Source organism: Comamonadaceae bacterium M7527 (assembly GCA_021044545.1).
Lineage (GTDB): Bacteria > Pseudomonadota > Gammaproteobacteria > Burkholderiales > Burkholderiaceae_C > RS62.
On the sequence record CP087990.1, the window covers coordinates 805,186 to 862,856 of the forward strand.

Sequence of the window (57,671 nt, forward strand, 5' to 3'; positions counted from 1 at the left end):
ACGGAAGGCGCGTACGTCTTCATCAGACAACTTCTTGGCTTGGTGAGCGGTATTTTTGCCCTCGCCTGCCTTGCCCATGCCGTAACCTTAACGGTCTTGATCAGCAACACCGTGGGCTGGCCTTTGGTGTTCACGGCCTTGTGGTAGGCGGCGTAGACTTTTTGCGCATCGTGGCCACCACGGCGCAGCTTGAAGATTTCGTCGTCTGTCATGTGCGCCACCATTTCCAGTGTGCGCGGGTCACGACCAAAGAAGTGCTTGCGCACAAATGCGCCGTCGTTGGCCTTAAAGCCCTGGTAGTCGCCGTCCAGGGTCTCCATCATGATCTTGCGCAGTGCGCCGTCTTTGTCTTTGGCCAGCAGTGGGTCCCAGTCTGAGCCCCACAGCAGCTTGATGACGTTCCAGCCAGAGCCGCGGAACTCGCCTTCCAGCTCTTGCACGATTTTGCCGTTGCCACGCACTGGACCATCCAGGCGCTGCAAGTTGCAGTTGATCACGAAGATGAGGTTGTCGAGGTTCTCGCGCGCAGCCAGGCCAATGGCGCCCAGGCTTTCGGGTTCGTCCATCTCGCCGTCGCCACAGAACACCCAGACTTTGCGGTTTTCAGTATTGGCAATGCCTCGGGCGTGCAAGTACTTCAAGAAGCGCGCTTGGTAAATGGCCATCAGTGGGCCCAGGCCCATGGATACGGTGGGGAACTGCCAAAACTCGGGCATGAGCTTGGGGTGTGGGTAGCTGGACAAGCCTTTGCCACCGACTTCCTGGCGGAAGTTGAGCAGCTGCTCTTCTGTCAGGCGGCCTTCAAGAAAAGCGCGGGCGTAAACGCCTGGTGCGCTGTGACCTTGTATGTACAGCAAGTCGCCGCCATGCTCTTCGTTGGCACCGTGCCAAAAGTGGTTAAAGCCAGCGGCAAACATGTGTGCCAATGAGGCAAATGAGCTGATGTGGCCGCCCAAGTCGCCGTCGCCGTCAGGTGTGGCGCGGTTGGCTTTGACCACCAAGGCCATGGCGTTCCAGCGCATGTAGGCACGCAAGCGCCCCTCCAGTTCCAAGTTACCGGGTGAGCGCGCCTCTTCTGCGGGCTCTAGTGTGTTGACATAGCCCGTAGTGGCGGAAAACGGCATGTCCAGGCTGTGTTGGCGTGCATGCTCCAGGACTTCTTCTAGCAGCTCATGCGCACGCTCGGGGCCATTGGCCTCAATGACGGCAGTCAGGGCATCTAGCCATTCACGCGTCTCAGCCGCGTATGCATCATCAGCAGGGTTAGCTTGGGGCTTGTCGGACATGTTGTCTCCTTGTTATGACCCGTAACTTAAAAAACAGCCGCCCACGCAAGGGCGGCATATGAACGCGGCTCTACCAGAACGCACACAGGTGCACGCCTTCAAGCATTGATGAAGTTTCCCACATATTCATTAATTTTTCAATATGTGCTTTTTCATTTTGCAATGTGAAATTTATAGGGCTTTGCCCGCACTCGACAACCTACACTATGGGCCATGGTGTCCCCCTCCAATCAAATGCCGCAACCGCCGCAACAAGCCCAGCCGCATGTCAGCGGCAAGTCTGGCCTGAGAGCGCCGTCGCGTCTGTGGCGTCGCTGGTGGCGCGCGCAAACACCGGCCAAACAAGACCGTGTAGCAACCTTTGGCCCACTGGCAGCGGTTGTGCTGTTTTTGGCCGCCATCGTCCTGTCAATTGGTTATCTGCGGGTTGAAGAGGCAGACCGCGAGCAAGAAACAATTACCCGCGACGTGGAATATGCCCAGCAACGACTGCGCCTGCACTTGCTGGAGCGGCGCGAACAGCTGCTGCGCTTGGCCAGGGACGTGACATCTGAGCGCTTGTCTGGGCAGCGGTTTGTGCAACAAGCGCAACAACTCATAGCCTTGGCGCCAGACCTGGAAACGGTGGCCTTGCTGGACGAGCGGCACACCATAAAGGGGAGCTATACCGCCCAAACCGCCCCCATCAGCCGGGTGCGCTACGTTGGTGAAAACATGGCCAGCGCCAACAATGCAGACGCCTTTCAGACCCTGGCGGCTGTGAAGGCCACGGTGTACACGCGCCCCATACATGACGAAGCCGCCATAGCCGGCTTGCCTGCAGAAGCACAGGGCAGCGACGCCACCTTGTTGCTGCTGGTGCCGGTGATGCAGGGTGAGCAATTGGTGGGCAGCCTGATGGCGGAGCTCAGCATGGACGGGCTATTGCGCTACGGTGTGCCTGGCGAGGTGCTAACCAAATACGCGGTGGCATTGGTAGATGCCAGTGACAACGTATTGGCGGGCTACATGCCAGAGGTGAAGCGCTTGATGGCACGCTGGCTGCCTTGGGCCGCACAACAATCCGAGCACCAGGTAGCGGTCTCACCCATTGGCAGCAGCCTGGTGCTCAAGGCCAGGGCTTGGCGCACCTCTTCCAGCGTCATTGGCAACACCATTTTGTCGCTGGTGGCCGCACTCAGTGCGCTGACGCTGTGGATGCTCATGGGTAACTGGCGACACACGCGCAAACGCCTGGAGACACAACACGCCTTGATGGCTGAGACCAACTTCAGGCGCGCCATGGAAAACTCCATGCTCACGGGTATGCGCGCCTTGGACATGCAAGGACGCATCACCTACGTCAACCCTGCGTTTTGCCAAATGACGGGGTGGACCGAGCAAGAGTTGGTGGGGCGCACGCCGCCCTTCCCTTATTGGCCGCGCAACGACCAGGCCATGTTGGCCGCGCGCCTGGAGGACGAACTGAAGGGGCGCTCCAACCCCGGCGGGTTTGAGGTACGGGTGCAACGCAAAGACAACAGCATTTTTGCTGCGCGTATGTATGTGTCACCACTGATTGCGCCTGGCGGCTTGCAAACCGGCTGGATGACCTCCATGACCGACATCACTGAGCCCAAACGCATTCGCGAAGAGCTTAGCGCAGCGCATGAACGCTTCACAACAGTGTTGGAAAGCTTGGAAGCGGCTGTGTCTGTGGCAAGTCTGGGCGGTAAAGAGCTGCTGTTTGCCAACAAGCAATACCGCAACTGGTTCAACGCCAAAGCACTGGGCCACTACGAGATGGTGATGCAGGCGCAGCTGGGCGTGCTCAACAGTATGGGCCAGTCTGATGACACCGGCGGTGCACAAGATACCGTAGACGACATAGATGACATAGACGACATGGCCGGTATGCCAGCCGGCACGCTGCTGGAGGCGCAAGCTGCCGACACGCAAGTGTTTATTGACGACTTGGGCAAATGGCTTGAGGTGCGTTCGCGCTACATCACTTGGGTGGATGGCCGCTTGGCGCAAATCGTTATTGCAACAGACATTACCGCCAGACTTGAGGCCCAGGCACAAGCCGCGGTGCAGATGGAGCGCGCCCAAACGGCCAGCCGCTTAATCACCATGGGCGAAATGGCCTCTAGTGTGGCGCACGAGCTCAACCAACCCTTGGCAGCTATTTCCAATTACTGCTCGGGCATGATTTCGCGCATCAACAACAAGGGCATTGCTGAAGAAGACCTGCTCATGGCGCTGGACAAAACGGCCAAGCAAGCGCAGCGTGCTGGGCAAATCATCACGCGCATACGCTCGTTTGTGAAGCGCAGTGAGCCCAACCGCACGCAAGCAGATGCCCTGCAAATCGTGAACAACGCGGTTGAACTGGCAGACATTGAGCTGCGTCGCAACCAGGTGCGACTGACGCACTACTTGGCAGAGCGCATGCCGCCGCTGCTGGTAGACCCGATTTTGATTGAGCAGGTGCTGATCAACCTTATTAAAAATGCGGCCGAGTCCATTCAGCTTGCAGGCCGCCCGGTCGGGCAGCGCGCCATTGAGCTAAAGGTGCGTCCGCGCGTGGTAGACGGTAAGGACATGATGGAGTTCAGCGTCCACGACAACGGCAATGGCGTACCCGCCGACATGCTGGAGCGCATTTATGACGCTTTTTACAGCACCAAAAGCGAAGGCATGGGTATAGGACTAAAGCTGTGCCGCTCTATTGTCGAATCCCACCAGGGACGTATGTCAGTGGAGAACCTCTACAATGGCGATACGGTCACCGGCTGCACATTTTGCTTCTGGCTGCCCGTTAATCCGGCCAGTCAGCGCATGAGCAACAACACCAGTTCGCCCGGCAAGGGCAACCAAAATTGAGGAAAACGGATGAGCTTGAACCCGAAAAAAGGTACTGTCTACGTTGTAGATGACGACGAGGCGGTACGCGACTCTTTGCAGTGGCTGCTAGAAGGTAAAGACTACCGGGTACGCTGCTTTGAATCTGCAGAAGGGTTTTTAAGCCGTTACGACCCACGCGAAGTGGCTTGTCTCATTGCCGACATCCGCATGAATGGCATGACTGGCCTTGAATTGCAAGAGCGCCTGGTTGAGCGGCAGTCTGCGTTGCCTATTGTGTTTATCACCGGCCACGGTGACGTGCCTATGGCCGTTGACGCCATGAAAAAAGGCGCACTGGACTTTGTGCAAAAGCCATTCGACGAAGCGGCGATCACCAACCTGGTCGAGCGCATGCTTGACCACGCAACAGAGGCTTTTGAGAGCCTGCAACAAGCTGCCAGCCGCGACGCACTGCTGGCCAAGCTCACGTCTCGCGAAACCCAGGTGCTGGAGCGCATTGTGGCCGGACGCCTGAACAAGCAAATTGCCGATGACCTGAATATCAGCATCAAAACGGTTGAAGCTCACCGCGCCAACATCATGGAAAAGCTGGGTGCCAACACGGTTGCTGATTTGCTCAAGATAGCACTGTCACCCAACACGCAAGCTGCCGCCAAAAACCCAACTGCCTAAGAGCCCTGGGCTCTTTCACTGCCAACCACATGACTGCACAATTGATTGACGGCAAGGCGCTTTCAGCGTCTTTGCGCGAACAGGCCACCGCACAGGTATCGCAACTCAAAGCCAAAGGTCTAGCGCCGGGCTTGGCTGTGATTTTGGTGGGTGACAACCCTGCCAGCCAGGTATACGTGCGCAACAAGGTGAAGGCTTGTGAGGACATGGGTATTTACTCATTGCTTGAGCAACACCCCAGCGACCTGTCCGAAGCGGCGTTGCTCGCGCGTATTGCAGCACTCAATGCCGACCCCAGTATTCACGGCATATTGGTGCAGCTGCCGCTGCCCAGCCACATAGACGAGCACCAAGTCATTGAGGCCATATCCCCCGCCAAAGACGTTGACGGCTTTCATGTGGCCAGCGCGGGCGCGCTGATGGTTGGCCAGCCCGGTTTTTGGCCTTGCACACCCTATGGCTGCATGAAAATGCTGGAGTCACTCAACGACGGGCAACGCGTTGACTTGCGTGGTCAGCACGCTGTTGTTATTGGCCGCTCAAACATCGTGGGCAAGCCCATGGCCATGATGCTGCTGCAACACAACGCCACCGTTACCGTGTGTCACAGTGGCACCAAAGACCTCAAGGCGCACACGCTTCAGGCGGATGTGGTGGTGGTGGCCGTTGGCAAACAAAACGTACTCACGGCTGACATGGTCAAACCCGGTGCCATCGTGCTGGACGTGGGCATGAACCGCAACGCTGAAGGCAAGCTGTGCGGCGACGTGGACTTTGACGGTGTGCGTGAGGTGGCCTCTTACATCACCCCCGTACCGGGTGGCGTTGGTCCCATGACCATCACCATGCTGATGCTCAATACGGTGCAGGCGGCACAGAACACATTACTCGGCTAAGACGCCACAGCAGCCACAAACCCAGTAGCCACTGGGCCAGGATGAGTGCACTGCCCAAACTGTGCCAAAGCGGCAAGTTGCCGCCAGTTGCCCTGGCGGTGATGATCAGTGGCGCAACCAGCCACTGATTGCACACGGCCAATGCCGCGCCGCTGGCCCACATGACGCGCAGCTGTTTGCGCGCAAGCATCTGAAACATGGGAAGTGTGAGCAGTAGCATTGCCAACCCCGCCAGCACCACGGTGCCAATGCTTTGCGCCGCAAACAGTTTGGCGGCAGCAGCACCAGCCACCGCAGGCATGTCAAAGTGGCCAAACAGCACAGGCACGGCGACAAATGCCAGTGCGGTGGTGCCGCCCCACCACAGGGCAGCCAACAACAGATGAAGCCGGTTCAGCACTGTTTGCAACTTAAAACAACCTAAAACAAATTAAAACAAATTAAACGTAGCTCACCGCCACAATTTCATAACGCTTGGCACCGCCCGGGGCTTGTACCTCTACGCTGTCGCCCTCTTCCTTGCCAATGAGTGCGCGCGCTATGGGTGACGAAATGTTAACCAGGCCCAGCTTGATATCGGCCTCGTCCTCACCCACGATTTGGTAGGTGACGGCAGCACCGGTGGCTTCGTCTTCCAGCTCCACGGTTGCACCAAAGACCACGCGGCCTTCGGCGTTCACGCTTGCCGGGTCAATGATTTGTGCGGCAGACAGCTTGCCTTCAACTTCTGCAATACGCCCTTCTATGAAACCTTGACGGTCTTTAGCGGCTTCGTACTCGGCGTTTTCACTCAAGTCACCTTGCGCGCGGGCCTCTGCAATGGCGGCAATTACCGAAGGGCGCTCAACTGTTTTGAGTTGATGCAGCTCGGCTTTGAGCTTGGTCGCGCCCTTGATCGTAATTGGAATGGTCGACATACGTTGTTCTCCTGCTTATTCAAAAGCAAACCGCCTTTGGTTTCCCAAAGGCGGCGTGTTTTGTTACTGTGGTGCCTAGTTTACTGCATGGCTTGTCAGGGCCACAAGCAGGCCCACAAAGTGAGCGCTTGCCAAGCCGGCATCAATGGGCCTTGGCCAAGTCCTGATGCAGCTCTTGTATGGAGCGCACATCCAGATCATCGACATAGGCCATGCCCTCAACCGCAGCCTCCGCACCCGAGATGGTGGTGAAGGTGGTGATGCGGGCTTGCAAGGCCGAGGTGCGAATCTGGCGCGAGTCTGCAATGGCGTTGCGTCGCTCCTCGACGGTGTTGATGACCAAACAAACGTCGTTGTTTTTAATCAAGTCAACAACGTGAGGCCGGCCCTCTGTCACTTTGTTCACCACTTCACAAGCAACGCCTGCTGCCGTAATGGCCGTTGCCGTGCCGCGTGTGGCAATCAGTTTGAAGCCCATGTCCACCAGCGATTTCGCCACCACCACAGCGCGCGGCTTGTCACCGTCTTTGACTGTCAAGAACACCTTGTTCACTTTATCGCTGGGGCGTGGCAAGCGTGTACCTGCACCCAACTGCGACTTGATAAAGGCCTCACCAAAGGTTTTGCCAACGCCCATGACTTCACCAGTGGACTTCATCTCTGGGCCCAGGATGGTGTCAACGCCTGGGAACTTCACAAACGGGAATACCGCTTCTTTCACACTGAAGTAAGGCGGGGTGACTTCGTCAAATACGCCTTGCGCGTCTAGTGACTGTCCAGCCATACAGCGTGCTGCCACTTTGGCCAACTGGATACCGGTTGCCTTGGATACAAACGGCACGGTACGCGAGGCACGCGGGTTGACTTCCAACACGTAAATCACGTCCTGGCCGTTGACCTCCTGAATGGCGAACTGCACGTTCATCAAGCCCACCACGTTCAAGGCCTTGGCCATGGCCGCAGTTTGGCGTTTGAGTTCATCAACCGTGGCTTTGGACAAGTAGTAAGGCGGCAGCGAACAGGCTGAGTCACCGCTGTGTACGCCGGCTTGCTCAATGTGCTCCATCACGCCACCAATGAACACGCGCTGTCCATCGCACAAGGCATCCACGTCGCACTCAACTGCATCGTTCAAGAAGCGGTCCAGCAATACGGGGGAGTCATTGCTGACCTTTACGGCTTCGCGCATGTAGCGCTCAAGGTCGCGTTGCTCGTGCACGATCTCCATGGCGCGGCCACCCAGCACGTAGCTCGGGCGCACCACCAGGGGGTAACCCAGAGCCTGTGCTTTTTCCAGGGCTTGCGCCTCTGTGCGCGCTGTGGCGTTTGGTGGTTGCTTGAGGCCCAACTCATTGAGCAGCTTTTGGAAACGTTCACGGTCTTCAGCAGCGTCAATCATGTCTGGGCTGGTGCCTATGATGGGCACACCTGCAGCCTCCAGGCCAAGCGCCAACTTCAAAGGTGTTTGGCCGCCGTATTGCACGATGACGCCCACTGGCTTTTCCTTGTCGACAATTTCCAGCACGTCTTCAAGCGTGAGCGGCTCAAAGTACAAGCGGTCAGAGGTGTCATAGTCTGTAGACACGGTCTCTGGGTTGCAGTTGACCATGATGGTTTCGTAACCGTCTTCGCGCATGGCCATGGCCGCGTGCACGCAACAGTAGTCAAACTCGATGCCTTGGCCAATGCGGTTGGGGCCACCGCCCAGTACCATGATCTTTTTGTTTTGGGTAGGCGCGGCCTCGCACTCTTGCTCGTAGGTCGAGTACATGTAGGCGGTGTCGGTGGCAAACTCAGCCGCGCAGGTGTCCACACGCTTGTAGACTGGGCGAATGCCGCCTGCATGGCGGCGGCTGCGCACGTTGCCCTCTGTGCTTTTGAGCAACTTGGCCAAGCGGCGGTCTGAGAAACCTTTTTTCTTCAATCCCAGCAAGGTTTTGTCGTCTAACTGCTCAAGCGAGGTTTTCTCAAGCTGCAGCTCTATTTGCACAATTTCTTCAATTTGAATCAGGAACCAGTGGTCAATCTTGGTGAGTGCAAACACCTCGTCAACCGTCCAGCCCTGGGCAAACGCGTCACCCACATACCAAATACGCTCTGGTCCGGGCGTGCCCAGCTCGCGCGCCAAGGTCTCGCGGTCGACGGTCATCTCATTCATGCCGTCTACGCCAACCTCCAGGCCGCGCAGCGCTTTCTGGAAGCTCTCCTGGAAGGTGCGCCCCATGGCCATCACCTCACCCACAGACTTCATCTGCGTGGTGAGACGGCTGTCGGCTGCGGGAAACTTCTCGAACGCAAAGCGTGGGATTTTGGTAACCACATAGTCTATGCTGGGCTCAAAGCTGGCTGGTGTTGCACCGCCTGTGATGTCGTTACGCAGCTCGTCTAGCGTAAAGCCCACAGCCAGCTTGGCTGCTACCTTGGCAATGGGAAAGCCGGTGGCTTTGGATGCCAGGGCTGATGAGCGCGACACGCGCGGGTTCATCTCAATGACCACCATGCGGCCATCAACCGGGTTGATGGAGAACTGCACGTTAGAGCCGCCAGTGTCAACGCCAATTTCGCGCAGCACCGCCAGGCTGGCGTTGCGCAGCACCTGGTATTCTTTGTCGGTCAGCGTTTGCGCTGGCGCCACGGTGATGGAGTCGCCAGTGTGCACGCCCATGGGGTCTAGGTTTTCAATGGAGCACACGATGATGCAGTTGTCGGCGCGGTCACGCACCACCTCCATCTCGTATTCTTTCCATCCCACCAACGATTCTTCAATGAGCAACTCATTGGTTGGCGAGGCCTCCAGACCGCGCTTGCAAATGACTTCAAACTCTTCAGCGTTGTAGGCAATACCGCCGCCGGTGCCGCCCAGCGTAAAGCTGGGGCGAATCACGGTTGGGAAACCCATCTCGCTTTGTACGGCCCAGGCCTCATCCATGCTGTGGGCAATACCAGAGCGGGCGGAGCCCAAACCGATTTTGTCCATGGCCTGCTTGAACTTGAGGCGGTCTTCAGCTTTGTCAATGGCCTCGGGCGAGGCGCCTATGAGCTCAACGCCGTGCTTTTCAAGAACGCCTTCACGCCACAGGTCCAGTGCGCAGTTCAGCGCGGTTTGGCCGCCCATGGTGGGCAAAATGGCGTCTGGCCTTTCTTTGGCAATGATCTTCTCGACCACTTGCCAGGTAATGGGCTCAATGTAAGTCACGTCCGCCGTATCAGGGTCGGTCATGATGGTGGCGGGGTTGCTGTTGATGAGTATGACTTTGTAGCCCTCTTCACGCAAAGCCTTGCAGGCTTGCACGCCAGAGTAGTCAAACTCACAGGCCTGGCCAATCACAATGGGGCCAGCGCCAATGATGAGAACGGATTGAATGTCGGTGCGCTTTGGCATGTTATTTTTCTCCATCAGCGCGGTGAAGCGGTCAAACAAATAGCTGATGTCGTGTGGCCCAGGAGAGGCCTCAGGGTGACCTTGGAAACAAAACGCCGGCGTGTCAGTGCGCGCCAGGCCTTGCACGGTGCCGTCAAACAAGCTCTCATGGGTGATGCGCAAGTTGGCTGGCAGCGAAGCCTTGTCAATCGCAAAGCCATGGTTTTGGCTGGTGATGGACACGCGCTGGTTGTCCAAGTCTTTGACGGGGTGGTTGGCACCGTGGTGGCCAAACTTCATCTTGAAGCTTTTGGCACCACTGGCAATGGCCATGATTTGGTGGCCCAGGCAAATACCAAACATGGGCAGCTTGGCGTCCATCACGGCTTTGGCTGTTGCAATGGCGTAGCTACAAGGCTCGGGGTCACCGGGGCCGTTTGAGAAGAACACACCGTCAGGCTTGTGCTTCATAACGTCGTCAAAGCTGCTTTGCGCTGGCAATACGGTGACTTTGCAGCCACGCTGGGCCAGCATGCGCAAAATATTGTGTTTCACACCAAAGTCAAGCGCCACCACATGGAACCTGGGCGCTGTTTGCTCGCCAAAGCCCTCACCCAAACGCCACTCCGTGGTGGTCCACTGGTAGGCCTGTTGCGTGGTGACCACCTTGGCCAGATCAAGACCGGCCATGCTGGGTGCGGCTTTGGCCGCGGCCACCGCTTGCGCTTTGTGCGCGTCTGTTGCCGCAACACCTGCGTCCAAGGCCAGGATACAACCGTTTTGAGCACCATGCTCGCGCAAATGGCGGGTGAGCATGCGGGTGTCAATGTCGGCCAAGGCCACTGTGTTTTCAGCGCGCAAATAGTCACTCAAAGACTGCTCGCTGCGAAAGTTGGAAGCAAGAAGGGGCAGGTCTTTGATGATCAGGCCGGCTGCATGGACGCGCTTGGCTTCCGTATCTTGAGCGTTGACGCCATAGTTGCCAATGTGCGGGTATGTCAGTGTGACAATTTGCTGGCAGTAGCTGGGGTCGGTCAAGATTTCCTGGTAACCGGTGAGCGAGGTGTTGAACACCACTTCGCCTACGGTTTGACCAGTTGCACCGATAGAAACACCTGAAAAGACCGTGCCGTCAGCGAGCGCAAGAATAGCTGTCGGGTGAACGGGTAGCACGGGAGAACTCCAAGTTGTAAGCATGCGCCACACAGGTGACTGGTACAGCATTTGGGCTCTCGGTTGAGGGCAAGCGTGATCTGTGTAGCGGGCGCAGGCAGGTTGCGGGTAAACCCTCCAATTATAACGACCTCACCGCCCAAGCCTTGGCTGTTGGCCGAATATTTTTAGCTGCCCTGCATGACAAGAGCGGCTGAGTGGTGCGACCCCGCTATGGCTGCTTGGACAAGCGCTCAATCAGCCGTCAAGGCAAGCGCTGCTGCACTGGCATGCAGACACACCGCTGCGGCTGCGGCCACGTTCAGTGACTCTTCGCCACCGGGCTGGGTGATGCGTACCTGCTGGCTGGCCATGGCTGCAATGGCCGGGGCCACGCCCTGCCCCTCATGGCCCATGACCCACGCACATGGCCAGGGCAATTGGGCCTTGTGCAACCAGTCACCCTGATGGCTGCTGGTCACCAACAGGGGCACTTGCAGCTGGTCCAGTTGTGTGGCTTGCAGCCCTTCAACGAGATTGAGGGCAAAGTGTGCGCCCATGCCAGCACGCACGACTTTGGGTGACCACATCGCAACCGTGCCCTTGATGGCCAGCACTTGGGCAAAGCCCATGGCCGCCGCGCTGCGAATGATAGAGCCCAAGTTACCGGGGTCTTGCACCCTGTCGACCACCACCGTTGGCGCTTGCGCCAGCACGCTGCTGGCGCTGCTTGGCGGCACAGTAAACAAGGCGGCCATGCCCACAAAAGACTCCAGGCCACTGAGCTCGGCCCACAGCTTGTCGCTCAGCACCACCTGATGTGTAGCGGCTTGCGCGCATGACCACGTGGCACTGGCGTGGGCGTCGGTGCCTAGCGCTTGTGCGCAGCGCTGCCATGCAGCCTCACTCCAGGTAAAGACACTGGGAAGCAGGCCGCGCTGGTGGGCGGCGCGACACAAATGGTCGCCCTCCAGCCACACGTCACCGCTTTTTTTGTAAGACGCGCCATCGCGCTGCAATGCACGGATGCGTTTGACCACGGCGTTATCAGCCGAGGCGACCTGGGTAGGCATTGTTGTCATGCCAGGGTCTGCCCCGTTGCTGCGGCATGCAACGCCAGCACAGGAGAAAAAGTGCGCCTGTGGTGCTCGCATGCACCGTGGCTGCGCAGGGCCGCCAGGTGTGCCGCCGTGCCATAGCCTTTGTGGCCTGCAAAACCATAATTCGGAAACTGCGTGTGCAGTTCGCACATCAGGTGATCGCGCGTGACCTTGGCCAGAATGGATGCCGCCGCAATGCAGTTGACGTGCGCGTCACCTTGCACGATGGCCTCGGCCATGACGTCCAGCTTGGGAATTCGGTTGCCATCAATCAAAGCCTTGACAGGCTTTAGACGCAAGCCAGCTACGGCGCGTTGCATGGCCAGCATGGTGGCTTGCAATATGTTGATGTCGTCAATTTCCTGCACGGTTGCCTGTGCAATGGAAAAACACAATGCCTTGGCTTTGATTTCCAGAAACAGTTGCTCGCGCTTGCGCTCGGTCAACTTTTTAGAGTCATTCAAACCAGCGATGGGGTTGAGGTCATCCAGGATCACGGCAGCGGCCACCACTGGGCCCGCCAAAGGGCCACGCCCTGCCTCGTCTACACCCACCACCAAGCCGGGCGGGTCCCATAACAGCGCGGCCTGCGCAGCGGTCAGCACGCGCGGCTTTGCAGCGGGCTTTGTACGCGCTGGCGTCTTACGCGTTGGCGATGCGTTGGATGGCATGGCTGGCTACTACGGGTGTGTTCATACGCAAACGCTGGTGCATCTCGTTAAAGCGGCTTTGTACGTGGTCATAGGCAATGGGGTCGTCCAACCATGCCAGTGTCTTTTGCGCCAGACGAGCTGGTGAGGCTTCATCTTGCAGCAACTCAGGCACTACAAAGGTTTGCGCCAATATGTTGGGCAAGCCCACCCAAGGCTGTAAGCGTTTGCGTTTCATGATTTGCCAACTGAGCTGCGGCATGCGATAGGCAATCACCATGGGCCTTTTGGACAGCGCAGCCTCAAGCGTGGCGGTGCCGCTGGCAATCAGCGTCACGTCGCAAGCCGCCAATACCCGCTGCGATTGACCGTCTACCAAGCGCAGCCAATCGACCTCAGCCAAACCGGCGCGCGCCACCGCCGAGCGCACTTGCGCCATCATGCTGGGCGCAACTGGCAGCACAAACACCAAGTCGCTACGCGACTGATGCATTAACCGTGCGGCTTGCAAGAATACCGGCGCAAGTTGTGCAATTTCAGACTGGCGGCTGCCTGGCAACAGCGCCACCACAGGCTTGTCGTGAGGCAACTGCAGTTGTTCGCGCGCCAGGACCTGGTCTGGCTGCATGGGCATGACATCTGCCAGCGGGTGACCCACAAAGGTAGCGGGCACGCCTGCCTGGTCATAAATCGCCGTCTCAAACGGGAAAATGCACAGCACATGGTCGCAGGCTTGCTTGATTTTATCCATGCAGTTGGCGCGCCACGCCCAAATCGAGGGGCTCACAAAGTGCACAGTCTTGATGCCTGATCGACGCAGCTGCAACTCAAGGTCTAGATTAAAGTCCGGCGCGTCAACACCCACAAACATATCGGGCTTGTTGGTCAGTAGCCTGGTAGCCAATTGCTTGCGAATGCCAACAATGCGGCGGTAATGCCTTAGCACCTCCACATATCCACGCACCGCCAGCTCGTGGTAGGACCACCAAGGCTCAAAGCCTTGTGCTTGCATCAGTGGGCCGCCAATACCAAACGACTGGTTGGCCACACCCTGGGTATTCAAACCTTGCAGCAACAGCCCGGCCAACAAGTCGCCAGACGACTCGCCAGCGGCCAACGCAACCTGCAACGGGTGGTTGCTTTGAGGCTCAGTGCTGCTCACAGCAATCAGCGCACGATGCCGCGCTTGCCATCCACCTGCGCCAAAAACGTGTTCATCATGGCCACATCATCGGCTGCTTCGGGCGTGGTGGTGGCCAACTGGGCCATGCGGTCTATGGCCGCTTGCAACGTTAGCCCGTCACGGTACAAGGCTTTGTGCATGGCCTTGACAGCGCTGATACGGGCCGCACTGAAACCGCGACGACGCAAGCCTTCAAAATTCATAGAGCGCGCGCCTGCTGGCTGACCCTGTGCCATCACATAGGGTGGCACGTCAGCAAACAGCAATGAGTTCATGGCCGTCATGGCGTGAGCGCCCACACGCACAAACTGGTGCACCACCGTGAAGCCGCCAAAAATCACCCAGTCGTCAACATGTACGTGACCTGCCAACTGCGTGTTGTTGGCAAAAATGGTTTTGTTGCCCACCATGCAGTCGTGCGCCAAATGCACGTAGGCCATGATCCAGTTGTCATCGCCAATGCGGGTCACGCCGTTGTCACCTGGTGAACCAATGTTGAAGGTGCAAAATTCCCTGATGGTGTTGTTGTTGCCAATGATCAGCTCGCAAGGCTCGCCCGCGTACTTTTTGTCCTGCGGTATGGCACCCAAGGAGTTGAACTGAAAAATATGGTTGTTCTCACCAATGGTGGTGTGGCCCTCAATGACGGTGTGCGGGCCCACTTGTGTGCCCGCTCCAATGCGTACGTTGGGGCCTATCACCGCGTAAGGGCCAACTCGCACGCTGCTGTCCAGCTGCGCGTTGCCATCCACAATGGCCGTAGCGTGTATCAGGCTCATAAGGCTTTACCTGCTTTAGGCAATGGTGCGCATGGTGCACATCAGCTCGGCTTCAGTGGCGATGGCATCGCCCACCTTGGCACGCGCAGCAAACTTGAATATGCCCGCTTTCATGCGCAACAACTCCGCTTCTAAAACGAGTTGATCACCAGGCTCTACAGGGCGCTTGAAACGCGCACCGTCTATGCCTGCAAAGTAATACACCGTGTTGTCATCAGGTACAACGTCCAGGGTCTCAAACGCCAACAAGGCAGCGGCCTGGGCCAAGGCCTCAAGCATTAGTACGCCAGGCATCACAGGTCTGTGCGGAAAGTGGCCGCCAAAAAACGGCTCGTTCATGGTCACGTTTTTGAGGCAGCGAATACGCTTGCCTTTTTCAAGCTCAATCACGCGGTCCACCAGCAAAAACGGGTAGCGGTGGGGTAGCTTTTTTAGAATGTCGTGAATGTCCATCATGGGGTGACCTTGTAGTGTTTATAGATTTATCCGCGTACGCAGTTGGCCTGTTGCTCAGCGCTGCATCGTGTGTTCCAGTGCTTTGATTCTGTCGCGCAGGCGGTGCAGCTGCTTTAGTGTCACGGCATTTTTTTCCCAGGCGCTATTGTCGTCTAGTGGAAACACGCCGGTGTACATGCCCGGCTTGTTGATAGAGCGCGTGACCACGCTAGCCGCAGAAATGTGCACGCCGTCACACAGTTGTAAATGCCCCAGCACAATGGCGCCGCCGCCAACCGTGCAATGTGCACAATGTGTGCGCTGCCTGCCACGCCAGCGCAACCGGCCATGGCGGTGTGCGCGCCAATGTGCACGTTGTGTCCAATTTGAATGAGGTTGTCCAGCTTTACACCGTCACCAATCACTGTGTCGCCCAATGCGCCGCGGTCAATGCAGGTATTGGCGCCAATTTCAACGTCATCACCCACACGCACCGCACCCAGCTGCTCAATTTTGACCCATTGCCCGCCGTGTTGGGCAAAACCAAAGCCATCTGCACCCAGTACCGCGCCAGCATGAACAACACAGCGTTGGCCCAGCACACAGTCAAAGCCCACAACCGCCCGTGCGTGAATGTGCGTGCCCGCCCCCACCACGGCACCCGCCTCAATGCAGGCGTGCGCATCTATGCGAACCTGCTCGCCGATAACAACGTTGGGGCCAATCACAACCAAGGGACCTACCACCGCAGAAGCAGCAACGCTGGCGCTGGCATCCACCACTGCGCTGGCGTGTATGCCGGAGGCTACGTTGGCACGCTGGCGTGCCCGCCACCATTGCGTGAGCAGCGCGAAAAACAGATAGGGGTCTGACGCTTCTATACAGGCACCGCGTGCGCGGGCTTGTTGGCTGAGTGCAGGCGACACGATCAAGCAGGCCGCTTGCGTGGTGTCTATTTGGCCTTGGTATTTGACGTTGCTGATAAACGCAATACCGGTCGCCCCAGCCTGCTCAACAGGCTCTATGGCAGCGATCAGGCAATTGGCGTCACCCAGCAGCTGCGCGCTGGCTGTAGCTGGCAGTTGGGCTTGCACGGCGGCGAACAAGTCGCCCAACGTGACAGACGTGAGCGCGGCAGCATCAGCCCTTTTGACCACGCCTGCCTGGCCTTACTTGGCTGCGTTTAAGCCGCGCAGCACGCGCTCGGTGATGTCGTGCTTGGGGTTCATGTACACAGCTTCTTGCAAAATCAAGTCGTAGTTCTCGGCCTTGGCAACACCTTTGATGACCTTGTTGGCCAACTCCAAGACCTTTTGCAGCTCTTCGTTTTTGCGCAAGGCCAGGTCTTCTTGAAATTCACGGCGCGACCGCTGGAAGTCTTGGTCCATCTGCACCAATTCACGCTGGCGTTGTATGCGCTGGGTTTCAGACAACGTGGGCGCATCGCGCTCCAGCTTTTTGGAGGCGTCTTGCACAGCATCACCTGCCACCTCCAGCTGTTTTTGGCGCTTGGAAAACTCGGCCTCCAGCTTGGTTTGTGCCGTCTTGGCCGCATCCGCTTCTTGAAAAATGCGGTCTGTGTTCACAAAACCCACTTTAAAGTCAGCCGCCAGCGCGTTACCAGCCATAGCCAGGGCCAAGGCGCTGGTAGCGACCAAGGCTGCAGCATGTTTAAACATTGATTGGATCATTTAGAAGTTGGTTCCGATTTGGAATTGGAAAGTTTGGAGTTTATCTGTTGGCTGCTTGCGCAGGGCTCTGGCGTAGGACAGGCGCAATGGGCCAACAGGCGACAACCAGCTCAGACCCACACCACTTGATGCGCGTATCGAGTTATTGGGGCACAACACATAGGTTGAAGGTTTGCAGTACACGTTACCGGCGTCTACAAAGGCAAACATGCGCAAACTGCGGTCATTGCCAACACCGGGGAATGGCGCGATGAATTCGGCGTTGAGCAGCACTGAGCGGTCACCACCGATGCTGGCGGTGTTACTGGTGCTGCCTGCAATCGTGCTTTTGCCCCCCAAAGTGCCTTGGTCAAAACCGCGTATTGAGCCCAAGCCACCACCGTAGTAGTTCTTGAACACAGGCAAGTCCTGTCCGCCCAGGCCCTTGCCCAGCCCAAACTCTGTATTGATGGCAAAGGTGTATTTTTTGGTCAGTGGCCAGTACTGTTGAAACTGATAGTCTGCCTTGATGTACTTGGTGTCGCCAGCAATGCCCCACTCTCCGTTAACGCGTTGGTAGCGGCCTTCCGAGGGCACCAGTGCACTGTCTCGACCGTCACGTGCCCAACCCACGGTGAGCGGCACCCCTGTAGCCGGCGAACCAAATTGATTGATAAAGCCCAGGTAGGCATCAGGCATGGTGGCCCCGGAGACTACAGTCAGTGACGTGGACTCCAAACCGGCACCAAAAAACACCGTGTCGGTCTCTGAAAACGGCACGCCAAAGCGCACAGCGCCTCTTTTGCGCACCAAGGAGTAGTCACCGCCTTGTGAGTCCAGGGGTTGTTGCGTGGCGTAGGACACGTCAAAGGTGCGTGAAATGCCATCCAACGTGAAATAGGGGTCTGTGGTGGTCAGCGACAACTCGCGGTTGAACTTGCTGGTATTGAAGCTGACGCCCAGGTAGTTGCCGGTACCAAACACGTTTTCTTGCTGAATGCCAGCAACAAACGACAGCTTTTCAGACTGTGAGTAACCCGCACCAATAGACAGGTTGCCGGTTGGACGCTCGGTCACACGCATGGACAAGTCCACCTGGTCTGGCGCGCCGGGCACCTCGCGTGGCTGCACGCTAACGTCGGTAAAAAAGCCCAAACGGTCTACGCGATCACGCGACAGGCGAATGCGTTTGCCGTCGTACCAACTGGACTCCATTTGCCTGAACTCACGACGAATGACTTCGTCCCGTGTGCGGTCATTGCCCTCAATGTCAATGCGGCGCACGTAGGCACGGCGCGATGGTTGGGCCTGTAGCACCACCTCTACTTGTGCATTGTCACGGTCAATATTGGGAACCGCCTCTACGCGTGCAAACGCGTAGCCAAACTCACCGAAATAGTCTTTGAACGCCTGCGTGGTTTCGCTGACCAGATCAACGTTGTAGGGCTTGCCGGCCTCAATCGTGACCTTTCTTGCAAACTCTTCATCTTTGCCCAGGTAGTCACCGTCCAGGCGCACGCCTGAAACCACATAGCGGTTGCCCTCGGTGATGTTGATCACGATGGAGATTTCATCTTTCTCGGGCGTGATGGCCACCTGCGTGGAGTCAATTTTGAACTCAATAAAGCCGCGTGTGAGGTGTGCGAGCGCAAGGTGTCCAAGTCGCCATTGAGCTTGGCCTTGGCGTAACGGTTGGACTTGGTGTACCAGCTCATCCAGCCGCCAGTGTCCAGGCTGAACAAGTCTGTGAGCTCGGCCTCAGGGAAAGCCTGCGCGCCTACGATGCGTAGTTCCTTGATGGTGGCCACGCCACCCTCAACCACAGAAAAATTCACGTTCACGCGGTTGCGCTCAATAGGCGTGACGGTTGAGACCACTTGCACCGCGTACATGCCGCGATTGATGTATTGGCGCTTGAGCTCTTGCTCGGCGCGGTCGGCCAAGGCTTTGTCAAAGGCACGGCCCTCGGCCAAGCCTACGTCGCGCAGTGCTTTTTGCAGCACGGCTGGCTCAAACTCTTTGATACCTGTGAAGTCTACGTCGGCCACCGTTGGGCGCTCTTGCACCACCACTACCACCACGTTGCCTTGCAGCTCTATGCGCACGTCGTTAAAAAGGCCCAGGCCAAACAACGAGCGAATGGCTGCGCTGGCTTTGTCGTCTGTGTAGTCGTCGCCGGTTTTAAAGGGCAGCGACGCGAAAATGGTGCCTGGCTCAACGCGTTGCAAACCCTCAACGCGGATATCGGCCACCTTGAAAGATGCAACGGCCCACACGGGTGTACTGATGACGCCAGCTGTTGTGGCCACAATGCACAGCGCGGCGGCTACATAAATGCCACGGGCACTTGCCGCAATGGCCTTTACTAAAGAATATGTCATGAGGACTTTTGCTTAACTGCTCGCGATGCGGGCGATGTCATTAAATAGTGCCACGGCCATTAGTGCAAACAGCACCGCCATGCCACCTCGGGTCAAGCCCGCCATCCATTGAGGCGTAACCGGTTTTCCTGTAACCCACTCCCAAAGATAATACATCAGGTGTCCACCGTCCAAGACCGGGATTGGCAACAAATTCAGTACGGCCAGGCTCACACTGATAAGGCCCAGAAAGGTTAAATAAGCGCCCAAACCCACGCTGGCGGACTGCCCTGCCACCTCGGCGATGGTAATGGGGCCGCTTAGATTGGACAGTGACGCCTCACCCATGACCATTTGCATCAACATGCGCAGCGACATGGCGGCCACATCCCAAGCTTTGGCCGCACCCTGCGCCAAGCCCTCCAACAGGCCAGCACGCACCAGAAAACTCTCTGGCAGCGCGCCCACATAAGCGCCTATTCGGCCAATGTGATTCTGCGCACCTTCAGCCAAGCCAACAGCCTGGACTTGCTGGGCATCCAGCAGGTAAGGCTGGGGCTGCACTGCCAACTCAAGCGTTTGCTCACCCCGTTGCACCAGCCACACCTGAGGCGCCAACGCATTGCCAGCGGCATCAACACGGCTTTGAATATGCTGGCGCAGGGCCTGCGCATCAACAACACGCTCGCCATCAATGCTCAACACTTGGTCCCCCATTTGCAAACCGGCAGCAGCGCCTGCGCCACCAGCGACCACTTGGCCAATATCGGCCTGCATAAACGGTACCGTAATACCCAGGGCGTTAAAGGTCTGAGCACTGGGCTCCTTGCTGGGCAGCCTGGAGATGTTCAGCGCATACCAGCGCAATGGGGACAACGTGGCATCGGCGCTGCTGGCCACGCCCAGCTCCAAATCCACTCCGGCTGAGACCGCTTGGCTGAGCTCCCATCGCAGCGCCTGAAATGAACGCACTGCCTGGCCGGTATCCGCCCCCACTGAGCGAACCTCGCGCACATGGTCTCCGGCACGCAAACCTGCTTGCGCAGCCAAACTGGCCGCGGCCGGTTGGCTCAATATGGCTTGCTGCTCTTGCACACCCCACCACTGCACGCAGGCGTACAGCAACACTGCCAACAATGCATTGGCAACAGGGCCAGCCGCCACAATAGCCGCGCGCTTGCCCAAGGACTGGTTGTTAAACGCCAAGTGCCGCTGATCGGCTGCCACTTTGTCTTCGCGCTCATCCAGCATTTGCACATAACCTCCCAGCGGGAGCAAACACAGCACAAACTCGGTGTCGTCCGGGCTTTTGCGCCACTTCACCAGTGGCTTGCCAAAACCAATAGAGAATCGCAACACCTTCACGCCACACCACCGTGCGACACGGTAATGACCAAACTCATGAAACGCAATGAGTGCGCCCATTCCCACAGCGAAAGCCAATAAGGTCAACATAGTCTTATACCTGCGCCGCGTTGCCAGACCACTGCGCCACCAACTCGCTGGCTTTGGCACGGCTTTGCGCATCCAGCTCAAGCAAAGCGTCTACGCTGCTGGCCTTGATGCTGTTGCTCATGCCCAGTACTGCCTGGTTGACGGCAACAATCTGGTCAAAACGTATGCGCTCGTTTAAAAACGCCTCAACGGCCACCTCGTTGGCCGCGTTGAGCACAGCGGTGCTGCCAGCGGGGCCACGCAAGGCGTCCCATGCCAAAAACAACCCCGGAAAGCGCTCAGGGCTTGGCACTTCAAATGTGAGGCTGGCCATACTGGCAAAGTCCATGGCCTGCGCGCCACTGGTCATACGCTCTGGCCAAGACAAACCGTAGGCAATAGGCACGCGCATATCGGGCGTGCCAAGCTGCGCCACCACAGACCTGTCGTTGAATTGCACCATGGAGTGCACCACACTTTGCGGGTGTATCACCACGTCCAGACGCTCAGGGGCAGCACCAAATAAATGATGCGCCTCTATCACCTCTAATGCCTTGTTCATCATGGTGGCCGAGTCAACCGAGATTTTGCGGCCCATTACCCAATTGGGATGCGCAACCGCCTGCGCAGGTGTGACGTCGCGCAATGTGCTCGGGTCGCGTGTTCTAAAGGGCCCTCCAGAGGCCGTGAGTATGATTTTTTCAATACGCCTGCTCCACGTGCTGGCGTCTTCAGGCAGCGCCTGAAAAATGGCAGAGTGCTCACTGTCTATGGGCAGCAACGTCGCGCCGCCTGTGGCAACTGCCTGCATAAACAAACCACCGCCTACAACCAGCGCCTCTTTGTTGGCCAGCAGCAAACGCTTACCCGCATGGGCTGCAGCCAGACAAGGTGCCAAGCCCGCAGCGCCCACGATAGCCGCCATCACCATGTCTACTTCAGGCGCCGCGCTGACCTCACACATGGCAGCCTCACCAGTGCGCACTTGCGTTGACAAGCCTTCGCTGCTTAGCCGCTCAGCCAGTCGCTTTGCAGCCTGTGTATCCGCCATTACGGCGAATTTCGGCTTAAAGGTCGCACACTGCTGAACCATCAGATCCACCTGCGTGGCTGCGCACAAGGCATACACCTCAAACGCGTCGGTGTTGCGGCTTATCACGTCCAGTGTGTTGGTACCAATAGAGCCAGTGCTGCCCAATACCGTGATTTGTTTTTTTGCAGAAGTCATAGTGGTTTCAAACCGTCACCAACATCATGCCCAGTGGCAACACGGGCAGTAGCGCATCAACGCGATCAAGCACACCGCCGTGCCCTGGCAACAGACCGCTTGAGTCTTTAACGCCCGCACAGCGTTTGACCAGGGACTCCACCAAATCACCCACCACAGCCATGCACGTCAGCCACAACACACCCACCACCAGCAGCACTGGTGAGCGCTCTAACAAATGGGTGTAAATGCTGGCGCTATCCGTGACGTAGTGGGCATCAAACCACACCCATACAAAGGCCAACACCATGACCGCAGCCGCACCACTAAAGGCCCCTGCCCACGTTTTGCCGGGGCTAATGGCCGCTGCCAACTTGCGTTTGCCCCAGGCGCGCCCACCAAAATAAGCAGCCACATCAGCCACCCACACCAGCACCATCAGCGACAGCAGAAAGTTGATGCCCGTCTGGTGGGCGCTGGCCATAGCCAGCCAGGTCAGCGACAGCAAGGCCCAGCCAATCAGCAAGCGCGCAGCGGCACTGGAGTTGGACCAGCGGCTCAGGCCAACACGAATCAGCCAAGCAGACCCCAACACCCAAGCGCCTGCGCACAGCAGCCACAAACCGCGCATCACACCTGCATGCTCCGGCAACAATTGCGGCGCGAGCCACCACACGTATGCCAAGGCTGCGCCTATGGCAGCACCGGCCACGCCGGACACCACAGAAGACGCACCGTTTAGCCGCCCCCATTCCCAACAACCGGCGGCAATCAGCACCAGCGTGATGGCAGCAAAATAGCTGGCATCGCTGGCAAATAGCGCCGGTAACAACAGGGCCAACAGCACAACGGCGGTGATGATGCGGGGTATGAGCACGGCGTCCTCTTTTTTGTAAGTATTGCGCTGGTGGCGTGTTACGTCTTGCATGTAAAAACGGGCGCCAGGCGCCCGTTTTATGAGTAGGCGTTTAAACCGCCAGTATGTCAGCCTCTTTGCTCTCGACCAACTTGTCGACCTCGGCAATGTACTTATCGGTCAGCTTTTGGATCTCATCAGCCTGGCGACGCTCGTCGTCTTCACTGGCGAGCTTTTCCTTGACCAAACGCTTGACCGCTTCGTTGGCGTCTCGGCGCAAATTGCGAATCGCGATTTTGGCGTCTTCGCCCTCTGATCGCACCACCTTGGTGAGCTCTTTGCGGCGCTCTTCAGTCATGGCGGGCATGGGCACACGAATGAGGTCGCCCTGTGAGGCCGGGTTTAAACCCAGGTCAGAGTCGCGTATGGCTTTTTCAATTTTGGGCGCCATGCCCTTTTCCCAGGGTGCTACGCCAATCGTACGTGCGTCCAGCAGCGACAAGTTGGCCACTTGCGACAATGGCAGCATGGAGCCGTAATAGTCAACTTCCACCACGTCCAGCAGCTGTGGGTTGGCACGGCCAGTGCGCACGCGCTGCAAAGACGATTTGAATGATTCAATGGATTGGCCCATTTTGCGCTCTGCGTTAGGCTTAATCTCTTCCAAGCTTGCCATGAGTGTGTCTCTCCTAGATGTTTTAAAGCGCTTAAACGTGCACCAGTGTGCCTTCGTCTTCGCCGCTCACAACGCGCTTGAGCGCACCGTCTTTCAAAATACTGAATACTTTAATCGGTAAGTTTTGGTCGCGGCACAGCGCAAATGCAGTGGCGTCCATCACTTGCAGGTTTTTGGCCATGGCCTCGTCAAAACTGACGGTTGCATAGCGCGTTGCGCTGGGGTCTTTGGCAGGGTCTGCGGTGTACACGCCGTCTACTTTGGTGGCTTTCAGCACCATTTCTGCGCCGATTTCCGCACCGCGCAATGCCGCAGCTGTATCGGTTGTGAAGAACGGATTGCCGGTTCCCGCACCAAAAATAACCACCTTGCCCTCTTCGAGGTATTGCAGCGCTTTGGGGCGTACGTAGGGCTCAACCACTTGCTCAATGCTGATAGCCGACATCACACGTGCCACCACACCAGCCTTGTCCAAGGTGTCAGACAACGCCAAGGCATTCATGACCGTGGCCAACATGCCCATGTAATCGGCTGTGGCGCGGTCCATACCCACAGAGCCACCCGCCACACCACGGAAGATATTGCCCCCGCCAATGACTATGGCCACTTGCACACCCATTCGGGTGACTTCGGCCACTTCGGCAGCCATGCGGCGGATGGTGTCCTGGTTGATGCCAAACGCATCGTCACCCATCAAAGCCTCACCCGACAATTTCAACAAGATGCGCTTGTAAGCTGCCATGGTTTTGTCCTTTGACTGGTTTGCGTTGTACACAATTAAAAACCCGCATTTACCAAACCGCTTGGCAAACCCGGGGGTGCGGGTTGCACACGGCAACCCACAAGGTGGCGCTTACAACTTAAGCGCCAGCCTTTGCAGCAGCAACTTGTGCGGCCACTTCGGCTGCAAAGTCGTCTACCTTTTTCTCTATGCCTTCGCCCACGATGTACATGGTGAATGCGCTGACAGTCGTACCAGCCTCTTTCAACATGGCCGCAATGGTCTGCTTGTCGTTTTTCACGAAAGGCTGGTCCATCAAGCTCACCTCTTTGAGGTACTTGGCAACAGCGCCTTCTATCATTTTGGTGGCAATCTCGGCAGGCTTGCCAGACTCTGTCGCCTTGATTTCGGCAACTGAGCGCTCTTTGGCAATCAGGTCAGCAGGCACGTCGGCAGATGTCAATGACACAGGCTTCATCGCGGCAATGTGCATCGCCACGTCACGGGCTGCTTCTTCGCTGCCTGTGTACTCAACCAACACACCAATGCGACCACCGTGCACGTAGCTGGTGACATTGCCTTCGGCGCGCTTGATACGACGGAAAGACATGTTTTCGCCGATTTTGCCGATCAGGCCTTTGCGAGCGTCTTCCAGCGTGGGGCCAAAACCGTCGATGGTGTAAGGCAATGCGCCCAAGGCTTCAACGTCGGCAGGGTTGTGCTTGGCGACCAGCTCGGCGGCCCCGTTGCACAAGGCCAGGAAGCTGTCGTTTTTGGTCACGAAGTCTGTTTCGCAGTTCACTTCGATCATGGCACCGGCGCCACCTTCGATGAAGCAGGCAACAACGCCTTCAGCCGTCACGCGGCTGGCCGCTTTGCCGGCCTTGTTGCCCAGTTTGACACGCAAAATTTCTTCTGCACGCTCCATGTTGCCTTCAGCTTCTGTCAAAGCCTTTTTGCATTCCATCATGGGGGCGTCTGTTTTGGCGCGCAATTCGCCAACCATTGCAGCAGTAATAGCCATTTGTTTTCTCCAGTCATGGGGCCTGTACAAAGGCCACCCGTCAATACGTTAGTTACAAAAAAGGGGCACAAAGCCCCTTTCAATCAAGTCAAGGGCGATTAGGCCTTGGCCTCGTCCTGCACTTCGACAAACTCGTCTTCACCCTTGGTGGCAGCGGCTTTTTGCGCTTGGGTGTTGGCGTTTGCGCGGCCATCAATGATGGCGTCAGCCATGGCCTTGGCGTACAAAGCAACAGCCTTGGAAGAGTCATCGTTACCGGGAATCACGTAGTCGATGCCTTCTGGTGAGTGGTTGGAGTCAACCACGCCAACCAATGGAATACCAAGCTTGCGCGCCTCGGAAATAGCAATCTTGTGGTAGCCCACGTCGATCACAAAGATGGCGTCTGGCAATGCAGCCATATCCTGGATGCCACCGATATCGCGCTCGAGCTTTTCCATCTCGCGAGAGAATGTGAGCTGCTCTTTTTTGCTCATGTGATCCAGGCCACCCTCTTGCTGGGTCTGCATTTCTTTGAGGCGCTTGATAGATGTCTTGACCGTTTTGAAGTTGGTCAACATGCCACCCAACCAACGCTGGGTCACGAACGGCACGCCAGCGCGCTCGGCTTGCTCCATCACGATGTCACGTGACTGGCGCTTGGTGCCCACCATCAAAATGTTGCCGCCATTGGCTGCCAACTGGCGCGCAAACTTCAAAGCCTCTTCCATTTTTGGAAGTGACTTTTCCAGGTTGATGATGTGAATTTTGTTGCGATGGCCAAAAATGTATTGGGCCATTTTGGGGTTCCAGAAGCGGGTTTGGTGGCCAAAGTGCACACCGGCTTCCAGCATTTCACGCATAGTGACTGACATGGTATTTTCCTAAAAAGGTTGGGTCTTAAAGCTCGCCTTAATCTGAACAACACAATCAGTCCCTGTTAATGAGCCGATTGACGCTGCGCAGACACCTGTTTGAGCGAGTTTGCGATTAAGCTGTACTGCGGGTCACCCCATAACTCAGGGCACCAGTAGCAAAGCCATTCGATTATAGCCATATTTCAAGCACCTATGACGACAACAGCCAGCACCAGCATGCGCGAGCACCCTGCCTTTGCCCACCTAGAGGCCGCACTGGCAAAAGCCGCAAGCCCCGCAGCAGCGCACGCCATGCTGCGGGTCGATGCAGACGATGCCCGCTTGGCACTGATGCACCACGCTACACAGCACCAGCGGCCCACACCTGCGCTGTTTGGCTGGACCTTGAGCGTGAAAGACTTGTTTGACGTTGCCGGCCAGGTCACTGGGGCGGGCTCAAGCACAAGAGCCCATTTGCCGCCTGCCCAGCAAGACGCACCCGCCGTTGCCAGACTAAAAGCAGCCGGGGCTGTGGTGGTGGGACGCACCAATATGACTGAATTTGCCTTTTCAGGCGTAGGCGTGAACCCGCACTTTGGCACACCCACCAACCCAGCTGACACCACAACGCCCCGCATACCCGGCGGCTCGTCCAGTGGCGCGGCGGTGTCTGTGGGTCTGGGCATTGCCGACATTGGCTTGGGTTCAGACACCGGTGGGTCACTGCGTATACCTGCGGCCTTGTGCGGCCTGGTGGGCTTTAAAGGCAGCGCTGGCCTGGTGCCCCTGACAGGTGCGTACCCGCTGTCGACCAGCCTGGACACGACAGGCGCCATTACTCAAACCGTAGACCAAGCCATTGCTGTGCACCAAGTGCTCAGTGACCAGAGCGTGGCGCACTGGGCCAAGCCGCTGAACCACCTGCGCCTTGGCATTTGCAGCAGCCATATGCAAGACGGTTTGGACGCCACGGTGCAAACGGCCTGGCAGCGCAGCCTCAACGCATTGCGCAGCGCCGGTGTAACCCTCATCAACATTGACAGCGACTGCTTCAGCGAGATCGCTCACATTCAAAGCCAGCACCCGCTGGCCTCCATTGAGGCTTACGGCTTGCACCGCGAATGGCTGGCCACTCACCAGGCGCAATACGACCCGCGCGTAGTCAAGCGCATAGCGCTTGGCCAAACCGCCACTGCAGCCGACTACATCGTGATGCAGCAGCGCCGGGCTTCCCTTGTTGCCAGCGTACAACCCATGCTGCAAAGTGTTGACGCCATGATGGGCCCCACAGTGCCAATAACGGCGCCAGCCATTGCCGATGTAGCGCCCGGGGCGCAGCATGATGAGATGTTTTTTAAAGTGAACGCGCAGTTGCTGCGCAACCCATCCGTTGTGAATTTTTTAGACGGCTGCGCCATCAGCGTGCCATGCCACAAGGGCGACGAGCTACCTGTGGGCCTGATGCTGTGGCAACGCCGGGGCCAAGATGGGCAGGTGCTTGGTATTGCCAAGCAACTGGTCGAGGCCGTTATTTAGGCCACAAAGCCCAGCAGCACCTGCAACACCAGCATCAACAACAGCGCCGACAAGTCCACACCGCCAATGCGCGGGATGGCCCGCTGAAATGGCGACAACACCGGCTCAAGCAAGCGGGACAACACGCCGTAGGCCGGCGACTGCGGCTGCACCCAGGACAACACAGCGTACATCAACAGCAGGTAAAACAAGCCTTGCAACACCACACGCAACAGCATTTTGAATGCCGCCACGGGTACAGCGGCCAGCATCACGGCACCCGATATATCGCCGCTGGCGGTGGACAAGGCCGCTGCCGTCCACAAGCCACCGTAGGCAAACGCCATGATTAGTGCGGCCAACAAACAGGCGCCGTCCCAACGCCCCAGTGACATGCCGCGCGGCAACATGCGACGCAGCGGCTGTACCAGCCAGTCTGTCACCGCCACCACAAAACGCCCTGGCTGCACGACCATGGTCATGCTGCTGGCAATCATCCACGCGCGCAGCAAACACGCGCCAATCAATACAAAAGCCAGCAAATCAATAACAAAGAACAAGGCGTGCACAAAGCGTCTCCGAATGGTTGTTGCGTTGTATTTTTACACGAGCGGCGCCGACTACGCCCGCCTAGCCTCTGCGCGCTTTTTTGCTGGGTGCTTTGCTGGGTACGGGCTTGCTGCCTTTGCTGGCACGTTTGCCTCGCACCGCTTTGGCTGACTTGCTGGGCTGTGTGACCTTGCCTGCGCCGGGCTTGGCCACACCAGAGGCGCTCGCGCTTGGGGCTGCGGCGGTATCGACCCGGCTGCTTGCGCCTTGCCCATCCCGGCCACCGCGTGCCCCACGCTTACCCTTTGACCGGCTGTCATCACGCGCACCCGCCTCAAAGCCGCGACCAGGCTCGCCTTCAGGTCTGACCAACCTAAAGTCTATGCGTCTGCCATCCAAGTCCACGCGACTGACCTGAATGTTCACTACCGTGCCCAAGGCGTAGCGTATGCCCGTGCGTTCACCACGCAACTCTTGGCGCATGTCGTCAAAGCGAAAGAAGTCACCACCCAGCTCAGTCATGTGCACCAGGCCTTCAACGTACATGGCATCCAGCGTCACAAACAAGCCAAAGCTGGTCACTGCGCTGACTTGGCCTGTGAACTCCTCGCCCAAGTGCTCACGCATGTACTTGCACTTAAGCCACGCCTCCACGTCGCGGCTGGCCTCATCGGCGCGGCGTTCGTTGGCGCTGCAATGCAGGCCCACCATCTCCCACGCCAGGTTTTGGCCTGTCAAGGGCTTTTTGGGCTTGTCCGGTGCTGCACCCGGCGGCTTTTTGCGCGCGGGCGGTACCTTCATGGTGAGCAAGCTGTCGGGCAGCTGGTATTTCTTCTCGGTCAACACCGCCTTGATCACGCGATGCACCATCAAGTCTGGGTAGCGCCTGATTGGGCTAGTGAAGTGGGTGTAGGCCTCAAACGCCAAGCCAAAGTGGCCACTATTGATAGGCGTGTAAATGGCTTGCTGCATTGAGCGCAGCAGCATGGTGTGAATTTGTTTGGCTTCAGGCCTGTCCTTGGTCGCTTGGGCAATGGCTTGGTAGTCACCGGGCTTGGGGTTGTCACCCAGGGTTTGTGTCACCCCCATGGCCTTCAGGTAATTACGCAGTATTTCCAGCTTGTTGGCGGGTGGGCCTTCGTGCACGCGGAAAATACCGGCGTGCTTGCTCTGTGCAATGAACTCTGCCGCACAGACGTTGGCGGCCAACATGGCCTCCTCAATGACCTTGTGCGCATCATTGCGTGTGCGCGGCACAATGCGCTCAATGCGGCCTGTGTCGTCGGCAATAATCTGTGTCTCAACGGTTTCAAAGTCAACCGCTCCACGCTTTTGTCTGGCTTGCAGCAAGCCTCTGTACACATCATGCAGGTTGAGTAAATGCGGCACCAAATCGCCGCGCTGCAAGGCTTCGTGGCTGCGCGTGTTTTGCAAAATGGTAGCCACTTCGGTGTAAGTGAATCGTGCATGGCTGAACATCACCGCGGGGTAAAACTGGTAGGCGTGCACATCACCGCTGGCCGTAATCAGCATGTCACACACCATGCATAAACGCTCAACCTCGGGGTTGAGTGAACACAAGCCGTTAGACAATTTTTCGGGCAGCATGGGTATGACGCGGCGCGGGAAATACACACTGGTAGCGCGCTCAAACGCATCCACGTCAATGCCGTTGCCAGGCTGCACGTAGTGGCTCACATCGGCAATAGCCACCAACAAGCGCCAACCCTTGCCCCGACCAACTTTGGCCGGCTCGCAGTACACCGCATCGTCAAAGTCGCGTGCGTCTTCACCGTCTATGGTGACCAATGGCACATCGGTTAGATCTACACGGCCTTTTTTGTCAGCCGGGCGCACCTTGTCCGGCAGGCCTTTGGCAAGCTTTAAGCACTCATCCGAGAACTCATGCGGAACACTGTACTTGCGCACAGCTATTTCTATTTCCATGCCAGGGTCGTCTATCTCGCCCAGCACTTCCTTGATGCGCCCAACAGGTTGGCCGTATAGCGCTGGCGGCTCGGTCAGCTCAACCACCACCACCTGCCCTACCTGGGCTGCGCCAATGGCGTTTTTGCTCACCAACACGTCTTGGCCATAGCGCTTGTCCTCGGGCGCCACCAAATAAATGCCGGCTTCATTGAGCAAACGCCCAATGATGGGGTCTTTGGATCGCTCAATAATTTCAGCAACACGGCCCTCAGGCCTGCCGCGCCTGTCTGTGCGGGCAATGCGAACGCGCACCCTGTCTTTGTGCAGCACAGCGCGCATTTCGTTGGCAGGCAGATAGATGTCACCCTGCGCGCCATCGCACACCACAAAGCCGTGTCCATCACGGTGGCCGCTGACCACGCCCTCTATTTCGTCGTTGTTCATATTTTTTGATTTACTGCGTGATATACTCACGTCTTTCCTGAGATGCCCAGGTGGCGGAATTGGTAGACGCACTAGTTTCAGGTACTAGCGCTGCGAGGCGTGGAGGTTCGAGTCCTCTCTTGGGCACCAAAGTTGGTAAGCGAAAGCTTAACAAACAAACAAAAAAGCCACTGGTTTGAAGCAAACCAGTGGCTTTTTTCATGGGGTCTTCAGCGCCGCGGCGCTGCAACCGGTCATTCAACAGGCCAAGCCGCACCCAGGGTGCGCTTGGGCTACATGGTGTGCGTGCTATGGCTGGTGAGTAAACGTTGATCAACACAAATGCCAGCTTACACCACTTGTGCTGCCAAGTCGTGACCATTGGCCGCCACTATGGTTGCCTTCACCAAATCACCCACTTTGTAGGTTTTGCTGGCCTTTTCAACGGGGAGCAAGTTGATGACGCCGTCCACTTCAGGTGCTTCAGCATAGCTGCGGCCAACGCCGCCTTTTTTACCAAGGCTCAACGCCTTGTCTACCAGCACTTGGACGGTTTGGCCAACGCGCGCTTCCTGGCGCTGGCGTGACACGTCTTCCGCTACCGCCATAAAGCGGGCTTGGCGCTGGGCCCTCACCTCATCAGGCAATGCACCGTCTAGTTCGTTGGCTTTGGCCCCGGTGACGGGTGAATAAGCAAAACAGCCCGCGCGGTCAATTTTGGCTTCGCGTACAAAGTCCAGCAAGTGCTCAAACTCCTGCTCGGTCTCGCCGGGGAAGCCTGCAATAAAAGTGCTGCGCACTATCAACTGCGGGCACTGTTCGCGCCACGCTTGAATACGCTCCAAATTTCGCTCGCCGCTGGCTGGTCGCTTCATGCGCTTAAGCACATCGGGGTGGCTGTGCTGCAGCGGCACGTCCAAATAAGGCAGGCACAGGCCTTCGTTCATCAACGGTATGACCTCGTCCACGTGTGGATAGGGGTAGACGTAGTGCAGGCGCACCCAGGCACCAAAAGGCTTGGCAATTTCGCCCAGCTCGCGCACCAAGTCAAACATGCGCGTTTTCACAGGTTTGCCGTCAAAAAAGCCAGTGCGGTACTTGGTGTCCACGCCATAGGCAGAGGTGTCCTGGCTCACCACCAACAACTCTTTAACGCCGCCTTCAAACAGCTTTTTGGCCTCGGTCAGTACATCACCAATGGGGCGGCTCACCAAGTCACCGCGCATGGACGGGATGATGCAAAACGTGCAGCGGTGGTTGCAGCCTTCGCTGATTTTGAGGTAAGCGTAATGGCGCGGCGTGAGTTTGATACCCACACCCTCAATCGAGTTAACAGCCCGCTGCGGTATCAGGTCGGTAAACGGGTCGTGCGGCTTGGGCAAGTGTTTGTGCACCGCGTCCATCACTTCTTGCGTGGCATGCGGGCCTGTCACAGCCAGCACCGACGGGTGGAGCTGCTGTACCAAGTTGTCGCCGTCATCACTTGTTTTGGCACCCAGGCACCCCGTCACAATGACCTTGCCGTTAGCGGCCAAGGCCTCGCCAATGGTGTCCAGGCTTTCTTTAACCGCGTCGTCAATAAAGCCACAGGTGTTCACAATCACCAAGTCTGCGCCCTCAAACGTCTTCGCAGTTTGATAGCCCTCTGCACTCAATTGCGTGAGTATCAGTTCTGAGTCAGTGAGCGCTTTGGGACAACCCAAACTGGCAAAGCCTACTTTGGGTGATGTGTTGGTTGGTGCGTCAATCATGTTGCTTTTGGTTGTTTGGTTTAGCGCTTAAGGCCCATGGCCGCCCACATTTGCTCGCCCTGCTTTTGCATTTGCTCTTGCATGGTTTTGAGCGCAGTTTGGGTTTGCTCTGTGTAGTTGGTCATCAAGTCCTGCATGCTGGCGGGTGCGCCGCCGCCCAGCATTTGCTGCCAAGCTTCAGGCGACAACGCTTGGGACTGACCCTGCATACGCTGCTGCAAATCGGTGAACATCTGCATATTTTTTTCAAGGTAGCCGCCCACAAAACCCTGCATAGCGTGACCATAAAACCGAATGAGGTTGGCCAGCACGGCCTCGGAGAACATGGGCACGCCGCCGCTTTCTTCTTCCAAAATAATTTGCAGCAAAATGCTGCGCGTCAAGTCTTCGTTGGTTTTGGCGTCGCGCACGGCGAAGACCTCGCCGCTCATCACAAACTCACGCACTTGCGACAAGGTGATGTAGGCCGAGCTTTGGGTGTCGTACAAACGGCGGTTGGGGTATTTCTTGATAACCCGTGCGGCTACCTCAGCCTGTGCTGTGGCAGCCCCAGATGTGGCTTTTTTAGTTGTTTTTTTGGCAGCTGGCACGGTAGACCTTCTAGAAAAGCTTGGGCACTTGCCCCATTGTGGGGTAACCCGCTATTGTAAGAAGTCTGACAGGCCTTGCAATGACCCACCTGCCAAGGGCTATGTGGGGCTAACGAGTGCCAAAGCCTGACCAGCCTTGACGTGCTGCCCGGTTTCAATACCGGGCGCCAGGCTCACAGCATCTGGCAGCAACACGATGATGGTGGAGCCGTGCTCAAACCACCCCATTTCCTGGCCTTTTTCAAGCGTTGCCGTACATGGAATGTGGTTGGGGCCCTTGTAACGCAAGTGCAGCAAGACGTTGGCAAAATGCAGGCGAATACTGGCTACCAGCACCGCCGCTACCGGCACCAAAGCCATATCCAGCCCGCTGTCACGCAACCTGCAATGCACAACCGCCCGCTCGTTTTTACAAAACAGTCGCTCAACGCGCTTGAGCGCAATGGGATTCACGTTCCAGGTATCACCGCTGATGTAGTCCACACCCGTTACCTGCATAGATGCTGGTGCGTGAAAGCGGTGGTACATCGCCGACGTCAAACGCAAGGTGATATAGCGCCCACCAGCAAAGCGCTGCGCTGTGTCGTCACTACCGACAAGGTCGCGCAACTCATATGAAAAGCCCTTGGCCTGCAACACTGTGGTGTCATCAATGCGCCCACACGCGCCCACAATGCCGTCGCTGGGTGAGCACAACACATTGGCACGCGCATCTGCAGGCCTTGCGCCGTCAACCAACTCGCGTGTAAAGCATGCGTGCATGCTGCTGAACTGCTGCTGTTTGGATTCACTCAAGTCAAGCTGGGTAAAACGGCTCCACACCCAAATAAGCAGTCGTGCCAACGCAGGACTTTCGATGTGGCTGAGCCAACCTACGGCACGCGTCGCAGTCATGCGCGGTATGCGGTTGGTCAATAAAAAATTGAGGTCTTCGTTGAGAAGAAGGCGCGTTCGCCAAGAAGGTGTGGACATGTGGAGCACTACAAAGGAGGCGTTTCATCAAATTGTCAAACGCTGGGCCTAGAGTCTGTGACACATAAATGAAAGGTTTGTGACATGTCTATCGCACTCGCAACCGGTGCTGCAGTGGTACTCGCAGCGGCTCCATCCATCAAACAGCGCTTGGAGCTGTCTGCAGCCAAGGCCATGTCGCTAAGCGGCCATGTCAAGATGGCGCGCAAGTTGGGACGCTTGGTGCCCAGCTATGGCATTGACGGCGATGCGCTTTTTAACGCAGACGGTGCGCCAGCTGCCGTGGCACGCCAGCGCCAGCAAGGCTTTGCGGTATTGGCTGAGCACTTGCAGGCCAAAGCACCTTTATCAATTGCCGCCACGACCAGGGCGCGCAACACCCTGTCAGACTTGCAGCTCACGGGCCGCAACCGCGTGCCCTTTCAGTTTCGGCTGTCGGCCATGCAACACCTGAAAACCGGCAGTTTTTGGGCCGGTGTTGACGGCAATGAGCTGATTGACCTCGACGGCAATCGCCTGTTAGATGTCACAGGCTCTTACGGCGTCAATGTGCTGGGCAGCGAGTTCTACAAGGTCAACATGGCACAGTCCGCCACCATGGCAGCCCCCTTGGGTGCCACGCTGGGTGGCTATCAGCCGCAGATACTGGAAACACTGCAGTGGCTGCAAGACATCTCGGGTATGGACGAGGTCTCCTTTCACATGTCTGGCACGGAAGCTGTGATGCAGGCGGTGCGCTTGGCGCGTTTTCACACAGGCAAAGCAAAGTTGGTAAGGTTCGCTGGCGCTTACAACGGGTGGTGGGATGACGCGCAGCCTGGACCCGGCAACCCCACAGCCGTGCACAACACGTACACGCTCAAAGACATGTCACAGCGCACCTTGCAAGTACTGTCCACCCGCCGAGACATTGCCTGCGTGGTCATCAATCCGGTGCAGGCACTGCACCCCAACAAGAATGCGCCCGGCGACTCCACGCTCATAGACGGCAGCCGACAGGCGCGCTACGACCGTGCGGCCTATACAAAGTGGCTACAAGACCTGCGTGCCGTATGCACACGGCGCGGCATTGTCATGATCATGGACGAGGTGTTTGTTGGCTTTAGGCTGGCGCTGGGTGGTGCACAAAGCTACTTCAACGTGCAAGCAGACTTGGTGTGTTACGGCAAGACCTTGGGCGGCGGCTACCCAGTCGGCGTGGTCTGCGGCAAAAAAGCCTATATGCGGCGCTACAAAGACGACAAGCCTGGGGATATCTGTTTTGCACGCGGCACCTTCAATGCCCACCCTCACGTGATGGCAGCCATGCACCGCTTTTTAAGTCACGTGCAACAACCAGAGGTAGCACAAACATACGCTCAACTCGATGCCACCTGGGACAAGCGGTGCGCAGACTTCAACGCCGCCATGCAATCGGCCAAGGTGCCCATTAAAGCCACCAACATGAGCACCATTTGGACCATTGACTACACCATACCCAGCCGCTACCACTGGCTCATGCAGTACTACCTGCGCGACCAAGGTTTGGCGTTGAGCTGGATAGGCACTGGCCGGCTCATTTTCAACCTGAGTTTTACAGACCAACAAATGCAGCGCGTTACAGACGCGTTTTTAGCCGCTGGCGCACGCATGCAACAAGACGGTTGGTGGTGGACACATGCCGACCTAACCCCCAAAGCCATTCGCAAGCGCGTCATGCGAGAGATGCTGCATGCCAAATGGCCACGCCTGTTTCAAGCTGTTGTGTAACTGCAGACCCAGAGCACTACAAAGGGGTTTCACTGCCCCACAAAAAAGCCGCCGTCATAAAGACGGCGGCTTTCATTTGAAGAGACTGACTTACGCTGGGCGGTGGTGACCAATCGTGGGGTCTATCAACTGGCCTCGCATCAGATAAAACGGGGACTTGTGGTACAGCCCTACATCATGGAATGGGTCGGTGAGGATTTTGGCGACCCACACCAAACCGGTTGGCACGTCACGGATAAAGAACAAGTGACACATGCGAAACAACAAGCCGCCTACACCTACCACCAACCAGATGCTGCCCAAGTTCAACATCCAAGCCTGCCAGTTTTGCGGTGCATCGAATAAACCGAACAAGCTGGGCGACAAATACAAGGCAACCGGTGATGCAGCCCAAATCGCCATCAGTATCACTTTGCGGCGCAAGTTGTAACCCACTTTGATATCTTCTTTGTGTTCGTGAGTGGCTTGATTGACTTCGTCATAGCCCTTGGGCTCAAAGAAAAAATGACCGGCTTGACGTGATGTCATGGACACCAACCACGCCAGCAATGCAGCAACCGCTGGGTTGCTGAACAGCAACACGTAGGAAGCCAAAAAACTCATGGCGCTAACCAGATGCAACGATTGATTGATGCGGCTGTGGTGGTAATAGCGGTGATCGTCCCATCGCTGCACACGCAAATCGTCGATAAATGTTTTCATTTGCTCAATACCTCTTCTGGCTCTGCATAGTCGTTGATACAAGCAAAGCAGCCACCACATGGCTACCTGCTAGGCCCTGAGCGCGTGCGCCAATGTAGCGCTGGCCACTGCTTCAGTGCCGCCATCTTGTCGCTGTTATGTGAAACCTCTGTGACAACGTCGGTTTGTCATAAATAATATGCAGCAGCTGTCACAAGCTCGTCATGTTGCACTGCAACCATTGCCAACATGAACCATGACCAAGACCCTGCCGTACTGTTGGAGTCATTTCCAGCGGTGTCCCGTTCATTGCGCCTGGCGTTGGTGACAGAGACCTACCCACCAGAGGTCAACGGTGTAGCCATCACCTTGCACCGTTTGGTGCATGGCTTGCGCGCCAACAACCACCACATTCAACTGGTGCGCCCACGACAAACAGTGGACACAGAGGCCGCCATTCAAGACGGCTTTGCGCCATTGCTGACCAAGGGGTTTCCCATTCCCAAATATCCGCACTTGCGTTTGGGCGCGCCTGCTAGAAAATTGCTAATGGCCAACTGGCAAGTCAATCGGCCTGATCTGGTTCACATAGCAACCGAAGGGCCATTGGGCTGGTCTGCACTCAAAGTGGCGCGCAAGCTCAAGCTGCCCGTGACCAGTGACTTTCGAACCAACTTTGACACCTACAGCCGCCACTACGGCATGGCTTGGCTCAAAAAGCCCATTGGTGCGTATTTGCGACGCTTTCACAACCTGTGCGATGCCACCATGGTGCCCACCGCCAAGTTGCGCGACGAACTCAGCCAACGCGACTTTGAGCGCCTGCAAGTGGTCGCTCGCGGCGTAGACACTACGCTGTTCAACCCCAGCAAACGCAGCGCTGAGCTTCGCCAATCGTGGGGGGTACGGGGCAATCAACCCGTGGCGCTGTCTGTTGGGCGCTTGGCCACAGAAAAGAACTTGCCGCTATTGGTACAGGCGGCACACGCCATGCGCAACGCCAACCCCGATGTCTCGTTGGTCGTGGTTGGAGACGGCCCGGCAAGGCAAGGCTTTCAGCAGCAGTGTCCGTTTGCCATCATGGCGGGCTTTCAAACGGGCGAGGCCCTGGCACAACACTACGCCAGCGCAGACGTATTTTTATTTCCGAGCTTGAGCGAGACCTTTGGCAACGTTACGCTGGAGGCTGCTGCAAGCGGCCTGGCAATCAGCGCATTTGATTACGCCGCCGCCAGCGAACTCATCGTCCACCAAGACAATGGCTTGGTGGCCGCTATCGACAAGCCGCAAGACTTTATAACAAACGCTGTGGAACTGGCCACCAATACAGCCCTGCGACACAAGCTGCGCAGCAACGCCAACGCCAGCACGCAGCGCATGGCTTGGGACGCCATTGTGAATCAGGTGCAAGACACATGGCTAGAGCTACTGCGCACCTCACACACAGGCCCCAGCCAGCGCATTGGAACCCACACCGACTACGGCACAGCACCGCAGGTGTAACCCTCCGTCACGCTGAGCAAGTGCCCGCCCAAGCCATCGCGCCAAGCGTTGGCTTGGGTTCTCTGTGCATCAAGCCGCCGATATGTTGACAGCGGATCCTGGCAAACTTGTTGTTGAGCCACCAGCAGCTTGGGCCAGTGCATTGCGCCTGCCAACACCTTGGTATACCAGGCCCGCTTGCTGCATACGCTCAGGCGCAAAGATGTTGCGGCCATCAATCACCACGGGTTGGCGCAACAAAGCTTTGATGCGGTCCAGACTCACCATTTGAAACTCCTCCCACTCTGTCATCACGACCAAGGCATGAGCGCCATGCAAGGCATCCAGCGCACTGTCCACAAATGAGATGCCAGGGTGGATTTCTGCTGCCACGCCCATGTCTGCTTGCAACACGCGCTTGGCTTCATTCATGGCAACAGGATCGTATAAGCGCACCCGCGCACCCTTTTCCAGCAACGCTTTAATCACCACTCGGCTGGGCGCTTCACGCATGTCATTGGTATTGGGCTTGAATGCCAAACCCCACATCGCCAAGGTAACACCGCGCAAATCATCTGCAACCAATCGACGAATGTGTGGCAACAGCACTGATTTTTGGGCATTGTTCACACGCTCTGTGGCTTCAACAATGTGCATGTCGAGGCCTCGCAGCTTGGCAGAATGGGCCAGTGCGTGTGTATCTTTTGGAAAGCAGCTGCCGCCGTAACCGGTTCCTGCTTTCAAAAAGCTGGGGCCTATGCGCTTATCGCTGCCTATGCCACGTCGAATGGCGTCAATATCCGCATTCACATGGCCAGCCAGCGCGGCCATTTCGTTCATAAAGGAAATACGTGTGGCCAACATGGCATTGGCGGCGTACTTGGTGAGCTCTGCGCTGGCCGTGTCCATCCACATGATCTGCTCCGGGCGCTTGACCAGGGGTTTATAGATGTCGCCCATCAAGGCCTTGGCTCGCAAGCCAGCCTCGTTCGCTGACACACCAATGACCACACGGTCAGGGTGTAAAAAGTCGTCAATCGCATCGCCTTCGCGCAAAAACTCAGGGTTTGAGACCACAGCAGCGTGTACGTTGTGATCCACTTGTCGCTCACACAACACGCCTGCAATGGTTTGCTCCACCAACTGCGCAGCACCTACTGGCACGGTTGACTTGTTGACCACCACTTTGGAGCTGGTCATAACGCGTGCAATGTCTGTGGCCGCTTGCAGCACGTGGCGCATATCTGCCGAGCCATCTTCCATGGGTGGTGTTCCCACAGCAATGAAGACAACTTGCGCGTGCTCCACGGCACGCTGCAAAGAAGCCGTGAATTGCAAGCGGTGAGCCGCTGCGTTGTGCTGAACCATGACATCCAGGCCTGGCTCATGTATGGGCACAGAGCCCGCTTGCAGCAATGTAATGCGCCCCAAATCCTGGTCCACGACCATCACATCATGCCCAACTTCAGCCAGGCAAACAGCAGTCACCAAGCCAACGTAACCCGCACCTATCACCGCAATTTTCATGAAAGCACTCCAAGTAGTTGTGCCGCAATGGTGGTAACCCAACATGAATCTTTGGTGACGTTTTTGTGAAACTTGTATGACGTTGCATCTGTGCGTCAGTCCTGCCGCATATCTGTCACAAAAGCTTGCAACCATCTGCTAGTCAATCACTGAGACTTCGCAACATCTTCAAGCACCATGACAACCATCACACACCACAGAGCCTTGTTCATCTCAGACATTCACCTGGGCACAAAGGGATGCCAAGCCGAGGCGTTGCTGGAATTTTTTAAACACAATGAAGCCGACTATTTGTACCTGGTTGGAGACATCATTGACGGCTGGCAGCTGCGCAAACGTTGGTACTGGCCACAGGCACACAACGATGTGGTTCAAAAAATTTTGCGCAAGGCACGCAAAGGTTGCAAAGTAACCTTTGTGCCCGGCAACCACGATGAATTCATGCGCCCATTTGTGGAGCACAACTTTGGCGATATCGCCATTGAAAAAGAAGCCGTGCACACCAAAGCGGACGGACAAAAATTACTGGTCATTCATGGCGACGAGTTTGACGGTGTCATACAGTGTGCCAAGTGGCTGGCCTATACAGGTGACACCTTGTATACCTTCTCGCTAAGCGTAAACCGCTGGCTCAACCGCCTGCGTCGTCGCTTGGGCATGCCTTACTGGTCGCTATCAGCTTACCTAAAGCTGCGCGTTAAAAAAGCCGTAAGCTACGTCACAAGCTTTGAAATTGCTGTGGCCCAAGAGGCCGGCAAGAGAGGCTTTCAGGGCGTTGTATGCGGACACATACACCACGCAGAAATACGCGACATAGACGGCTTGACCTACTGCAACGATGGTGATTGGGTTGAAAGCCTCAGCGCATTGGCAGAAGACCACAACGGCACATTGAGCCTGATTCGCTGGGAAGACCGCTTGCTGCCCCAAGAAACGGGTAGCCAGCAAATCAGCATGGACGAGGCGCTGGCAAGCGTCAAATCGGCTTAGCCACTCTGGCAGCCACAACTGCCAGGCAATAAAAAACCCCAGTAGCACTTGGCTTATGCCAAGCAATACTGGGGTTTGTGTGTGGTAGGCGGTACTAGATTCGAACTAGCGACCCCCACCATGTCAAGGTGGTGCTCTAACCAACTGAGCTAACCGCCTGCGCTGTATTTAGCGTAGCCCCAAATTATAGCAGTAGCCAAAGCTGTCTGTTGAATAGGCGCACATATTTATGGAACAAAAACTGGGCCCACGCTCATTTAAGCAATACGCCAACGCAATTCTTGCCACTAATGCCTCTTGGCACTGCGCACGCCACTGACATCGGCCAGCAAACCCAAGACCTTGTTCAAGCGCTTGGCATCTGAAATTTGCACGGTAAACGTCATTTGCGCCAAGCCTTTGGGGGAATGGGTGTTCACGCCTATGACATTCATTTTTTCACGGGCAAACACATCGGATATGTCGCGCAGCAAGCCAGATCTGTCCTGTGCCTCAATGCGCACATCAACAGGGTACAGCGCGACCTCACCGACTTTTTGTCCGCCCCAAGTCACCTCGATAATGCGGTCGCCGTGTGTGCGGGTGAGGTGTAAAAAATCAGCGCAGTTGGCGCGGTGAATGCTCACGCCCCGCCCCTTGGTCACAAAACCACCTATGGCGTCTGGCGGTGCAGGCCTGCAGCACTTTGCCATTTGCGTCAGCAATGAGTCCACGCCCACCACCAACACACCGCCGCGTGCCGGCTTGTTGGCGGCTTTATCTGCATTGGTCTTGGCCAGCAGTTTTTCGTCAAACTCAGGCTCTGGTTCAGCTGGACGCAGCTGAGCTTCAATGGCGCGCAAAGAGAACTCGTCTTTGCCAACCACTTCAAACAACTGGGCAGCACTATCAAAGCCCAACTGCTGGGCCAAGTCTTCCAGCTTGGTGGCGGTCTTGCCTTCACGTTGCAGCGTTTTTTCCACCAACTCGCGGCCTTTGGCCACGTTCTCGGCTGCGGCAAGCGCGTTGAACCACGCCCGCACCTTGCTGCGAGACCGTGAGCTGACCAAATAGCCGTTGTTGGGGTTGAGCCAATCGCGTGATGGCCCACCTTCCTTGACGGTGACCACTTCTACGGTTTGGCCGTTTTGCAACGCGGTGGTCAGCGGCACCATGGCTCCATCCACCCGCGCACCCCGGCAGCGGTGGCCTACATTGGTGTGCACCGCGTAGGCAAAGTCTATGGGTGTGGCGCCTTTGGGCAGTTCCACTACTGCGGCGTTGGGGGTCAGTACGTAAATGCGGTCGTCAAACAAGCCACTGGCAGCGCCACTCATGTCGCGCTCCCAAGCCAGCAGCTGGCGCAGCACTGCAATTTTGCCGTCGTAGCAGAGCTGGCGCTCACACCGGAGTAGCCTTTGGTCCCTGCCTCCTTGTAAGCCCAGTGTGCGGCCACACCGCTCTCAGCATGCTCGTGCATACCACTAGAACGAATTTGAATCTCCATGGTCAAGCCGTCAGCATCGCGCACAACAGTGTGAAGCGACTGGTAACCATTGGGCTTGGGCTTGGCAATGTAGTCGTCAAACTCTTCCAAAATGGGCACGTATTGCTGATGCACATACGCCAAGGCGGTGTAGCAAGCGTCCACGTCTGGCACGACGATGCGCAAGGCGCGGATGTCAAACACATGATCAAAATCCAGCGACTTGCCGCGCATTTTTTTGACAATGCTGTGAATGTGTTTGGGTCGCCCCGAGACCTGCGCATCGACACCTTGCTTTCGCAAAGCGGTCTGCACATGTTGCACAGCGGCGGCCATGTACACCTCACGCTCGCCGCGTTTTTCATCCAGCAAACGCGCAATTTGTTTGTAGGTTACAGGCTCTAAAAAGCGAAAGGCCAGGTCTTCCACTTCCCACTTGATCTGCCAAATACCCAAGCGGTTGGCCAGGGGGGCAAACACATTTAAAGCCTCTTGCGCCACCGAAAAATCTGGCGTGGTTTTGCTTGCCGCGTAGTAGCGCAGTGTTTGCAAACGCGATGCCAGGCGCAACATCACCACACGTAAGTCGCGAGAAAACGCCAGCAGCATTTTGCGCACGTTTTCAGTTTGGTTGAGCGCCAAGCTTGTGGCCAACTCGCTGGTGGGCGTGATCGCCTTGCCCACCAAAGCACCCGGTGTTTGCAGTCGCGCCTGGCGCTGCAGATGAATCAGCTTGTTGACCTCAACGGCCAGGTCTGCGTAGCTGTCACCAAAGGCGCGCGCAATCACCTCGCGCGGGCGCTGCAAGTGGGCGCACGCGTACACCAAATAGGCTGCGGCTTGCATGGCCTCAGAGCCGCCAATGGTGCGCAAAATAGCCGCTACCGCGCTGGCGTGGGCAAGTACGTTCTCGCCAGAAGCCATTGTCTCGTTGGCCAGCAAAGGCTGTGCAAAACTGCGCGCGCGCACGAGTGCGTCGTCGCCGGCTTGCTCAAATGCCATGTCAGCCGCCGACACAATGGCCGCGCTGGCTACTTGACCACCGTGGTCTGCGTGGCCTACCTGCTCTGTAAGGCCTTTGGATGAGCCCTTGGCAACGCTCATTCGCACTCCAACAAAAAGTTACGCACGACCGTTTGTTGGTCTGGCGCAATCAAGGTGGGTGCATGACCCACGCCCTCGAATACGTGCAGTGTGGCTTTAGGTCCACGCTGGCACATGGCTTGCGCAGTTTGTGCGCTGAGCAGGTCAGAACTGGCGCCGCGCAGCAGCAATGTGGGCGCGCGTATAGCGTCATAGGCGGCCCACAACGCGGCCTCACCTTGCTCTACCAAGGCCTGCGCGCCCGGCGCAGACAAGCTCTCAAACGCTTTGGCAATACTGGGGTCGTAGTGCAGCACAAACTGACCGTCGCGCTGCACCACCATGGGTTTTGACAGCGCCAGCCACTGCTCTGGCGTGTGTGGGCCAAAACCACTGGATAGTGCCCACATGGCGTCGGCTGCCGCCTGAACAGACTCAAATGGCTTGGATTTACCCACGTACTGCCCAATACGCGCCAGGCCCTCAAAGCTCAGTGCTGGTCCTACATCGTTGAGTACCAGCTTGCGAATGGGCAAGGCCAACACACCGTCTGGCAACGACGACACCGCCATGCCAATGAGTCCCCCCATGCTTGTGCCTACCCAGTCCAGGGTGGCAATGCCATGCTGCGCTTTGAGTTGTGCAATCAAGCCCATGTGGTCGCCCGCATAAGTCGGCACGCCGTACAGCGAGGCGTCAGCCAGCCAGTCGCTTTGGCCACGCCCCACCACGTCGGTACACACCACGGTGACGTGTTGTGCCAGGTCTTGCGCCAACGCATCAAAGTCGCGCCCTTGACGCGTAAGGCCGTGCACACAAAGCACTGCGTGCTGCGGGTTGGCGCACTGCGGGCTTTGCCACAACCAATAGGCCATGCGATGCGTCTCGGCCCGCAGAGATGCCGCTGGCAAGTTGTCTACATACAGTAATGTGGGTGTCAGCGACATACCAAGTCCATGGAGATAATAAGTGGCAGCAGCAGCGAATGTTTCGATGCAGTCCTTATTCACATCGTACTGGAATAGACGTACCCCATGACCAACAACACGCAATCTTTGGTGGGCAAAACAGCCCTAGTGACAGGCTCAACCAGCGGTATTGGCCTGGGTATTGCAAAAAAGCTGGCGGCTCAGGGCGCCAACATCATGCTCAACGGGTTTGGCGAGTACCAAGCCGCCCATGACGAGATTGCCGCCATGGGCGTGCAAGTCGACTACCACGGTGCAGACATGAGCAAACCCGATGAAATCGAAGCGCTGATGGCAGCTACCGCCAAACGCTTTGGTCGTTGCGATGTGTTGGTCAACAACGCCGGCATCAGCACGTCGCTACCGTGCAAGACTTCCCTGCCGAGCGTTGGGATGCGGTGATTGCCATCAACTTGAGCAGCGCTTTTCACACCAGCCGTCTGGCGTTACCCGCCATGCAGCAGGCCAACTGGGGACGCATCATCAACATTGCATCGGTACATGGTTTGGTGGGCTCCGCTCAAAAGTCAGCCTATGTGGCGGCCAAGCACGGCATTGTGGGCTTGACCAAAGTCACGGCGCTTGAAAACGCCACCACTGGCGTGACCTGCAATGCGATTTGCCCAGGCTGGGTGCTCACGCCGCTGGTACAAAAGCAGGTTGACGCACGCGCCCAATCGCTGGGTATCTCCAACGAAGAGGCCAAGCGTAGTTTGCTGGCTGAAAAAGAACCGTCTATGCAGTTCACCACGCCAGAAGAATTGGGCGACCTGGCCGTATTTTTGTGCGGACCAGCTAGCAACAACATCCGTGGCGTGGCATGGCAAATGGACGGCGGTTGGTCGGCTCAGTAAGCCCAAGCCGCCCCACCTGCGCGCGCTGTTCAAGCGTGCGCGTCTGTCGCCTGCGTGGCAACTGGTGCTGTGTGTTCGCCAAGCACACGGTCTCTTGCCATTTGACGCAGCAAATGGCGCTCGCCAGTGGTCAAAGGCCTGTGCAGCGCATCCCGGCCAGCGGCCAACAAGCTGCGGTCAATTTCTTGTGGCAAGCCACGAGACTGCGGCACCAGTTCCTTTAAGTCATCACGCTCATAGCTATCAGACTTATCCCACCACGCATCCACCACCGCCTGCATGGTGACGCGCGCGTCACCTGCAGGCTGGGCGTGGTCCACACGGCTTTGACTGTGGCTATGCGAGCGGCCCTCGCCCATGGCAGCACTCAGCTCAGAGCTGGTAACAACCACACGTCTATCGGCTGCACGCAACAAGCGCGACCAGTCCGGGTCAGACTGCTGCAGCTTGTAAAACTGGTGCACGCTTTCGTCGCACAGCAAGTGCACACGCACACCACGCAAACGCGCAGCGTCAATCGCACCAATCAAGCGCTCGTCATCAGACGCAATCAATACATGCACGCAGGCGTTATTGGTGCTAAGCGCCTCTAAATCGCGCAACATGGCGGCCAAGACAGGGCCGCCCTCGTCTGCCATATCAGCAGCCACCAAACGCAAACACTGATCATCTACCAGCGCATTGTCGTCAAGCTCTGAATACCAGTAAGTGCGCACCAACTGGGCGTACACACCCGCTGCGGGCAACGCCTGTGACAACAAAGCAGACACTGCATTACGGTTGTAATTCGCCTTGCCACTGCCCGCACCGGTTAGCCAGGCTAAAAAGCGCGCGTCCACCAAGGCCACGCAAGTGGGCAGCGTATGACGGGGCTGCTGGTGGCTGCCAAAAGAATTGTGCGCGCGCGGCGTGCGTGGGGAATTGTTATGGGTGTCCATGGCAGCTAAGGGGTAAAAATAATGGCAACCGAGGCAGACACGGTTGCAGGGGGATGGCACTTTAAAAAGAGTTATAGCTGGTTAGTGTAGCCAAATCAGTGCCGCAGCGCATGAAGGGCGCATGTTATGCCGGCGACTCAGCGCTGCATCCCAACACTGCCCTGACCGGCGCGCCTGCGCTTTTTCAGCGCGCTAGCTGGGGTTTGCGGCCAAGGCTGCAAACGCCTGCACCACCGTTTGCGGCGCTTGCACCAGTTCTATCAACACCCCTTCACCCGCTATGGGATATTCCTCGTTGGCTTTGGGGTGCAAGAAACAGATATCAAACCCAGCTGCACCTGGGCGTATGCCGCCTGGTGCAAAGCGAACGCCCTGGGCTGTCAGCCACTCAACGGCCTTGGGCAAGTCGTCAATCCACAAGCCAACGTGGTTGAGGGCTGTGGCGTGCACTGCAGGTTTTTTATGAGGGTCAATGGGCTGCATGAGGTCCACCTCAACTTTGAAGGCGCCTGCGCCCATGGCGCATATGTCCTCGTCAACGTTTTCACGCTCACTTTGAAAATTGCCCGTCACCTCAAGACCCAGCATATCCACCCACAAGGTGCGCAGCTTGGCCTTGTCCAGGGCGCCAATGGCGATCTGCTGAATACCAAGTACCTTAAACGGGCGGGGCTGCGCGGAGGTCATAACTGTGGCCTTATTCAAACTCGACAATGGATTGGTCAACAACCAGCGACTCGCCCACAGCGGCCACCACCTTGCTCACCACGCCATCGGCAGCAGCAAACAAGACGTTCTCCATCTTCATGGCCTCGATCACGGCAACGCGCTCACCAGCTTGTACTTTTTGCCCCACCTTAACGGCCACGTCTATCAACAAACCGGGCATGGGTGACAACACGTATTTGCTTAAGTCTGGCGGCGCCTTGAACGGCATCATGGCGTGCAACTCAGCCATACGCGGCGACACCACCATGACTTCAATTTTGGTGCCGTTGTGCTGTACCACCAACGCCAGCGGGTTGCGCTTACTGCCTCGGTCCACTTGAGCGGTAAACGCCAGCTCATTGCAAAAGCCAGTAATAAGGCCATCGCTGATGCGCGAATCGGAGCTCATGGCATAGGTTTTGCCGTCAATCGTGACTTGGGCCACACCCAACTCACCCGTTACTTCATCTACGTGCACAGGCACTGTGCGATGCTTGCCCGCGCTATCTAAAACGATGGCTGCGTAGTCGCTGCCGACGTCAACACCGTAGCCTGGCAGCTGGCCAGTGAGGTGCGAGGTGCGCTCACGCGACTTGCGGCGCACAAAGGCCGCCACAGCCACTAAAAAGTTGGGGTCGTCGTGCGGCACGTCTTCGGCTTTAAAGCCATGGGCGTAGTGTTCAGCAATAAAGCCGGTGTTGAAGTCACCGCTTACGAACTTCCTGTGTGCAAGCAAAGCCGACTGAAACGGGATGTTGCTGCTGACACCACGAATGACAAAACCATTGAGTGCCTCGCGCATTTTTTCAATCGCATCGGCTCTGTCAACGCCGTGCACGATGAGTTTGGCAATCATGGAGTCGTAGTACATGGGGATTTCTCCGCCATCAAACACACCCGTATCTACACGCACGCCCAGCTTGGCTTGCGTGTCGCTTTGCCACATGGTTTGCGCAGGCGGCGAAAATTTCACCAAGCGGCCAGTGCTGGGCAAAAAGTTGCGGAAAGGGTCTTCCGCATTGATGCGGCACTCAATGGCCCAGCCGTCGCGCTTGACATCGGCTTGCGTAATGGGCAAGGGCTCACCTGCTGCCACACGAATCATCAGCTCTACCAAGTCCAGGCCAGTAATGCACTCGGTCACCGGGTGCTCTACTTGCAAGCGGGTATTCATTTCAAGAAAGTAAAAGTCCTGATCTTTACCAACCACAAACTCCACGGTGCCAGCGCTTTGATAGTCCACCGCTTTGGCCAGGGCCACGGCCTGCTCGCCCATGGCCTTGCGCGTGGCGTCGTTGATAAAAGGCGACGGCGCTTCCTCAATGACTTTTTGATGACGGCGCTGTATAGAGCACTCGCGCTCATTCAGATAAACCACATTGCCCTGCGAGTCACCCACCACCTGAATCTCGATATGGCGCGGCTCTTGTACAAATTTTTCAATGAAAATGCGGTCGTCGCCAAAGCTGTTACGCGCCTCATTTTGGCAAGCCGTAAAGCCCTCCAAGGCTTCCTTGTCATTAAAGGCCACGCGCAAACCCTTGCCACCGCCGCCAGCACTGGCTTTGATCATCACGGGATAGCCAATATCTTTGGCAATTTCAACCGCGCGCTCGGGTGACTCAATGGCATCGTTCCAACCAGGAATGGTGTTTACACCTGCCGCCATGGCTAATTTTTTGGACGCAATCTTGTCACCCATGGCAGCAATGGCGTGGTGTTTAGGCCCAATAAAGGCAATGCCCTGCTCTTCTACCGCTTTTGAAAACGCCTCGTTCTCACTCAAGAAACCATAGCCTGGGTGCACGGCCTGTGCGCCTGTGTCTTGACAGGCCTTGATGATCACATCGGCCAACAGGTAGCTCTCACGGCTGGGCGGCGTGCCAATGCGCACGGCCTCATCTGCCATTTGCACGTGGCGCGCATCTTTGTCGGCGTCTGAGTACACCGCCACGGTGGCAATGCCCATTTTTTTGGCCGTTGCAATCACGCGGCACGCAATTTCGCCGCGGTTGGCGATCAAGATTTTGGTAAACATATTGTTCTTCTCCGAATAGGTTGACGTGGCAGCGCTTGGGCTTACAGCGGAATGTTGCCGTGCTTGCGCCAAGGGTTTTCAACCTTCTTGTCCTTGAGCATGACCAGGCTGCGGCAAATGCGCTTGCGCGTGTTGTGCGGCAGTATCACGTCGTCTATGTAGCCACGGCTTGCGGCTACAAACGGGTTGGCAAAGCGGGCTTTGTACTCGGCCTCTTTGGCCGCGAGCTTGTCTGGATCGCCTTTGTCTTCGCGGAAGATAATTTCAACGGCGCCCTTGGCCCCCATCACAGCAATCTCAGCGTTGGGCCAGGCAAAGTTCACATCACCACGCAAATGCTTGGATGCCATCACGTCGTAGGCGCCGCCGTAGGCCTTGCGGGTGATAACGGTGATTTTGGGCACCGTGGCTTCAGCATAGGCGTACAACAACTTGGCGCCGTGCTTGATGATGCCGCCAAACTCCTGGCTGGTGCCTGGCATAAAGCCTGGCACGTCTACAAAGGTGAGCAAGGGGATATTAAATGCATCACAGAAGCGCACAAAACGCGCCGCCTTGATAGAGCTCTTGATGTCTAGGCAACCCGCCAACACCAACGGTTGGTTGGCCACCACGCCAACGGTTTGGCCGTCCATGCGCGCAAAACCAATGATGATGTTGGCGGCGTAGTCTGGCTGCAATTCAAAGAAGTCGCCATCGTCCACCACCTTGGTGATGAGCTCCAGCATGTCGTAGGCTTTGTTGGGGTTGTCTGGCACCAGGGTGTCCAGGCTTTCAATTTGGCGGTCGGCGGGGTCTCCGCTGGGGCGCACTGGCGCTTTCTCGCGGTTGGACAACGGCAGGTAGTTGTACAGGCGGCGCAGCATTAACAACGCTTCCACGTCGTTCTCAAAGGCCATATCGGCCACGCCGCTTTTGGTGGTGTGCGTCAGCGCACCGCCCAGCTCTTCAGCCGTTACGGTTTCGTGGGTGACGGTCTTAACCACCTCTGGGCCCGTTACAAACATGTATGAGCTGTCTTTCACCATAAAGATGAAGTCGGTCATGGCGGGGCTGTACACCGCACCACCAGCTGATGGGCCCATGATCATGGAGATTTGCGGCACCACACCGCTGGCCATGGCGTTGCGCTGAAACACCTCGGCGTAGCCACCCAATGAGGCCACACCCTCTTGAATACGTGCGCCGCCCGAGTCGTTTAGGCCAATCACGGGCGCGCCTACCTTCATGGCCTGGTCCATGATTTTGCAAATTTTCTCGGCATGCGCCTCAGACAAGGCACCACCAAACACGGTGAAGTCCTGGCTGTACACAAACACCAAGCGCCCGTTGATCATGCCGTAGCCAGTGACCACGCCATCGCCTGGGATTTTGTTGTCCTGCATGCCAAAGTCTGTGCAGCGGTGCTCTACAAACATGTCCCATTCTTCAAAGGTGCCCGCATCCAGCAACACCTCAAGGCGCTCACGCGCGGTGAGTTTGCCTTTGCCGTGTTGCGCAGCAATGCGCTTTTCGCCGCCACCTTGGCGTGCAGATTCGCGTGCGCGTTCTAGTTGTTCAACAATGGTTTGCATGTTGTGACTTCCTTTTTTGTCAAAGTTCGTTGCTGTTTGTGGCTGCGTGTGCGCTGGACGCGGCTGCCAATAATTGTCTGGCTGCCACCGACGCAGGCACTGTGCCTTGCAATACGGCGGCCGTTAAGCCGTCAAGTTGTGCGCCCACATTGGGATGGGTTTTAAAAGCCTGCACCAAGCCACTTTGTATGCGCTCCCACATCCACGCCTTGGCCTGGGTCGCGCGGCGTCTTGCAAAGCGCCCGCCAAGCGTTTGCTTGTTTTTAAAGTCCTGCACATGCGCCCAAAAGTCTGCTATGCCTGTGCCCAATAGTGCACTTAGTTGCATCACTGTGGCGTGCCACTGTTGCTCATTGTGGTGCACATTGTCAGGGTTGCCGTGCAGGCCAAACAAACGCAAGGCGCTGCTGATTTGTGCCTCAGCGCGCGTGGCTGCATTGGCATCAATGTCGGCCTTGTTGATGACCACCAAGTCGGCCAACTCCATCACGCCTTTTTTAATGGCTTGCAAATCATCACCCGCATTGGGCAGCTGCAACAGCACAAACATATCGGTCATGCTGGCCACAGCCGTCTCACTTTGGCCAACGCCCACTGTTTCGACAATCACCACGTCGTAGCCTGCGGCCTCACACACCAACATGGCTTCGCGGGTTTTTTCGGTTACACCGCCTAGCGTGCCACTGGACGGACTGGGCCTGATGAAAGCCTGCCCATGCACAGACAAGTGCTCCATACGGGTTTTGTCCCCCAGGATGCTGCCACCAGACACGGTAGACGAGGGGTCAATGGCCAGCACTGCCACGCGGTGACCTTGCGCAATAAGGTGCAGGCCAAGCGCTTCAATGAATGTACTTTTACCAACACCCGGCACACCACTCAAGCCAATGCGCATGGCCTTGCCTGTATGCGGCAACAAGCTGGTGAGCAAGTCGTCAGCCACCAACCTGTGGTCGGCGCGTGTGGACTCCAGCAGCGTAATAGCCTTGGCCATGGCGCGGCGCTGCGCCATAGGCTCGCCGCTCACAATGGTGCTTAACAACGCAGTCATAGACAGATGGATTTGCTAGCTTGCCCAGTGCTTAGGCCACAGCGCGTTTGATGTTCTCAAGCACGTCTTTGGCGCTGGCCGGTATAGGCGTGCCCGGGCCATAAATACCTTTAACGCCGGCCTCGTACAGCATGTCGTAGTCTTTGCGCGGTATCACGCCGCCCACAAACACAATGATGTCATCAGCGCCCTGGCGCTTGAGCTCTTCAATAATGGCGGGCACCAGTGTCTTGTGGCCCGCTGCCAGCGTGGACACACCCAATGCGTGCACGTCGTTTTCGATGGCTTGACGCGCACATTCTTCGGGGGTTTGAAACAGTGGACCCATGTCCACGTCAAAACCCAGGTCAGCAAAGGCTGTGGCCACCACTTTGGCGCCACGGTCATGGCCGTCTTGGCCCAGCTTGGCGATCATCACGCGGGGGCGACGGCCATGGTCTATGCCGAATTGGTTGATCTCGGCTTTCAGCGCATCCCAGCCCTCGGCTGAATCGTAAGCAGCAGCGTACACACCCGTCACCTTTTGCGTATCCGCACGGTGGCGGCCATAAACTTCCTCTAACGCATCGCTCACCTCGCCCACGGTGGCGCGCAAGCGCATGGCATCAATGGCCAAAGCCAACAAGTTGCCCTCACCAGTGTCTGCCGCCTGGGTGAGTGCTTTTAAGGCGTTGGCAACGGCAGCGCTGTCGCGCTTGGCCCTGATGACCTTGAGTTGCGCAATTTGTTGGTCGCGCACTTTCACGTTGTCAATGTCTAGCGTATCGACTGCATCTTCCTTGGCCAGCTTGTATTTGTTCACGCCCACAATAACGTCTTTGCCAGAGTCAATGCGCGCTTGCTTCTCAGCCGCACTGGCCTCAATTTTGAGCTTGGCCCAGCCGCTGTCCACGGCTTGCGTCATACCGCCCATGGCGTTGACTTCTTCAATAATGGCCCAAGCCTTGTCAGCCATTTCTTGCGTGAGCGACTCCATCATGTAAGAGCCTGCCCACGGGTCAACCACGTTGGTGATGTGCGTCTCTTCTTGAATGATGAGCTGCGTGTTGCGTGCGATGCGCGAACTAAACTCTGTAGGCAGTGCAATGGCCTCGTCAAAACTGTTGGTGTGCAAGCTTTGCGTGCCCCCAAACACTGCGGCCATGGCCTCAACCGTGGTACGCACCACGTTGTTGTAGGGGTCTTGTTCAGTGAGTGACCAGCCAGATGTCTGGCTATGTGTGCGCAACATGAGGCTTTTGGGGTTGGTGGCACCAAAGCCTTGCATGATGCGGCACCACAACAAGCGCGCCGCGCGCATCTTGGCAATCTCCAGGTAGAAGTTCATACCCACCGCCCAGAAGAAGCTCAGACGCGGCGCAAAGTCGTCTACGTTCAAGCCCTTGGCCACCGCCGTCTTCACGTACTCCGCGCCGTCTGCCAGGGTAAACGCCATTTCCAGCGCTTGGTTGGCGCCGGCCTCTTGCATGTGGTAGCCAGAAATAGAGATGGAGTTAAAACGCGGCATATGCGTTGCCGTGTGCGCAATGATGTCGCCAATGATGCGCATACTGGGCTTGGGCGGGTAAATATAGGTGTTGCGCACCATGAATTCTTTGAGAATGTCATTTTGTATGGTGCCAGACAGCTGGTCTTGCGACACGCCCTGCTCTTCAGCCGCCACCACGTAGCCGGCCAACACCGGCAACACCGCGCCGTTCATGGTCATGGACACGCTGACTTGGCCTAGGTCTATGCCGTCAAACAACACTTTCATGTCTTCGACGCTGTCTATGGCTACGCCGGCTTTGCCCACATCGCCAGTGACGCGTGGGTGGTCGCTGTCGTAGCCACGGTGCGTAGCCAAGTCAAAGGCCACGCTCACACCTTGACCGCCCGCAGCCAGGGCTTTCTTGTAAAAAGCGTTGGACTCTGCAGCCGTAGAAAAACCTGCGTATTGACGGATGGTCCACGGACGTACGGCGTACATGGTGGCCTGAGGGCCACGCACAAACGGGGCAAAGCCAGGCAATGTATCGGCATAGGCCAAGTTCTGCACGTCAGCTGCGGTGTACAAAGGCTTGACCTCAATACCCTCTGGCGTTGTCCAGTTCAAACTGTGCAACGGCTTGCCCTTTAATGACTTGGCTGCAGCGGCTTTCCAGTCGTCAATAGAGACGGCTTTAAATTCAGGCATAGGGGCGGTGGACTTGGTCATGATGGCACTGCTAATGTGTAGGTGATGGCATGGCAACAAGCTCACATTGTGGCCTGAAAACTATTGCCGAATGCAACAGCCATGATTCTATATGATTCATAATTATTGATGCAAAATTAAGATTGGTGTAAGATTGGGCGGCACCTTGCCCTCTGATATCGCCATTTTTTCGCTCCCTATGTCCGCACTTGCCCTCAAACAACGCGCCCTCTACCTAGACGTAGCGGAGTTGCTGCGTCAGCGCATTTACAACCGCGAACTGGAGCCAGGCGCCTGGATAGACGAACTGCGTATTGCTGAAGAGCTGGGTATTAGCCGAACGCCGCTGCGCGAGGCGCTCAAAGTGTTGGCCAGTGAGGGCATAGTCACCATGAAGGTGCGCCGCGGCGCTTACGTCACAGAGGTGTCTGTGCAGGACTTGCGTCAAGTCTACGAACTGCTGGCCTTGCTAGAAAGCGACGCAGCAAGTGTGGTGGCCAACACGGCTGATGCTACAGCCAAGGCTGAACTCACGGCCTTGCACGCCCAGTTGGGCAAAGCCACAAAGGACACTAGACGGTTTTTTGAAATCAACGAGCAATTTCACATGCGCATATTGGAGCTGGCCGACAACCGCTGGCGCATACAGGTGGTGAACGACTTGCGCAAAGTCATGAAGGTCAACCGGCACACCTCGCTGTTCAAAGCGGGCCGGGTACAAGCGTCGCTGCAAGAGCACCAGGCTGTATTAAAAGCAATTTGCGCTGGCGACGTTGACGGCGCAGCCGCTGCCATGCGCACGCACTTCAACAACGGCTTGGCAGCAGCGCAATAAACGCCTGCGTGCTGCGACAAAAGCTTAGGCAGCCGCCTTGTTCTTATTCGCGGCTTCCCAACGTGCCTTCTTTGCGTCCCAATCAGGGTCTTCGTATACGCGGGCGCTGTCATAGGCCGACTTGGGCTGCAAATCTGGCGACAAAGCTTCTCGCCCATCAAACACAAAACAGTCACCGGTGTAATGCGCACCGCCAACATCTTCAAAGTATTGAAGAATGCCGCCCTCCAGCTGCAGCACGTTGTCCAGCCCCATCTCGCGCATGAGAATGGCGCCCTTTTCGCAACGAATACCTCCAGTACAAAAGCTCACAACGGTTTTATCGTGCAGCTCAGCGCGGTGCTGCTCAACCGCAGCTGGGAACTCAGTGAATTTGGTGATACGCCAATCAATAGCGCCGGCAAAGGTGCCGTAATCGACCTCAAAGGCGTTGCGCGTATCCAGCATCACCACTGGCCTACCATTGTCATCATGGCCCTGGTCTAACCACCGCTTGAGATCTGCGGGCTCAACACCAGGCGCACGCCCGGCTGCTGGCTGAATGGCCGGGTGGTTCATGCGGATGATCTCGTTTTTCAGCTTCACCAAAAAACGCCTAAACGGCTGCCGTTCACTCCAGCTTTCTTTCCAGTACAGATCTGCAAATCGGTCATCTGCCTTGAGCTGCTCAAGAAAACCGCGCAACAGATCGGGCTCACCCGCCAAAAACATATTGATGCCCTCTGGCGACAGCAAAATGGTGCCGCGCAACTGGGCCTTCTGGGCACGCGCCGTGAGCGTGTCGCGCAAGTCTTCACGGTCCACAATGTCCACGAACTTGTAACTGGCGATATTGAGTATGTTTTTCACGGTGGCAATTTTAAAATGTATTTACTAAACGGCGTATGTTGACGCAATTGCCTCAAGAAAGCCTTGAGGCACGTCAAACAACTCCTAACAATACGGCTGCTGTTGCAGCTCTGGTCTGGTAGCGCCCCGTGGTGGCGACTGCGGCTCCATGCCCACAAACTCTTGCGCCATGGCCCACACCTCGCGCGGTGGCAGTGGCTTTAGCTTGTGGTTGCTCCACACTTGCCGCCAGTAACGCGAACCACGCAAGCCGTGGCGCAAACCCAGCATATGCCGGGCAATGGCGTACCAAGGACAGCCATCCTCTCGGGCGGCTCGCTCCATGTAGTCCACCATGGCCAGTTCGACATCCTCGCGGCTTAGGCCTTTGTCAGGCTGCCCAAAAAACTCGCTGTCCCAGGTGCTCATGAGCCACGGGTTGTAGTAGGCCTCTCTGCCCAGCATCACACCGTCAACCGTGGCCAGGTGCTGGTGCATTTGCTCAGACGTGGTGATGCCGCCGTTAATAGCAATGGTCAGATGCGGAAAGTCTTTTTTAAGCTGGGACACCAACTCGTAACGCAGCGGGGGCACTTCGCGGTTTTGTTTGGGTGACAGACCTTGCAGCCACGCGTTGCGCGCGTGCACGGTAAACACCTCGCAGCCGGCCAGCGCCACCGTGCCCACAAAGTCGCGCACAAAGTCGTAGCTTTGCTCGTGGTCAATACCAATGCGATGTTTGACCGTAACCGGCACATCCACCGCATCGACCATGGCTTTGACACAATCGGCCACCAGCTGCGGTGTGGCCATCAGGCATGCGCCAAAGGCGCCGCGTTGCACCCTATCACTGGGGCAACCGCAATTCAAATTGACTTCGTCATAGCCCCACTGTTGGCCTAGCTTGGCCGCTAGCGCCAAATCTGCCGGGTCACTGCCACCCAACTGCAGCGCCACCGGGTGCTCCTCGGCGTTGAAACGCAAGTGCCGCCCCACATCGCCATGCGTCACCGCGCCAGTCGTCACCATCTCGGTATACAGCAACGTGTGCTGTGACAGCAGGCGATGAAAATAGCGGCAATGCCTGTCCGTCCAGTCCATCATGGGAGCCACACTGACGCGCCAGGGACTGTGTGTGTGCGAGACGGCGATGCTGGTTTTGGGAGTTAGGCGAGACATGGCAGCATTATCTCAGCCAACACAAAACCCTCACCAGCCAGCTGCCAGTGAGGGGAATGCGCTAACGCACAGAAAGCCAATCAGCCAATATGCAAGCCACCATTTACAGAGAAGTCAGCGCCTGTTGAGTAGCCAGACTCTTCACCCGCCAGCCACGACACCATAGAGGCGATCTCGGAGGGCCTACCCAGGCGCTTCACGGGTACGGTACCCACGATTTTCTCCAACACGTCTGGGCGAATGGCGTTAACCATGTCGGTACCGATATAGCCTGGGCTCACTGTGTTGACCGTCACGCCTTTGGTGGCCATTTCTTGGGCCAATGCCATGGTGAAGCCGTGCATGCCCGCTTTGGCAGCCGAGTAGTTGGTTTGACCGGCTTGGCCTTTTTGGCCGTTCACAGACGAAATCTGAATGATGCGGCCAAAGCCTTGCTCAACCATGTCGGCAACCACCTGCTTTGTTACGTTAAACATGGACGTCAGGTTGGTGGCAATGACCGCATTCCAGTCTTCCAGCGTCATTTTTAAAAACATGCGGTCACGCGTGATGCCTGCGTTGTTCACCAGCACAGAGATGGGGCCATGCTCGGCCTTGGCTTTGGCAAAGGCCTCTACCGTTGAGTCCCATTCAGCCACGTTGCCGGCGGACGCATGAAAGGTGTAGCCCAGTTTTGCTCGTCTAACCACTTGGTGTAGTCACGGGTTGGGCCGCAACCTGCCACCACGGTAAAACCATCATCGTGCAGGCGCTGGCAAATGGCGGTTCCAATGCCTCCCATACCACCGGTTACGTACGCTACTTTTTTACTCATGCTTGTCTCCTGTTGTTAACTGATAAATACGAAACGAATCAAACGCGCTCAACGGCCAATGACACACCCATGCCGCCGCCAATACACAATGCGGCCAAGCCTTTCTTGTGGTCTTCACGCTGCATCTCGTGCAGCAAAGTCACCAAAATGCGGCAGCCGCTCGCACCGATGGGGTGACCAATTGCAATGGCGCCACCGTTGGGGTTGACCTTGGCTGGGTCAATCTCCAGGGCTTTATTGACGGCACAAGCCTGGGCTGCAAACGCTTCGTTGAGCTCAAACACATCTACATCGCCCACTTCCCAGCCGGCTTTGGCCAGGGCTTTGCGTGAAGCAGGCACTGGGCCCATGCCCATGGTGGCGGGGTCTAGGCCACTGGTTGCAAAACCTGCAATACGCGCCAAAGGCTTTAGGCCCAGCGATGCGGCTTTCTCAGCGCTCATGACCATGACGGCTGCGGCACCGTCGTTGATGCCTGATGCGTTACCCGCCGTTACAGTACCCGCCTTGTCAAACGCTGGGCGCAGGCCAGCCAGGCTGTTGGCGTCTGTTTTGCGGTTGATGAACTCGTCGGTGTCAAACACAATGGGGTCCCCTTTGCGCTGGGGGATGCTCACCGGCACGATTTCATCTTTGAACTTGCCAGCGTCCTGGGCGGCACGCGCCTTGGTTTGGCTGGCCAAGGCCAAGGCGTCTTGAGCCTCGCGCGAAATATCGCTTTCTTTGGCCACGTTTTCAGCAGTAATGCCCATGTGGTATTGGTTATAAACGTCCCACAGGCCGTCCACGATCATGGTGTCCACCATTTTCCAGTCGCCCATGCGCTGGCCGTCACGGGAGCCGCGCAACACGTGCGGGCTGGCACTCATGTTCTCCTGGCCGCCAGCAATCACAATATCGCTGTCACCCCAAGCCACGGCCTGCGCCGCGAGCATCACAG

At 57.0% G+C, this 57,671-nt stretch carries 41 protein-coding genes, 2 tRNA genes and 7 pseudogenes (2 of these 50 only partly in view); 10 read left to right on the top strand and 40 right to left on the bottom strand.

Annotation, left to right across the window (positions count from 1 at the left end; genetic code table 11):
• Positions 1–1,286 (bottom strand): annotated as a pseudogene (gene aceE / locus LN050_03835) (pyruvate dehydrogenase (acetyl-transferring), homodimeric type); it reaches 1,408 nt to the left of the window's first position.
• Positions 1,287–1,499: 213 nt separating this feature from the next.
• On the opposite strand from aceE, the gene LN050_03840 reads away from it, so the two are divergent.
• The 3 genes from LN050_03840 to folD are packed head-to-tail and all read left to right on the top strand — an operon-like array spanning position 1,500 to position 5,701.
• A complete protein-coding gene (locus LN050_03840) occupies positions 1,500–4,151 on the top strand; it encodes a PAS domain S-box protein (protein ID UFS56980.1) in 2,652 nt (883 codons plus the stop codon).
• A 9-nt stretch (positions 4,152–4,160) separates the two neighbouring features.
• A complete protein-coding gene (locus LN050_03845; GenBank protein ID UFS56981.1) occupies positions 4,161–4,805 on the top strand; it encodes a response regulator transcription factor in 645 nt (214 codons plus the stop codon).
• Between the two features lie 29 nt (positions 4,806–4,834).
• Positions 4,835–5,701 carry a bifunctional methylenetetrahydrofolate dehydrogenase/methenyltetrahydrofolate cyclohydrolase FolD gene (folD, locus tag LN050_03850; protein ID UFS56982.1) on the top strand — a complete coding sequence of 289 codons (867 nt, stop codon included), beginning with the start codon at positions 4,835–4,837 and terminating at the stop codon, positions 5,699–5,701.
• Here the strand turns inward: folD and LN050_03855 are convergent.
• The 19 genes and pseudogenes from LN050_03855 to rpsB form a co-directional block, all read right to left on the bottom strand.
• Entirely contained in the window at positions 5,661–6,080 is a 420-nt protein-coding gene (locus LN050_03855) for a DUF4149 domain-containing protein (GenBank protein UFS56983.1), read from the bottom strand. The genes folD and LN050_03855 overlap by 41 nt on opposite strands.
• A gap of 61 nt (positions 6,081–6,141) precedes the next feature.
• Positions 6,142–6,618, bottom strand: a complete 477-nt coding sequence (gene greA / locus LN050_03860; protein ID UFS56984.1) for a transcription elongation factor GreA — start codon at positions 6,616–6,618, stop codon at positions 6,142–6,144.
• 142 nt (positions 6,619–6,760) lie between these two features.
• Complete coding sequence (carB, locus tag LN050_03865; protein ID UFS57306.1) at positions 6,761–10,000, bottom strand: carbamoyl-phosphate synthase large subunit; 3,240 nt, start codon at positions 9,998–10,000, stop codon at positions 6,761–6,763.
• A 60-nt stretch (positions 10,001–10,060) separates the two neighbouring features.
• Positions 10,061–11,176, bottom strand: a pseudogene (gene carA / locus LN050_03870) (glutamine-hydrolyzing carbamoyl-phosphate synthase small subunit).
• Between the two features lie 209 nt (positions 11,177–11,385).
• The gene (locus LN050_03875; GenBank protein ID UFS56985.1) at positions 11,386–12,213 is read right to left on the bottom strand and encodes an RNA methyltransferase; all 828 of its coding nucleotides are present in this window, start codon (positions 12,211–12,213) and stop codon (positions 11,386–11,388) included.
• A complete protein-coding gene (rnhB, locus tag LN050_03880) occupies positions 12,210–12,902 on the bottom strand; it encodes a ribonuclease HII (GenBank protein ID UFS56986.1) in 693 nt (230 codons plus the stop codon). The genes LN050_03875 and rnhB overlap by 4 nt, the downstream gene beginning before the upstream one ends.
• Positions 12,874–14,043 (bottom strand): lipid-A-disaccharide synthase, encoded by a 1,170-nt coding sequence (lpxB, locus tag LN050_03885; GenBank protein ID UFS56987.1) that lies wholly within the window; start codon positions 14,041–14,043, stop codon positions 12,874–12,876. Before lpxB ends, rnhB begins: the two co-directional genes overlap by 29 nt.
• Before the next feature lie 5 nt (positions 14,044–14,048).
• The gene (lpxA, locus tag LN050_03890; GenBank protein UFS56988.1) at positions 14,049–14,843 is read right to left on the bottom strand and encodes an acyl-ACP--UDP-N-acetylglucosamine O-acyltransferase; all 795 of its coding nucleotides are present in this window, start codon (positions 14,841–14,843) and stop codon (positions 14,049–14,051) included.
• Positions 14,844–14,858: 15 nt separating this feature from the next.
• Entirely contained in the window at positions 14,859–15,299 is a 441-nt protein-coding gene (gene fabZ, locus LN050_03895) for a 3-hydroxyacyl-ACP dehydratase FabZ (GenBank protein UFS56989.1), read from the bottom strand.
• A 54-nt stretch (positions 15,300–15,353) separates the two neighbouring features.
• Positions 15,354–16,360, bottom strand: a pseudogene (gene lpxD, locus LN050_03900) (UDP-3-O-(3-hydroxymyristoyl)glucosamine N-acyltransferase).
• An 87-nt stretch (positions 16,361–16,447) separates the two neighbouring features.
• The gene (locus LN050_03905; GenBank protein UFS56990.1) at positions 16,448–16,957 is read right to left on the bottom strand and encodes an OmpH family outer membrane protein; all 510 of its coding nucleotides are present in this window, start codon (positions 16,955–16,957) and stop codon (positions 16,448–16,450) included.
• A 12-nt stretch (positions 16,958–16,969) separates the two neighbouring features.
• Positions 16,970–19,329 (bottom strand): annotated as a pseudogene (gene bamA, locus LN050_03910) (outer membrane protein assembly factor BamA).
• 12 nt (positions 19,330–19,341) lie between these two features.
• On the bottom strand, positions 19,342–20,763 hold the full coding sequence (gene rseP / locus LN050_03915) for an RIP metalloprotease RseP (protein ID UFS56991.1): 1,422 nt from the start codon (positions 20,761–20,763) through the stop codon (positions 19,342–19,344).
• A gap of 4 nt (positions 20,764–20,767) precedes the next feature.
• Positions 20,768–21,970 carry a 1-deoxy-D-xylulose-5-phosphate reductoisomerase gene (ispC, locus tag LN050_03920; protein UFS56992.1) on the bottom strand — a complete coding sequence of 401 codons (1,203 nt, stop codon included), beginning with the start codon at positions 21,968–21,970 and terminating at the stop codon, positions 20,768–20,770.
• Positions 21,971–21,977: 7 nt separating this feature from the next.
• Positions 21,978–22,826, bottom strand: coding sequence for a phosphatidate cytidylyltransferase (locus tag LN050_03925; protein UFS57307.1), 849 nt, complete (start codon positions 22,824–22,826; stop codon positions 21,978–21,980).
• Between the two features lie 91 nt (positions 22,827–22,917).
• Positions 22,918–23,481, bottom strand: coding sequence for a ribosome recycling factor (gene frr, locus LN050_03930; GenBank protein ID UFS56993.1), 564 nt, complete (start codon positions 23,479–23,481; stop codon positions 22,918–22,920).
• A gap of 31 nt (positions 23,482–23,512) precedes the next feature.
• A complete protein-coding gene (gene pyrH, locus LN050_03935) occupies positions 23,513–24,223 on the bottom strand; it encodes a UMP kinase (protein UFS56994.1) in 711 nt (236 codons plus the stop codon).
• Between the two features lie 118 nt (positions 24,224–24,341).
• A complete protein-coding gene (gene tsf / locus LN050_03940; GenBank protein UFS56995.1) occupies positions 24,342–25,226 on the bottom strand; it encodes a translation elongation factor Ts in 885 nt (294 codons plus the stop codon).
• 98 nt (positions 25,227–25,324) lie between these two features.
• Entirely contained in the window at positions 25,325–26,080 is a 756-nt protein-coding gene (gene rpsB / locus LN050_03945; protein UFS56996.1) for a 30S ribosomal protein S2, read from the bottom strand.
• Positions 26,081–26,275: 195 nt separating this feature from the next.
• Here rpsB and LN050_03950 point away from each other — a divergent pair, with 195 nt between their 5' ends.
• On the top strand, positions 26,276–27,598 hold the full coding sequence (locus tag LN050_03950; GenBank protein UFS56997.1) for an amidase: 1,323 nt from the start codon (positions 26,276–26,278) through the stop codon (positions 27,596–27,598).
• On the opposite strand, the gene LN050_03955 is transcribed toward LN050_03950, so the two are convergent.
• Both LN050_03955 and rnr read right to left on the bottom strand, forming a co-directional pair.
• The gene (locus LN050_03955) at positions 27,595–28,146 is read right to left on the bottom strand and encodes a YggT family protein (GenBank protein ID UFS56998.1); all 552 of its coding nucleotides are present in this window, start codon (positions 28,144–28,146) and stop codon (positions 27,595–27,597) included. The two genes, LN050_03950 and LN050_03955, sit on opposite strands and share 4 nt — an antisense overlap.
• Positions 28,147–28,207: 61 nt before the next feature.
• Positions 28,208–30,499 (bottom strand): ribonuclease R, encoded by a 2,292-nt coding sequence (gene rnr, locus LN050_03960; protein ID UFS56999.1) that lies wholly within the window; start codon positions 30,497–30,499, stop codon positions 28,208–28,210.
• Positions 30,500–30,543: 44 nt separating this feature from the next.
• Here rnr and LN050_03965 point away from each other — a divergent pair.
• Positions 30,544–30,628: transfer RNA gene (locus LN050_03965), tRNA-Leu, on the top strand.
• A gap of 200 nt (positions 30,629–30,828) precedes the next feature.
• Here LN050_03965 and rimO read toward each other — a convergent pair.
• The 3 genes from rimO to asd form a co-directional block, all read right to left on the bottom strand.
• Entirely contained in the window at positions 30,829–32,229 is a 1,401-nt protein-coding gene (gene rimO, locus LN050_03970; GenBank protein UFS57000.1) for a 30S ribosomal protein S12 methylthiotransferase RimO, read from the bottom strand.
• A gap of 20 nt (positions 32,230–32,249) precedes the next feature.
• Entirely contained in the window at positions 32,250–32,741 is a 492-nt protein-coding gene (gene phaR, locus LN050_03975) for a polyhydroxyalkanoate synthesis repressor PhaR (protein ID UFS57308.1), read from the bottom strand.
• A 177-nt stretch (positions 32,742–32,918) separates the two neighbouring features.
• Positions 32,919–33,791, bottom strand: a complete 873-nt coding sequence (gene asd / locus LN050_03980) for an archaetidylserine decarboxylase (GenBank protein ID UFS57001.1) — start codon at positions 33,789–33,791, stop codon at positions 32,919–32,921.
• An 84-nt stretch (positions 33,792–33,875) separates the two neighbouring features.
• On the opposite strand from asd, the gene LN050_03985 reads away from it, so the two are divergent.
• A complete protein-coding gene (locus LN050_03985; GenBank protein UFS57002.1) occupies positions 33,876–35,540 on the top strand; it encodes an aminotransferase class III-fold pyridoxal phosphate-dependent enzyme in 1,665 nt (554 codons plus the stop codon).
• Positions 35,541–35,630: 90 nt separating this feature from the next.
• On the opposite strand, the gene LN050_03990 is transcribed toward LN050_03985, so the two are convergent.
• Positions 35,631–36,242: a hypothetical protein gene (locus LN050_03990; protein ID UFS57003.1), complete on the bottom strand. Its 612-nt coding sequence runs from the start codon at positions 36,240–36,242 to the stop codon at positions 35,631–35,633.
• Between the two features lie 228 nt (positions 36,243–36,470).
• On the opposite strand from LN050_03990, the gene LN050_03995 reads away from it, so the two are divergent.
• On the top strand, positions 36,471–37,724 hold the full coding sequence (locus LN050_03995) for a glycosyltransferase family 1 protein (GenBank protein UFS57004.1): 1,254 nt from the start codon (positions 36,471–36,473) through the stop codon (positions 37,722–37,724).
• A 69-nt stretch (positions 37,725–37,793) separates the two neighbouring features.
• Here LN050_03995 and LN050_04000 read toward each other — a convergent pair whose 3' ends face one another.
• Positions 37,794–39,230, bottom strand: a complete 1,437-nt coding sequence (locus LN050_04000; GenBank protein ID UFS57005.1) for a UDP-glucose/GDP-mannose dehydrogenase family protein — start codon at positions 39,228–39,230, stop codon at positions 37,794–37,796.
• 177 nt (positions 39,231–39,407) lie between these two features.
• On the opposite strand from LN050_04000, the gene LN050_04005 reads away from it, so the two are divergent.
• Positions 39,408–40,220, top strand: a complete 813-nt coding sequence (locus LN050_04005) for a UDP-2,3-diacylglucosamine diphosphatase (GenBank protein ID UFS57006.1) — start codon at positions 39,408–39,410, stop codon at positions 40,218–40,220.
• Between the two features lie 82 nt (positions 40,221–40,302).
• Here LN050_04005 and LN050_04010 read toward each other — a convergent pair.
• The 3 genes and pseudogenes from LN050_04010 to LN050_04020 form a co-directional block, all read right to left on the bottom strand.
• Positions 40,303–40,379: transfer RNA gene (locus tag LN050_04010), tRNA-Val, on the bottom strand.
• A 128-nt stretch (positions 40,380–40,507) separates the two neighbouring features.
• Positions 40,508–42,687 (bottom strand): annotated as a pseudogene (locus LN050_04015) (bifunctional (p)ppGpp synthetase/guanosine-3',5'-bis(diphosphate) 3'-pyrophosphohydrolase).
• A gap of 98 nt (positions 42,688–42,785) precedes the next feature.
• On the bottom strand, positions 42,786–43,643 hold the full coding sequence (locus LN050_04020; GenBank protein UFS57309.1) for an alpha/beta hydrolase: 858 nt from the start codon (positions 43,641–43,643) through the stop codon (positions 42,786–42,788).
• A gap of 159 nt (positions 43,644–43,802) precedes the next feature.
• On the opposite strand from LN050_04020, the pseudogene LN050_04025 reads away from it, so the two are divergent.
• A pseudogene (locus tag LN050_04025) lies at positions 43,803–44,590 on the top strand (3-hydroxybutyrate dehydrogenase).
• A 29-nt stretch (positions 44,591–44,619) separates the two neighbouring features.
• Here the strand turns inward: LN050_04025 and LN050_04030 are convergent.
• From LN050_04030 to scpA, 6 genes are all read right to left on the bottom strand, one after another.
• Positions 44,620–45,528: a hypothetical protein gene (locus tag LN050_04030; protein ID UFS57007.1), complete on the bottom strand. Its 909-nt coding sequence runs from the start codon at positions 45,526–45,528 to the stop codon at positions 44,620–44,622.
• A 192-nt stretch (positions 45,529–45,720) separates the two neighbouring features.
• Complete coding sequence (locus LN050_04035; protein UFS57008.1) at positions 45,721–46,215, bottom strand: VOC family protein; 495 nt, start codon at positions 46,213–46,215, stop codon at positions 45,721–45,723.
• Positions 46,216–46,225: 10 nt separating this feature from the next.
• Positions 46,226–48,274, bottom strand: coding sequence for an acetyl/propionyl/methylcrotonyl-CoA carboxylase subunit alpha (locus LN050_04040; protein UFS57009.1), 2,049 nt, complete (start codon positions 48,272–48,274; stop codon positions 46,226–46,228).
• A 41-nt stretch (positions 48,275–48,315) separates the two neighbouring features.
• Positions 48,316–49,848 (bottom strand): acyl-CoA carboxylase subunit beta, encoded by a 1,533-nt coding sequence (locus LN050_04045; GenBank protein UFS57010.1) that lies wholly within the window; start codon positions 49,846–49,848, stop codon positions 48,316–48,318.
• 19 nt (positions 49,849–49,867) lie between these two features.
• Positions 49,868–50,899, bottom strand: a complete 1,032-nt coding sequence (gene meaB, locus LN050_04050) for a methylmalonyl Co-A mutase-associated GTPase MeaB (GenBank protein UFS57011.1) — start codon at positions 50,897–50,899, stop codon at positions 49,868–49,870.
• A gap of 31 nt (positions 50,900–50,930) precedes the next feature.
• Positions 50,931–53,096, bottom strand: coding sequence for a methylmalonyl-CoA mutase (scpA, locus tag LN050_04055; GenBank protein UFS57012.1), 2,166 nt, complete (start codon positions 53,094–53,096; stop codon positions 50,931–50,933).
• A gap of 178 nt (positions 53,097–53,274) precedes the next feature.
• On the opposite strand from scpA, the gene LN050_04060 reads away from it, so the two are divergent.
• The gene (locus LN050_04060) at positions 53,275–53,910 is read left to right on the top strand and encodes a GntR family transcriptional regulator (protein UFS57013.1); all 636 of its coding nucleotides are present in this window, start codon (positions 53,275–53,277) and stop codon (positions 53,908–53,910) included.
• Between the two features lie 24 nt (positions 53,911–53,934).
• On the opposite strand, the gene LN050_04065 is transcribed toward LN050_04060, so the two are convergent.
• The 4 genes and pseudogenes from LN050_04065 to LN050_04080 form a co-directional block, all read right to left on the bottom strand.
• Positions 53,935–54,759: a sulfurtransferase gene (locus LN050_04065; protein ID UFS57014.1), complete on the bottom strand. Its 825-nt coding sequence runs from the start codon at positions 54,757–54,759 to the stop codon at positions 53,935–53,937.
• A gap of 84 nt (positions 54,760–54,843) precedes the next feature.
• Positions 54,844–55,842: a tRNA dihydrouridine(20/20a) synthase DusA gene (gene dusA, locus LN050_04070; GenBank protein ID UFS57310.1), complete on the bottom strand. Its 999-nt coding sequence runs from the start codon at positions 55,840–55,842 to the stop codon at positions 54,844–54,846.
• A 155-nt stretch (positions 55,843–55,997) separates the two neighbouring features.
• Positions 55,998–56,731 (bottom strand): annotated as a pseudogene (gene phbB, locus LN050_04075) (acetoacetyl-CoA reductase).
• A 38-nt stretch (positions 56,732–56,769) separates the two neighbouring features.
• Positions 56,770–57,671 carry the 3' portion of an acetyl-CoA C-acetyltransferase gene (locus tag LN050_04080; protein ID UFS57015.1) on the bottom strand. Its footprint extends 280 nt past the window's final position, so the window shows 902 of its 1,182 coding nt (coding positions 281–1,182); its start codon lies off the right edge, out of view — the gene reads right to left on this strand; it ends in the stop codon at positions 56,770–56,772.

Bases quoted from the DNA above. Each gene is read 5' to 3' on its own strand.
- LN050_03990 (UFS57003.1), bottom strand. From the start codon at position 36,242: ATGAAAACATTTATCGACGATTTGCGTGTGCAGCGATGGGACGATCAC.
- LN050_04030 (UFS57007.1), bottom strand. From the start codon at position 45,528: ATGGACACCCATAACAATTCCCCACGCACGCCGCGCGCGCACAATTCT.
- carB (UFS57306.1), bottom strand. From the start codon at position 10,000: ATGCCAAAGCGCACCGACATTCAATCCGTTCTCATCATTGGCGCTGGC.
- LN050_04000 (UFS57005.1), bottom strand. From the start codon at position 39,230: ATGAAAATTGCGGTGATAGGTGCGGGTTACGTTGGCTTGGTGACTGCT.
- rseP (UFS56991.1), bottom strand. From the start codon at position 20,763: ATGTTGACCTTATTGGCTTTCGCTGTGGGAATGGGCGCACTCATTGCG.
- dusA (UFS57310.1), bottom strand. From the start codon at position 55,842: ATGATGGACTGGACGGACAGGCATTGCCGCTATTTTCATCGCCTGCTG.
- LN050_04035 (UFS57008.1), bottom strand. From the start codon at position 46,215: ATGACCTCCGCGCAGCCCCGCCCGTTTAAGGTACTTGGTATTCAGCAG.
- LN050_04005 (UFS57006.1), top strand. From the start codon at position 39,408: ATGACAACCATCACACACCACAGAGCCTTGTTCATCTCAGACATTCAC.
- greA (UFS56984.1), bottom strand. From the start codon at position 6,618: ATGTCGACCATTCCAATTACGATCAAGGGCGCGACCAAGCTCAAAGCC.
- LN050_03875 (UFS56985.1), bottom strand. From the start codon at position 12,213: ATGACAACAATGCCTACCCAGGTCGCCTCGGCTGATAACGCCGTGGTC.
- lpxA (UFS56988.1), bottom strand. From the start codon at position 14,843: ATGAGCCTGATACACGCTACGGCCATTGTGGATGGCAACGCGCAGCTG.
- LN050_03845 (UFS56981.1), top strand. From the start codon at position 4,161: ATGAGCTTGAACCCGAAAAAAGGTACTGTCTACGTTGTAGATGACGAC.
- rimO (UFS57000.1), bottom strand. From the start codon at position 32,229: ATGATTGACGCACCAACCAACACATCACCCAAAGTAGGCTTTGCCAGT.
- LN050_03840 (UFS56980.1), top strand. From the start codon at position 1,500: ATGGTGTCCCCCTCCAATCAAATGCCGCAACCGCCGCAACAAGCCCAG.
- LN050_04045 (UFS57010.1), bottom strand. From the start codon at position 49,848: ATGCAAACCATTGTTGAACAACTAGAACGCGCACGCGAATCTGCACGC.
- LN050_04020 (UFS57309.1), bottom strand. From the start codon at position 43,643: ATGGCCTATTGGTTGTGGCAAAGCCCGCAGTGCGCCAACCCGCAGCAC.
- LN050_03950 (UFS56997.1), top strand. From the start codon at position 26,276: ATGACGACAACAGCCAGCACCAGCATGCGCGAGCACCCTGCCTTTGCC.
- LN050_04060 (UFS57013.1), top strand. From the start codon at position 53,275: ATGTCCGCACTTGCCCTCAAACAACGCGCCCTCTACCTAGACGTAGCG.
- frr (UFS56993.1), bottom strand. From the start codon at position 23,481: ATGGCAAGCTTGGAAGAGATTAAGCCTAACGCAGAGCGCAAAATGGGC.
- LN050_03985 (UFS57002.1), top strand. From the start codon at position 33,876: ATGTCTATCGCACTCGCAACCGGTGCTGCAGTGGTACTCGCAGCGGCT.
- LN050_04040 (UFS57009.1), bottom strand. From the start codon at position 48,274: ATGTTTACCAAAATCTTGATCGCCAACCGCGGCGAAATTGCGTGCCGC.
- fabZ (UFS56989.1), bottom strand. From the start codon at position 15,299: ATGATGGACATTCACGACATTCTAAAAAAGCTACCCCACCGCTACCCG.
- tsf (UFS56995.1), bottom strand. From the start codon at position 25,226: ATGGCTATTACTGCTGCAATGGTTGGCGAATTGCGCGCCAAAACAGAC.
- LN050_03995 (UFS57004.1), top strand. From the start codon at position 36,471: ATGAACCATGACCAAGACCCTGCCGTACTGTTGGAGTCATTTCCAGCG.
- rnr (UFS56999.1), bottom strand. From the start codon at position 30,499: ATGAACAACGACGAAATAGAGGGCGTGGTCAGCGGCCACCGTGATGGA.
- ispC (UFS56992.1), bottom strand. From the start codon at position 21,970: ATGACTTCTGCAAAAAAACAAATCACGGTATTGGGCAGCACTGGCTCT.
- meaB (UFS57011.1), bottom strand. From the start codon at position 50,899: ATGACTGCGTTGTTAAGCACCATTGTGAGCGGCGAGCCTATGGCGCAG.
- asd (UFS57001.1), bottom strand. From the start codon at position 33,791: ATGTCCACACCTTCTTGGCGAACGCGCCTTCTTCTCAACGAAGACCTC.
- scpA (UFS57012.1), bottom strand. From the start codon at position 53,096: ATGACCAAGTCCACCGCCCCTATGCCTGAATTTAAAGCCGTCTCTATT.
- pyrH (UFS56994.1), bottom strand. From the start codon at position 24,223: ATGGCAGCTTACAAGCGCATCTTGTTGAAATTGTCGGGTGAGGCTTTG.
- folD (UFS56982.1), top strand. From the start codon at position 4,835: ATGACTGCACAATTGATTGACGGCAAGGCGCTTTCAGCGTCTTTGCGC.
- rnhB (UFS56986.1), bottom strand. From the start codon at position 12,902: ATGCCATCCAACGCATCGCCAACGCGTAAGACGCCAGCGCGTACAAAG.
- LN050_03905 (UFS56990.1), bottom strand. From the start codon at position 16,957: ATGTTTAAACATGCTGCAGCCTTGGTCGCTACCAGCGCCTTGGCCCTG.
- rpsB (UFS56996.1), bottom strand. From the start codon at position 26,080: ATGTCAGTCACTATGCGTGAAATGCTGGAAGCCGGTGTGCACTTTGGC.